Source organism: Robertmurraya sp. GLU-23 (genome assembly GCF_052983275.1).
This window is the reverse complement of sequence record NZ_JBRKCV010000011.1, coordinates 57,672-115,342: the sequence shown is the minus strand read 5'-3', so window position 1 is coordinate 115,342 and position 57,671 is coordinate 57,672. Positions and strand designations below refer to the sequence as shown.

The following is a 57,671-nucleotide window of genomic DNA, read 5'->3' as shown; positions in this document are numbered from 1 at the left end:
CGATTCAGTAACTCTTCTGTCCGTTTATTTATTTGCTCTTCCAATGACTTTCCAGCTAAATCAATTACTTTTGAATCGAGGGCTTTACCTGAGTATTCTCTTATATGCGCTTGTAATTTGACACGTAACTTTACCTTTGGCTGGGTTAATGGATCCTCGATTTGATACTTCCTTTTCATCGTTATATTGTATGTAGTGACATAATCCTTCCCTACTTTAAAAGTATAGGCACCATTCCTGAAATTCTCCATAAGTGCCTTAAAAAAGAACATATCTTTGTCATTCAGATAATCTACTGCTTTATCTCCTTTGAATAAGGCAATTCCAATAATCTTCACTTTATTTCCTGTTAATTTCACATAGGGAAGAAAAGAATCTTTTACTTTTGAATAATACGAGTACATAAATAAATGAAGATTCGTCCGAGGCAACTCTCGATGCCTCATATTATGTTCAAACAAAGTATTTAAATATGCCCCTGTTCCCAGGTTTCCAAGATTCTTTTCCAATATTTCATCCGCATTGCCATCAACAACAGCCAGATACAATCGAGAACCAATACCAGCATCACGTTCGAAGGTATCCGTTATTTCATATACCCCTCTTTCCGCTAGCTCTTTTCCAAATAGAACAACTTCGATACCGCCATTTTCTAATGGATCCGCTGATTTCATTTGTGATTGTCGATTAATTTCTTTGCTTACTTTAGCTACACTCATAAAAGATTCATTCGATATACTTTTATCTGCTTTATAAACTGGGATAACGATTGTCCCTTTGACTTCTCCATCTTCTCTAGCATCATATCCAACTGCACTCATAATATTGATATCATCAATGATTTTTTGTTCCACACAGCCTGTTAATAGTAATAAGGACATCAGTAAGATAACGATCTTCATCATGCGGATTTCCGCCCTTTCATACGATGAAAAATAGTACTAAAAAGAAATAGAAAAGGAATATAACCAAAAATTAAATAAAAACCTATTTCAGCAGTAAACTTACTCATCATGTCTATTTGTTCACGGGTTTTTAATAAACAACAACCTGCACAAACAAGTAATAGTAATAGAACTAATAATACCCGTTGTTTCTTTTTAAAGACTCGTTTTGCCCCCCGGCTTGCAGACCACATTGCTAAACAAAGATTCGGCAAAATCACAAATAACCAAGAAGAAATCGCCACGTATTCAATTCGCTCGACAAATGGAAGCTGAACAATTTTTAACATGGTAAGGGTTGCCCATATATTCCGGGTTAATTGCTCTTCAGAAAAGTACGCAATACTTACGATCATCACCGCAAGATACACAAAGATCGTCGATGCTGAACCTACATGAGCCCATTTTTGTGATTTCTTCGGATCTTTAAAAAATGGATAATAAAATAACAATGTCTCAAATCCTAATACACTTAAGGAGATTTGTTTGGTTGATTTCAAAATTTCTAACACGGAGTGATCAATAACAGGCAGCAGATTTTCAAAAAATGCATACTTTAAGGGATAAAATAAGGAAAACAACAAATAGGACGGGAGGACAACTCCTAAAACGGCCATCCCAGTAACGGTACGGAGACCTCCATTGACAATATAAAAAACAATAATCAATATCACAATCGAGAATAGGCTAATTCTAATTCCAGGAAATATCCAGACCTGCACTACCTCTATATAGGACCTTAAGACAGTGATTGTTAATAAACATAAATAAATAACTAACAAAATGGAAAAGGACGATCCTATCCATTTGCCAAACAGTACCCGATGCACATCAGTAATATCTCCGTCTTGTTTATTAAGAATTTGATAAATCATCCATATGACGGCATGAACTCCTATTCCTCCTAAAATAATTGATATCCACGCATCATTTCCGACTGCCTTTGTGAGCACTCGCTGAAAACCTAAAATTCCAACTCCTATTTGAATCGCTTGGACCAGGTAAAAAGAAAAAAATGGTGATACTTTTAATCGGTCTGGGATGGTAGTCACAAAGGAACAACTCCTTCTAACGAGCTATTCATCAATATCTCGCTGAACTTTTTCATCTTTTGGTGAGAAGCGTTTTTTCTGTTCGGGATGATTGTGAACAGGTCTTCGACTTAGCTTGGAAAACGGCAGTCGAATAATCGTATCCTTTAAATCTCTAACCCTTGTAGGATAAAATGGCTCTAGATATGGTCTCCCTAATGAGGTTAACTGCAATAAATGTCCTGCCAGAAACGAAAAGCAGAGAACAATTCCAATTAAGCCCCATGCATGTGCAAAAAATAAGAATGGAAATCGGATCAAACGGATCGTGTTACCGAATTGATACGTCGGCGTGGTAAATGAAGCCAGAGCTGCCAAGGCAACCATGATTAACAAAACATTACTTGTTAGGCCAGCTTCAACTGACGCAGTCCCGATAACGATCCCGCCTACGATACCAATGGTTTGACCTACCTTTGTTGGAAGTCTAGCTCCGGCCTCTCTTAGTAATTCAATGGTCAGCTCAAGAAACAGAGCCTCTAAGATCGGCGGCAAGGGAATCGCTCTTCTTGACGTAATTAAGGTTGCCAATAAATCCTTCGGTATTAATTCATAATGATACGTCAAAGTTGCTACATAAATAGGTGTGATTAAAATAGAAAAGGCAATGGATGCAATTCTGACAATTCGAATGAAGGAAGCAGCATACCAATTTAATAAATAGTCCTCAAATGTAGAGATGGACTCATTAAACGTAGTAGGACCGATCAATGCATGTGGTGATCGATCGACTAATATGGCTAACTTACCCTCAGCCAATGCGGTCGCCACCCGGTCAGGTCTTTCCGTGTCAAGAATTTGTGGAAAAGGAGATCGCTGATTGTCCGCAATAATTTGTGAAATATAAGCCGTATCCCCAATCGCATCAAAATCGATTTCATTCAGTCGCTGCTTGAGTGTATTTACGTTTTCTTCATCTGCAATATCTTCTATATATAAGTAGGCCACTCCGGTATTTGATAAATCACCGATTGTAATTTTTTCCACTCTTAGGCTATCAATCGGCAATCTTTTTCGAATAAGGTAAATATTTGTATCTAATGATTCAACAAAAGATTCTTTCGGACCCACCACACTAAATTCAACTTCAGGCGGAGAAATGGACCGATTTTCATTTTTCATTGCAGGAATCAAAACACCATGATGATCTGAATCTGTAAAGTAAATATACACATACCCAGAAGGCATCTTTTCAGTTAGATCCTTCGGGCTTGTAACATCAATAATTTCCTCAATCGGAATTTTTGACTTGAGTTCTCTCAAGTCACTGATTTCTAGCAAATTCGGTAGGATATATTGATGGATTATTTCCGCATCCACGATACTTGAAAAATAGGAAATAACATACGGAACGTTGCCATGCTCCTTTTTATAAAACACAAAATCAGTTGATTTCCTTAGAGAATCAAATGCTTCCCTTATGGTCGTAATTTCTCGTTTTTTCTCAGATTTTTTGTTACTCCCTTTTTTCCTCAAACTTCTCACCGAACTTTCACAAGTAAAAATTATGCTAGGATTATTATCCTTTAAGAGGAAAAAATTATACTTATCTACATAAAAAAGACGCAGAGAACTCCTTCTCTACGTCTGACTCTTATTGTAAAACCCCTGATTGCGCTAGCAAATTCCAGTTTTTACCTTGATCAGTGGTTTGGTAAATGTCATTGTTAAAGCTAACAAATGTGATTTCTTGCTCGTTTTTTGGATTGATTGCGGCGTACATGACGGCGTCTTCCTTCATCTCCGGCAAGTTAATTTCCTTTTCTTCATCATCAGTTAAGTTTCTTAGTACCAATGAAGGCTGACCATCGTATTCACCATAGAGGAGACGATCACCTGTAAAATAAACGCTTGTTCCCTGTGTTCCTGTTGTAAGTAACTCAAAGCTTTCTCCCTGATCTTTAGACAAGTAAATTCCATCCTCACCTGCGGCTGCCAAAATATTTTTATCCGTTGGATGTACAGCCAAACCGATGAACTCACCTTTTAAACCATTCGCGGAGACTTCTTTCCAATTGGCACCGTCGTCTTCACTCACATAAAATCCATCTGCCTTCATAATGGAGTTTTTATGTGGGCTCATCGCAAAAATCTGATGATTGTTATATCCAACCGCCATAAGATGAAAATCCACTTCGGCTTCAAAGCCAAGACTTTGTAAGGTTTGACCATAGTCCACACTTTTCATTATGCCAATCGGATTGGGAAGCTTAGAATCTGTTCCCGGATGTCCACTAGAATAAAATCCATCATCGGTCGCGTTAAAGCCCATATAATCGTTATTTTCCCTCTTCGTTTTTAACCATGTTCCGTTCTCATATATCTTTAATCCGTCATGAGCGGCAAAAAAGGCAGCCCCTTGCTCTCCCACATACCCGAGCCCATGGATATGATCTATTTTTCCAGTGAATGATTCAAAAAAGTCATGTGATGCAAGCGAGACTTTAGTTTCATCTTCCGTTTCATCCTGGGAGTCTGAGCCCTGAGTTTCAGTTTGATTTGTTGACTCCTCTTGTTGTGCAGTCTCGTCTTCTTGGCTGCACGCCGTTAATGTTAAAAAGCTAATAGCAGCAGCCACTAGTAAAATGTTTTTCATCTTAAAAAGGTCCTCCTATGATTAATGTGAACCATGTCCTCCGCTTCCATTAGCTGGAGAAATCTCTAACATACTATCCATCATTCCTTGTGTATCCATTGAAACTTCTTTGAAATTCGCTAAAATATAGGCGTGGTTGTATGGCCCAACAGTTGGGTCATCGGTAAACTTTGGTTGAAGAGCTCCTAAATATTCATGTACTTCACTTGTAGCTTCTCCATTCTCCAACCAAAGAAGTGGTGCATGCTTTCCTAAATGGGCAAAAGGTGCTCCAGCGATGGCAAACTCAGGTTGAGCGGTTGTCGTAAAAGCAAACCCATGACCTGGTTCTGTCACACCCCAACCAAAACCTGTTTTTTCATCCTTGAATTTAGCAAAAGCAACGGATGCTTCCACGGGAGTTTCTCCATCAATACGAGTCACCTTTCCATACTCTTGTAAGCTAGCAACAACACTCTCAGAAATCACTTCTTCAGGTGCCAACACATACATATTTGCTTTTTTCCCACGGGATTGCAATGCTTCCACAGTCGCTTGGGGGATTTTATCCTTTGAAACAAATAAAACAGGTTCAGGCATATGAGCAATCCAGTTAGAGGCAACAAGTGAGTATAACTTTGCATCGTCCTCAAGAGAAACGATGATCACACTTTGAGGCAATTCTCCAGCCGTCTCGGCATACTTCTTATCAACTGCAAATGCAAATTCAGCTGGATCGTTCCCGGTGATTTGCTCCACCTTATACTCTTCTAATGCGTCAAGAACCTTCTCGGAAGCATCTCCCATGACCATCACTTCTGTTCCATTCACATTTCCAGTTGGGCTCAAGCGATTAATTTCATGTAATGTTTCCTCCGAAAGCTCTTGATTGTAAAATAGTACCGGCCCATTATTCGGATGGTGGATTAAATCGGACCCAGCAAGAGCGATTTGCCATTGATCTGCTGGTGCTAAAATAACGGTTCCAGGTCGATTATCATTCCCTGTTGCTGGCCAAATGGTTTGCGAAACCATAATCGCTGCCTCATTCAAAGTATCAGCATCTAGCCTTGTCACATTTTTCGTACTTGTAACAAGAAGCTCATTCGATACACGCCCAGTGGTTTCAGTAACCTCCGTATGCTCTTCTGCTTCTTTTCCTTCGTCTATATTCGAAGTACAAGCAGCTAAAAATGTTAGAAGCAATATACTTATCATACTTGCAAATCGTTTTCTCATCTACGTTACTCTCCTTTTTCTACAAATTCATAGTGAAAACATAGTTTCACTTTAACAACACTTTGTGCAGATTTTATGCATAAAGTTTGATTCTTTTTTGTCATCTGCTAGTATTGCCTTATTTTTCTTATTCATAAATTAAGATTTCCATAGTGATTTCGATTACTATAGTAAGTATGACAGGAAAAGGAGATTTCCCTTTGAAAAAGCTATCGATCAAATTAGGTGCCATTTTCTTTTTATGTATTCTAGGACTAGAATCGTTTATGTTCTTCTTTCTTCACTCTGCTTTAGTAGAATCACGGGTACAAGAAGAGCTACATGCCCTTCAAGCTCGTGGAAATTCCCATCGTGCGATTTTAGAGAACCATTTTACGCCAGAAACCATAACCCACGTTGCTTTAATGGAGACAGAATCCACAACAGATGTAGTGGTAACCGATGCTGATGTACAGATTCTTGATTCTTCGAGTAAAAATGAACAACTCATAGATCACGTAAAGCTTCCTTCAAAAGAAGTTCCTCAGGAAGGCGTCATTATCGAGAATAATTGGGAGACAGAACCTTTCATATCTACCGTTAGCTCATTAGAAAATAAGGGAGAAATCATTGGATATGTGTTCATGTTTCAAGACACAGAAACCGTTCATTCATTAATTAAACGATTAAACCAACATTTCCTCCTTGCTGGGTTCTTAACGGTTGGTCTAACATTATTTATTATCGCTTTGCTTTCAAAGGCAATCACCAAGCCTCTTATCAATATGAAGGATGCAACCTTTCAAATCAGCCAAGGGAACTACTCGATCACTTTACCTGAAACAGGGAACGATGAACTTGGCGATCTGGCTAAATCGATTGAATCGCTCGCACATGATCTTACCTTTTTAACGCAAGAGAGAAATGACTTTCTAGCAAGCATATCGCATGAATTACGAACACCGATCACTTATATAAAAGGGTATACAGAAATTGTCATGAAACGTGAGTTATCTGAGAAAGAAAAACAGAACTACCTAGCTATTATTCTTGAAGAAACCAATCGTTTAAATGACTTAATAAAGCAGCTATTTGACTTAGCCAAAATGGATCAGAATTCGTTTTTGATTGAAAAAACCGAAGTTAACATAAAGGAGATTCTTGAAAAAGTGGAGGCGAAACTAGCTCCGGCTTTTAAGGAGAAAGGTATGACTCTCCACATCTCCTGCCAAAGTGATTTCTTTTTACTGGCAGATCCGATCCGAATGGAACAGATTTTTTTGAACTTACTGGATAATTCCATGAAATATTCTTCGCATGGGGGAAGTACTAGCGTGATGGTTGAACTAAGAAAAAACCAGCTTTTTGTGACGATTCGTGATACGGGTAACGGCATCCCTGAGGAGGATTTACCACATATCTTTAACCGTTTTTACCGGGTTGATAAATCCCGGACTCGTATGCTAGGTGGGGCCGGTCTCGGACTTTCTATTGTGAAGGAACTAGTAAATAAACATGACGGAACGATTACAGTGAGAAGCCAAATACAAGAAGGAACAGAATTTCAAATGATGTTTAGGGGAGCGTGGAGTGATGAAAACGATCTTGCTGGTAGACGATGAGCAACGGATGTTGGATTTATTATGCCTTTATCTAGAACCTAAAGGATACAAATGCGTACCACACACTTCCGCTTTGTATGCACTTGAATACCTATCATCCAATCAGGTTGACCTTGTGCTTCTTGATATCATGATGCCTGAAATGGACGGTTGGACGTTATGTGCAGAAATCAGAAAAAAATGGGATATTCCCATTATCATGTTAACAGCACGAACGGATAAGACTGATGTGGTGAAGGGACTTGATATTGGGGCGGATGATTATATTTCGAAGCCATTTGATGAAGACGAACTACTTGCTCGAATTGGGGCTGTATTAAGAAGACATACGTCCAAAAGCCCACTATTAACTTTTAAAGGGTTAGTGTTGAATCTAGAATCCTTTGATCTGCATTATGAAAAAACACCGATTCCATTAACACCAAAGGAATTTTCCATGATGGAGCTGTTTTTAACCCATCCTAATCGGGTATTTACCCGCGACCATTTGATCACCTCGATTTGGGGCCATGGTGTTGCTACTGAGGACAGAACCATTGACTCCCATGTTAGAAATCTCCGAGAAAAATTAAGAAAAGCCCATTTCCCTGCCGATGAGCACTTACAAACCGTTTGGGGAGTAGGGTATAAGTGGCAGAACGGACAATGAACGAAATTCTCTTTATTTTTGGAAGTGTACTTGGCAATGTGCTCATCGCTGTGGCTGGTGTTATTCCAAGCGCCTTTTTAACAGCAGCCAATATTTCCATTCTCGGTTTTGAGGTTGGATTAGTTGTTTCTATTATAGGAGAAGCCCTTGGTGCCATTGTGAGCTTTTGGCTTTACCGAAAAGGATTTTCGCGGGTGAAGGAAAAGGTGCAGGTCAAATGGAGATGGGTTCGACTCCTTCTAAACCGGTTGTATGAATCAAAAGGTTTTGAAGCTATTGCGATCGTTCTTTTGCTTCGGTTGCTGCCCTTTGTTCCGTCAGGTTTCGTGACGTTAACTGCTGCGGTTGGTAAGATGAATATTGTCACATTCGGTATAGTGAGTACCCTTGGAAAGATTCCTTCTTTGTTTATCGAGGCTTATGGGGTTCACCAAGTTCTGAAATTTGATACCAAACTTCAACTCATCTTGGCTGCATTTGTTATGATGATTTTTATGATTTATTTTTTCGTAAAAAAGCGTCCCCGTGATTAACTAAAGGGTTCCGTTTTCGGGTGCATACGTCTTTTCTTTATTTATTAACGTTTCTACGAAATCCCATTAACTTTGACAGATCAATTGACATCATTATTAAGATGGGAATAAGTATTGTACAATTAAATATAGAGGGTAGAAAATTGTGTCATTTACAGTGCCGCTTTGAGTACCAATTTTATTGATCATGATAAGCTGGTCGATAAAAAGCTGCTGATTCCCACATCTAAGTTCAAGAGTATCCGCAATTGTCGGTTGGGAGATCAGGTTAAGCACCCGAGCTGATAATAGACGGAGAAATTCCGCTTAATTAGTAATTATGACTAAAAATGGCTTAAATAGACGGAAAGATTCCGCCTATTGGCTCGAAAAATTCGAAAAAGGGGAGGTTTTGCTTTGCATAAGCGGAAAACCTCCCCTTATTTACCCCAAAACGATCTCCATTTCGCATCTAACCGGAAAATTTCCGCTTATTCTTTTGCTGCTTACTCGAATTAAGGTCAAAATATGAACCCTTCTTTTTGTTTATCCTGCTTTTTTTACAGACTCTATTACGGCTTTCGATTTTAACTTATTAATATCAGCTCTAATTAATAGAGAAAGAACGAGTGCAACTACAAATAATCCCGAAAAGAAGGTTAAACTCCCTGCATAGCTTCCGGTCGTATCTTTAATCCAAGCGGCAAACAGTGGACCCGCCAAACCAGCAGCAGCCCATGCCGTTAAAATATACCCATGAATCGCACCTAACTGCTTCGTTCCAAACAAGTCGCCGATATAAGCTGGAATCGATGCGAAGCCCCCACCATAACAAGTATAAACAACAATCAGCATGCCCATAAACAACCATTGAATCGACACTTGCGGCAAGAAAAAGAAGATAACCATTTGTAGGACAAAAAATGCGGTATACGTATTTGGTCTACCAATATAATCCGATAATGAGGCCCAGCCAATTCGTCCAAGACCATTAAAAATCCCAATCGCACCAACTAATGCAGCCGCTGTTGCCATATCAATCCTTATTGCTTCCATTGCTAATGGCTTTGCTACTGCTAATATCGCAATTCCACAAGTAATGTTAATGAATAACATGAACCACAAATACCAGAAACGCTTGGTCTTAACGGCTTGATTCGCTGTTAATTGTGATAAATCTAACTTAGCCTTTGCTTTGCCACTAGCAATCTTCTCTTTAAATCCTTCTGGTAACCAGCCTTCTTGTGGTTTTTCAAGATATAAAGAAGATACCACCATAATGAGAAAATAAGAGATTCCAAGAATGTAGAATGTGTTAGCCACTCCGACAGAGGTAATTAATGAGTTCATGATCGGGCTAGCAATCGCAGCCGCAAAACCAAATCCCATAATGGCTAAGCCTGTTGCTAACCCTCTTCTGTCAGGAAACCATTTTACGAGAGTTGACACAGGAGCAATATAACCAACTCCTAGTCCAATTCCTCCAAGAGCGCCATAAAATAAGTACAATAAGGATTTTGACTCCATATCAACGGCAAACCCTGCCCCTGTCATTCCAATCCCGAAGAAAACCGCAGCTAGTAACCCAGCTTTTTTCGGTCCATATTTCTCTACAAAATGTCCTAAAAACGCCGCAGATAATCCTAAAAATAAAATAGCAATACTAAAGGTTAAAGCCACTTCAGAATCAGACCAACCAAACATCTCTTTTAACGGCGCAGTAAAGTTACTCCATGCATACACGGAGCCAATCGAAATATGAATCCCCACTGCTGATAATGCGATCAACCACCTGTTCTTCCTCACTAACATCTCTCCTTATTAAATTCTAAAAACGTTATGAATGGATCATAACGGATTTTGCTTACCTTAGGATCGAATCAACCAAAACACGAACATTAGAAAAATAACAATTAAAAATATTCGCCTTTAAAAAGAATAAACCTACTTTACCATGTGAAAGTAAGGAAGACAATAGTAAATATGATATTTAATGTGGGAATGTTATAAATTAGAGGAATGAAAAATAGCTGTAAGCCTTTTGATAAGCGCTACAGCTACTGGTGTTTAGTAGAGGATATAATAAGTGGTTTTGTTGGTCGTAAGGATTTAATCCAACTGAAAAATTCATTTTTACTATGGGATAAGCTATCATAGCTAAAAAAGGAGTAGTCCACAAAATCTAGATAGTTCTTTAACTGCTTCTTGTGTCCATTTCTAAACGCATTATAATCCCATAAGTTAGGTCTTTTAACAGGCAATGGTTTTACATTTTGTAAATATGGGTGCTGTTGATAAACAATCGCAAGAGTACGGATCATCCGTTTTTGAGTCCGATGATTCCTAGCCTGAACTAGCAATTGTATATAATCCACTCTGTCACCAATCCGAAAAATCAGTTGAATGATATCTAAAAAGTGTTTCGGAGAGTCCAAATTATGTCTCCATCCATGCAAGCAAATCATATAAAAAGTATGATAGTCAGATAGTTCTTTTATATATTGGTAGTTTCCTAAAGCCCTTGCTTCCTGCCAAAACTCTTCTATCGGAAGCTTGGAGGTATCATCCTTCAACAGGTTCCAGTGTAATTCTATCGTTAATGGAAGCTTTGAGTTTGGAATGGGTTTACTAAAGCTACAGTGAAAATGGCCTTTGATTGGTTTCTCTTCAACAGTATAACCAAGTGAGATAACTGCGGATATCGCACGTTCCAAGTCCTCCAGCTGAATGAGTAAATCTATATCTGATGTACATCTAGCTCCAATATGCCCAAAGTACTTTTCAGCAAAAAGTACTCCCTTCAAAGGAATAGCTGGAAGTTCAGCTTGCTCAAAGCAATCCAATACTTTCGTTAATTGGCTTTTAATAAAAAGAGATAAAAAGAGATTTTCTTCGTATTGCTCCTTCAAACGTTCCTGGAAAAATACAGGTGTTTGATTTAAAGTTCCTTGTTGCTTTAATTGGGAGTAAACTTGAGGAGCAACCCCAAACTCCATGATTTCTTTTAACAGGGATTTATAATTATATGAATCTAGGGTTACCTCTGATTCATACAAAGCCTGAATCCATTTCACCTATTCCCCTCTCCTTTAATCAGGTGCTAGCTCAACTCTTGGTTTGAACTTTTTGCAACTAAATGTGTGGAAGTTCGTTATAATAAAACACTTTTTCTATTTAGATATCTTCTTAAGAAGTCAGTTAAAATGGGTTGATTCATAATTAACCATCCCCAGAGATAGATTCTTAGTTGGTTTGGGAAAACTCTATGGTTGCCTTTATCAATATATTTGAGTGTACCAAGGATGTTTTCACTTCCGATTGGCTGGTCATAACTTGTATTTGTATCACCTTTGCAGAAGTAATGTAGCTTACCGTCTTCATTTGCCTTGCTGTAGTAGTAACGGTGAGCAACCAATTGACCGGATTCAGTCCAGAATAAAATGACATCACCCTTCTTCAATTGATTCCCACTACAAGGAACAAAGCGACAGATATCTCCATTTTGAATGGTCGGGTACATACTATAACCTTGACTTGGAAGATCTAACCATCCATCTTTTTGAATAGATTTCTGCAATAATGAAACCGTATCGATATCAAACCTCATGGGTTAACAGCCCATATTGCAACAATTCATCCAAAAACTGCTCAATATCTTCTGTAGTAATATCCTCGACACTCGAATACTCTTCTTGAACCGCCTGCCTAATGGTTTCAGCCGTTTGCTTTGATTCTAAAAGAGTCCAGCAGTATCCACCCACTTCATTCACTTTCGTAACGGTAAAATCATCGGTATTTAATATAATCCAATCATCATCTAACTGAGTACAATCAAATGCACTCTTTTTTATATATTGTTTCATTAAGAAATCAACTCCCAAAACGCATTATTCTTTTGGAAATGTAAATCGTAAACTGGAACTTGTTCAACAAGCACTTTTAATAGATTTAATACTTGCATAGTCTCCTGTTTAGAATGTGACCAATAAAAAATCTTATTGACTAATTCGAGATACGCATCTGATTTTGTCATAACTTCTCTACTATTATTAGTTGCTTGGTGTAATAGTTGAATAGATGCTAGACAAGCAGGACGTTCTTTTCCTGATGCTTCTAACTCACTTCGAAAAGGGGAGTTGAACACCTTAATGCCCTCATTTGTAATCTTAACAATACTTGCCTCATCAGAGAGCAGCATCCTTGGGCTAGAAAGCTTTGCTACTGTTGACTTACCTGCACCTGAATGTCCAGTAAAAATATGGGCTTTCTTATTATCCAATACACAGGAAGAATGGAGTAATAATCCCCAGTTATGGTAGACAATATAGGAACTATAAACGTTCATTAGTGCATGTTTCAACGCTAATTCGTCGTAAACATAAATTGTCACTTCTTTATAATCCAATGTGGCTTTTATTAAATAATCCGTCCTACGAAAAGTGATGTATTTCGAGGATTTTGAAATATCAACTTCGTAGTCCGTAAATGGCTTTCCATAGTTGTCATGGATACTTATCTTTATATCAAACCTAGTTAAAGAGATAGTCGGATGAGTAAAATATTTATTAATAAATTCCCCTATCCAATTGGAGTCCCATTTCAATTGGGTATAATGTTCAGCAATTAATACACATGTTTTGTTCATGTTATCAACCCTTAGAGGTTGAGATCAAAGAAGTAATCTTTGATTTCCAACCACCCTTTATTTCTTAATATAGAACAACCGAAATATAGTTATCCTAATCCATAATGAAAATACACTTCTTTATCATATAAAAACATTGGATACTACGATTTATTTTATCTCTTCAACAGTTCTTTTTAAAGAACAAACTTTCGACACTTTTCGCTATTCTTTAATAATCTCACCCTCATAGCTTTATATTATGATGGTTTTCTTGGGAATGGGTAATTCTTTTCAATAGGTTACCAAATCTAGATTGATTTTTATGATATTTCTTTCGAGCAAAGTACCATAAGGCCCAAACCCCTATACCATTTTTCATTAAATCAACTAGTGAGAAAGAACGAAAGGGAATGTAGTATTGATGTAGTTCATCAACGACTCCATAGCCGAATGCGATAACAACTGCAAACAGTTCTTTTTTATATGATAGCTTTCCAAATACGAGGAAAGCCATCACTAAAAATAAATATAGAAGACCAAATTCAAAAAGATGTGCTAACTCTAGTCCAGCTCCTATAAGCAATAAGATGTTCATGTCTATTTGAGCGGAAAGCATATAGACAGATTCAGGATCGAAGTTGCTTGTTTGAATCCAAATCAGTGCCATATATACGATAGGGATAACAAGTAGGAGCAATCTTATAAAAAACATATTGTACCTCCGTTTATCAGTACCCCATCACAGTTTTCCTTGTAAGACAATCTTACTCATCATTTCTGCATTTGGGTATTCTACGTTCTTGTACTGTTCTATTACCTTATGGACATCATAGCTTACTCGGACATTTGAGGTTTGAATACTACCCTCATTAATTTCAACAATAGAGTAAGAAGCTTTATTTAAACCATCAAATGGAAGACCTACACTTCCAATGTTTACTATACCTTTTCCATTGATAAAACGTATGTATGGCTTGTGAATATGAGCGTAGATATATAAATCTGCTTCCGTAGTAACCAACTTTTCTAGGATGGTTTCGTCACTAGCTGTTGGGGGCACGACTTCGAACAGACTGTCCGGAGTAGCATGGAAAGCATGGATTCGTATACCATCAACCTCAAGGTTCAATTGAGTTGGTAACTCTCTTAAGTAATCGATACTTTCATTAGACAATTGGGAGACTATCCAATCTCTTTCTTTGTTCATTAGATCAAGTACATGATCAGGAACCTCTCCCTGCTGAACACCACGTACTACCCATTCGTCAGCATTTCCTTTGATCACATTACAATCGAGTGCTCGAACTAGGTCTAACGCACGCTGCGGCTCAGGTCCGCGGTAGCAGATATCACCTAGGACAAATACATTATCAACGTTTTTTGCTTTAATATCGTTTAATACCGCATCCAATGCAATGGCGTTGCCGTGGATGTCGGAGATGAATGCTAGTTTCATTAATATAGACTCCTTATCATGACTGCTAGTTATTTCCTTCAATTATACAAATTTATGACTATCCATTCAATTTTACAAAAATACTCTTTTGAGGATTCGTATTTCTTCTCAATTCACTATTCCTATCAAAGACAGGTGTAGAATAATCATCTTGAACAAAATCTCCTAATGCCTCATATTTTAGTGCCACGCTAGTGTCCCAAAGTGAGTATTGCGTGAAGTGAACCACTAATAATCCATTTTCTTTCACAAGACTATCAAGCTCAATGATCTGTTTTTCAAATTTTTCAAAAGGATAGATTTTGCTAAGATTGGTAATTCCTTTAGCAGCTACATCGTGCGGCTTTCTTTGTAACACTGCCATGCAAAAGATGGCATCGAATTTACCATGCTTTTGAATTTCACTAGGTGTGGAATATATAAATGAAATCTTATCATCTACCGGAAGCTTGCTACATGTTTCAAGACTTCGCTTATTAATATCTGCACCAATTATTTGAGCTGTTGGGAAATAGCGTCGTAATGTTAGAACCTCTTCACCGGTTGAGCATCCATAGGAAAGGATCTTTAGATCTTCCTTACCTTCAAAATACTCTTGGCAGGCTGAGAAAATTTTGGGATAGCGATTCATAAAGGTTAGAGGGGTAGTTTGATGAACATTTTTATACTTAACCAATTGCAATAATAGAAGATAACGGTAGTCTTTGTCTTTAATAATTCTCTTTGAGATCTGAAATGCACTCCATAACGCCGAAAGGAATTTAGCTCCTAGTTTAACAATCTTATTATGGGAGGTCTGGTGCCCCTTTACTAACTGTTTTGCTGTTCCGATCAATGACCCCTTCATATCCATCATCCCTAATCACCTACCAAAATTTATTAGTATCTCCGATATTTTTTCTATATACAATATACCATCGTTCATTATTAAGAACAATCGAAATATAAAAAAATTTTAATATGTACAACTAGCTTCTTTTGAACAAACATAAGGAAGTTGTCCAAACAATTCTCTAATCTTTCCATAGGATTATAAAATATTCAAAGAAGTGAATAGTAGGAGAAAGTAGTGATCTTAGTTATAAAAGACTACTTTGAGGGAAGCGCATATACACAAAAAATATATAGTGAAGATATGATTGGTTTTTTGATAACGAATAACCACGAAACAGAAAGACTTACTTTTACTATTAATGGGATTACAATTCCCGTGAATGTAAAACAAAGATTTAGAGGAAAGTTTACTCCATTTTAACAGTTACAATTACAACTACTGTTCCTTTTGAGGTAACAGTCCCTAAGTTATTGGATGGACCTTGTTCATCTCCTTACCAAGGCAATAGTGATTAATGTATCTAAGATTTATGATTGTAAAGCAATTCAAGTAAAGATTGCGAATTAGCTAAGTTTGAAGGATCTTAGCTAATTAAGGGGATCATACGGAGAAATAAGAAACAATTAGAAAAACACTGTAGATTCACTTAAAGTTTCCAAATATTATTAAACTAACAAAGCCCTCTTTTCATGATGAAAGAGGACTTACTTTAGGCAGGTATGTCAGTTTTAAACTTGTTTTTATTATTTACTTTCGTTAAGGATTTTCCAAGTCTAATTGATGGTTCTTCAATTAACTTATAACTAACCCAAGAAAAAACAATTGTTAGAAATACTCCAGAAAGTAGGATGAGCGGGACAGGTAATAATTCATATAAACTATACCCTAAGGAAATTAGTATAACAGGATGAATTAAATACAAACTATAAGATACCCTACCTAAATATTTCACTGGTCTTAAAAATAGGACCTTAGAAGTATTAACTGAGTTTAGTGAAACTAAAATTATTAGTACAGCTCCAATTGCAATGAGCCAATCTTTTATCATATTGTATAGGATAAATTCAATCTCCCCGAATATCTTATATGGTACAGCTAAAATATATTTCGGATAAAACAATAGAACAAATCCAAAAATTAATAAAAGTGGAGTACACCTTTTAGAAATTCCCCCTAATCGAATCCTGTATTTAGCTAATAATGAACCTAAAATGAACAGCCCTAGATAGTGCAGCGTAACAAAAAAATTAGTAGAAATCATTGTATCAAATTCAGTAGATATTTGTTTCATTAACACATAACTAAGTCCTGTTGACGCAAAACCTAACAGTATCGATGTTTTCCAATTCAACTTCAGTAAAAGCATTACAACAAATGGAAAAAACAGTGAAATTCTCATTTCATGAACAAGCGACCAGATAACCATCATATTAGTCGTTGCCTCAAATTCCCCTAGAAAAGTTATATGTTCTATTGTATTAATTATAGTAGTCTGTATATCCCACATAGCCCAATTCACTAACTCTGGTACAGATCCAATCTTGAAATCTAAAATACCTTTAAACCCAATGGTAATTAATAAAATTGCCATATAAGGAATGTAAATTCTACAAAACCTCTTAACAAAGTAGCTAGAATAGATAAATTTTTGTTTATTATAGACTGGTAATGAAAGTACAAAACCACTTAAAACAAAAAACATCATAACTGCAGCATGACCATCCCAGAGGAATTTGAAATAAACCCCAATATTTGAGTAGATAATCTCCCTACCAAAGTTGGGGATAAGCTGAAGCATATGACTTAAAAATACCATTAATGCAGCAATTCCCCTTATTGAGTCTAATTCCTCATACCTAGGTGACATTCCCCGTATCCCTCATCTCTACCTTGTTTCTCTTAAAGAAAGATATTATATAGAATAAATCAATAGTAATGTAGTTACTAAAAACTGGTGTTACCCCCTTTGTTGCGTTTGGATTTCGAATCAATAACGACTTTTTGACCACTTGAAAAAACTATATAACCACAATGGAGTAGTAATATATTAGCTTATCAAAACAAATTAAGTCTGTTAAGTTCTATACTTTGAGATATTTCTATATACCAATTGTTAGTCAGTAAAATATTTACCTCCTTTTCCTCTTGGGAATATCTCACTATATTCATTAATCACAAGAAACTAATAAAAATGAATTAATTTATTGTAATTCCAAACCCAATTAGATTTTCTACAAAGACTTTTGAGTTAATTCGGATAATTCTTATTAAATAGTATTTCTAAATAATAAAATACATTAGATTTACATTGCCTTCCTTTTTTCTGCTAATAACAATATTAACTTATACATTTTAGGATTGGATTTAAACGTAATAAAGCGAACTCTATCCTTAGGGGGTAGGTTACTTAAAATCTGCATACTAAACCCTTTATAATACTTGTCATATCGTTCCCTTAAGGTTTCTTTTACATTTCTATCTTGTATATTAAAGAATGCTGAAATTGTTAGATTCATTAAATTAACATAACATATATCATAAATTTTTTTATATTTATCTTCATTGAAGAGCAAAAGTCTCTCTTCATACATATCCAATAAATTCATTTGATGCATAATATTATCCTGAGCGGTTGATCTTTTATGTATTGCACTATCGGATCTATTAAAATAATAATATAGACGTTCGTCTGTAAAAACCAGTTTTTTCACCCTCTTCATTAAGTTACAAATTATATGTTCATCTTGTGCTCGTTTATATTTCGTACTAAATCGAATATTATTAAATAATTCTTTCTTATAAAGTCTGTTATATATAACTACTCCAACACCATTTATTCCGTACTCTGGGTCAAATACTGTATTCACCGCTCCAACATTTTCATAAACCTTTACTTTTATATCATCTCTTAAAGGCTCTTGATATCCACTATCCCAGCAGCCCCTACTAAAGCAAGCAGACATATCCGCTTCATTAATCTTTAGCAGAGTATATAAACGCTCATACATTTCTGGATGAATATAGTCATCTGGATCTACGAAACCAATATAATCTCCAGTTGCTACATCTAATCCCTTATTCCTAGCAGCACTAACACCTTGGTTTTTTTGGTGAAATTTCCTTACTCTCCTATCTCTCTCGGCATAGAAGTTACATATATCCCAACAATTATCAGTGGAACCATCATCAACAAGAATAACCTCTAGATTTTTAAAAGTTTGACTTAAAACTGATTCCAAACATCTTTCTAGATATGGACTAACATTATATATTGGAATTACTATTGATATTTTGCCCTGTCGCCATTTCTCTATCATCTAATTAACCTCCTAAAAACTCTTTTTTGTAAAACTCTCCAATTAAATATAAAACTCCTATAAATGGATCTTCTTTCAAGGACTAGCATTCAGATATATAACAAAACTCTAATTTCTCAACAGCTTTGACGTAACAATATAGGAAAAGAGAACAGAAATTATTAATAAAATAAGCTTATTAGATGAAGTATGTTTTACTAAAACATTATAAAGAGACTGAAGGTAAAAAATACTAAATAAATGTCTGCTTGTTATCATCACTAAGTTAGGTTAAGAATTAGGATCGTCTTTAAATTCAACTTTTATCAATCCTTTAGTCCAACTTTCATAGTATTTTCTGTTTTTGCCATACGAATTATCCAATATTTGATTATTCTTTTCCATTAAGCAAGACAGTATATGTCCATGTAACCTAGAAGTAACTACAATTTGATATTTACTGTATAATCTAATAGCTTTCCTTATTATATATAAACTATGAACATACCATAATTTAGCTAATAAATTGGGAGGTATAAACTTCTGGAACTTATAAGATTTATGTACCCTTCTAAATAACCGAAGTATTCTAACATCTATATTGTTATAAAGTTGATGCCAATCAAAGTCATGTTTATGTTCATAGTTATTATTGATCATATAATCTTTTTCCTCTTTATCTTTTCTTAATAAATATAACGTATTATATTTTTTTGACTCCTTAACTTTAATTGGATATAATGCATGAGCCATATCTTGACATAAATAAACATTCTTAACATATTTTCTTGCTATATCATAACTCTCCTTATCACGTATAAACACATGTAAATCTTGATGTCTTCTGAAAATAGAAAAATCTATTAGCATACTTTTTTTATTATGAAAGAAAATTGTTTGAGGTAAAAAAACTATCCTATTATTTGGGAAACTTTGTACTAACAACTTCCTTAAATCTTGGTGAATTGGATATAAATCACCGAAATTTCCTCCTCCATGACACACAAGAATAATTTCCGTTGGAATATCTAAGAATTTATCATTTTGTTTTATTAGAAATTCTACCATATGATAACTATATCTTTTTAAGACACGAATATCATTTTCTTTAAAGAATTTTTCAGTTCCTGCCCAGATAAGAAGGTCCCCAACATTATTATGAACAGGATAATCAAAGAAATATATTTTAGATCCTCTAGGAATCACCTCTGTAATTACCCCTAGGTTATCTTTTAACCTGTTCATACAGGAAGCAAATTCATTCACAACTTCTGTATCCATAAGAATTCCCCCATTTATTGTTAAGTAAGTTTCTGTTTTGTTTTAATTTTTATTATATTTATATATTGGTTAAAGTCCTTTTTTAAATGGAATAATACAAAAATTAAATTAAAAATATACTTAGGATAATTAGCTGCACATATTATAGGAATATACTCTTCAAGATATGGAAGGTTTTGAAATTCCTCTTTATTTTTTGATATCTTATCCTTGATAAGGTTCCTATACTTTCCTCTTGGATCAATACTTTTATTTTTATTTAACATTGAATAATGATAAATTATTTGATTGAAATAATGGCGCCTAGCAAGACTTAATATTGATTTATCAGAAACTACTTTTTTAAGGTATTCGTATCTTTCCTCCTGTACTTCAAGACCATCTAGATTTTTTAGTGAGTACTGTTTTTGTCTTGCCATAATACTCTCTTCACGTTTTATATAGTTGTAAAGAGGGAGTGCAATAAATACATATTTTTTTATTCTATGGAATATCTTATATGTTACAAAACCGTCTTCATATAATTTATTAGGATATCTTAAAGATTCAAACATTTCTTTTTTATATAACTTGTTATAGGCTACATTTCTATAGGGAAACTGCAAAAGTCTCTTTAAAGAGTATATATTATCACCCACTTCAACTTCTCCGTTACTATGAATTGAAGTTGAAGATTTCCCTTCTACTATATTTAAACTACATTCCACTACATCTGCATTATGCTCTAGAGCAAGCCGATATAAAGTTTCAAACATATCTTTCTCTATATAATCATCACCATCAACAAATCCTATATAGTCACCCGTTGCAATTTCAATACCTGCATTTCTTGCAGATGATAGTCCACCATTTTCTTTATGTATCACTCGGACTCTATGATCTTTTTTACAATAATCATCGCATATTTCCTTACACCTATCCGGAGAGCCATCATTTACAAGAATTATTTCAAGGTTTTTATACGTTTGACATATTATGGAGTCTAAGCATTTTTCTAAGTACTTTTCTACCTTATATATAGGGACAACAATACTAATCTTATTCAAAATAATAACAACCCCAATCTGTAAAAATAAAAAACCTTTCTATCTTCCTAATGGAAAATGAAAGGTTATGTCTCCAATGTATTTTTTAGCTTCCCATAATGCTTTTTCAGTAAAATATTACATGCAATATCTTTTAGATAAGCAAATTCTTTTGTCCTATTAAATAGGAAGTAATAAATTGTACTAGGTATGAGAGCACTTATTATTACATAATATATTAACCCTTTAATACCTTTATCAGGAATAGCTTCAATTACTAAATTAGTTACATAACATGAAGCGATACCTACTATAAGATAATAAAAATATGTCTTAAAATACAATATAACTGGTAATTTAAAGATATTTTTATATACTAGATAAGGTGTATTCCAAAAAGGTACTAAAACAGTACTTATAAGCGTACCCAGGAAAATACCTGTAATCCCATATTTTCCAGCAAGAAAAATTGAAACTAATAGATTTAGAAACGCTTCAATTAAAGGGGCATACCTATCCTCATTAAATATTCCTGCTGTTAATTTTACTGTAGTTATAGATTTTCTCATACCTGAAACATAAAAGTTAATTAACAAAATTATTAGTACACTATGGCTCATAAGAAACTGTGATCCAAGCCATAATGAAATAAGTGGCTCTATTGAAAAATAAAGAAAAATAATTACAGCGGAATAAATCCAAAAATTACACAACATTGTAACCTTAAAAACATCATAAACCTTTTCCTTACTTTCTCCTGCTATTAAATTGCCAAAACTATGATTTATGTTATCAAATATCTGACTAATAAAGACTCTACACGTATTAATTAGCATATAATAGTTAGAATATAAACCTACTGCACTTACACTTACGTAAATAGAAATTAATAAATTATCAGTACCGAAAACCGCATATCCCCCAATTCTATGCAGGACAAGTGACTTGATATTTTTTGTAATACTCTTTCTCATATCTGAGTCCAGCCTAGCTCTCCTTATATTTTTTAAGAAAGGATATTTTTTGTCTACTATCAAAGCTATTATGTAGGATGAAATTGTTGATATAATTATGTCTATAATTAAATATAAAATAAAATCTTGTGTTAAGTATAATATCATCAACCTAAATAAAGTTGTAACAATAGATGAAACAGTATAAATACTGGTAACAACATATCCTTTTTGACAAACTTTTAAGAACGATATTTTATGAGCAAAAAGATATGACGAGATAGTGTTAATTAAAAATATTAAATAAATAATATGTAATTGTTCTATATTTGTATCTTTTGTAAAAAACTCTAAAAAAGGGAGAAGAGAAATACCTAAAACAAAAATTATTAAACATATATATATATAAGCCTTCTTGTAAAAGTTTAGTAAGGCTTTAATATTTGTTTCATCATTTTCAGCTACCGGTTTGTACAAATGAAATATAATTGCAGAGCCAATTCCTGCTTCAGCAAGAGATAACATCCCCAGAATATTAGAAAATAGTCCATTTATCCCCAGGTACTCTACTCCTAAGTATGTTATAAAGACAGTTCTTGAAATAAAACTTAATAATGTAATTATTATTTGACTACCAATACCAGCTGATATATTTATTATAGAATGCTTTATTCTCATCTTCCCTTTATCTCCCTTAAAATTTGCCAAGCAAATTAAGAATTGATCCTATTGTGGTACACGTAAATCAAGGAATAGATTTTAAATTTTATTGCTAAATAATATAAATATTCTCTCAAAATGCGGCAATTATAAAATAAACCTAGAATTTTTGTACTATCTACAATCATTTCATAGTTTAATATCCTTTTTAAAGCTTTAAAATAATTTTGTCTTTCACCTTTATATACATTACTTATCATTAATTTCAACATACTATTTAGATAGTAATTAGCCATATCTTTTCTATAAGAATCATCCTTTATCAACCCACTATCTATAGATAACTTCTTCTTGACTTTATATTGTTCAATCAAACTCTTTTCAAGAGTGTTTTTGTATGGTTGCCTCATTACACTTTGACTATTGTTAATAGTATAGGAGTATAGTTGCAAATCAGTTGCATAAACCCTTGTTGAAGCTAATAACACTTCTAAATTAAATATTACATCCTCACCAATTGATACATCTTGATTAAACATAATCATATTATTTTTAATAACACTTGTTTTATAAAAATATCTCCAAGCAAATGCAAGATCATTTTTTGTATGAAGATTTTTCGAACTTAATATTAATTCCCTACCAGACATCAGAGAGAATGGTACAAAGCCAGGTTTGTATCCTATATTATTAGGTACCGTTTTATATCCACTTATTAAAACATCAGAGTCAAGCTTTTCAGCAATAAGTAAAAATTCAATAATATAACTTCTATCTATTTCATCATCTGGGTCAATAAAAACTATATATTTTCCCTTTGCAATCTCAATACCTTTGTTTCTCGCACTACTAACTCCACCATTAGTTTTATGATAAACTTGTATCCTATTGTCTAATAAAGCGTACCTTTCAGATACTTCTGCCGAATTATCTTCTGAACCATCATTTACTAAAATAATCTCTAGGTTACTATAAGACTGATTTAGGAGAAAACCTATACAATTAGGAATCCATTTTTCTACGTTATAAATAGGTATGACCACACTTACTAAAGGCCCCATTAAGATCACTCCTTAAGTATATTGGCTAACTTCAGCAATAATTTCACTTTGATACTTTTCATCTTTGAGCTCACCAATGCCTTTTCCTGCACCTGCTTCACATACATACTTATTTTGTATTTCTATCTTCTTATTGGCCTTTCGTAAATACCATTCATATTCAATATCAATATGCCCTATATCAATTGCTTGGTATCCTTTTTTGAATAAATCATATGCTAATACTGTGGCAGTTGGTCCCGCCGCAAGCAAAATCAATTTTGTTGTAGGAATAGATTTTACTATAGAAATAATTTTGTCATATACGAAGAAAGCATTCTCTTCAGGGACTAGAATTCTTTCTAGACTTTTTGTGTTATTGAATAGATCATTCCCAACACCTAACCTACTTTTTCTTCCTTCAATTAATACAACTTCCCTGTCTTCCCAAATACTTCTGAAATTTAAAATACTTTCTTCACATTTGGATTTATCTTTATATGGATTATAAAATCTAGAAATAAATGAATTATGATACTCTTTATTTTTTATCAATAATTTATACCATCCTATACGGTTCCTTGCTGTATGTTTGCTCCAGTAAACTCTTGTTTCATTCTCATATTTTGAGAGACTTTGAAAGACATCTGGGATACAGACTAGAAAATTTTCATCTCTATTCCTCAATATTTCTTTTAATCTTCTTGAAAGAACATCATCAGTTCTTTGAAATGTAATATTCTTTTTATTAATTAGTTTATATTCTCCGTCTCCATACCTGCTTATGGATGATCCTTTTTGGATTATTTCATCTATTGTTATATCTGTGTTTAAGATTATTGGAGGCTTTATAAAAAGTCTAATAATATTATCAAAAATTTGGTAGGTAGATTCTGTTATTGCAATTTTCACATTAAAAATATTATTCCATAAAACAAGTAAGCTTTTTTTAATTGTTCCATCCATATAGTCCTCTTCCTTTTTAGATAACATCTGAAATTTTTCCAATTGAGAATTACCCGAAGATAATTTTTTTAGTTTTTACTAGAATAATGGCAATTTTCAAGGTAGAAGGTCTTATTTCCATATATTCAGCCGCTTGATTTATTCCTATTTTCTTTTTCACAAAATTATAATAAAGGCTATAATTAGCTAACCTTCCTCTTAACTTGTAATCACCAAACTTAATTTGTTGTTTTATATATATCGCAGTTCCTACTGGATTTTTTGAGAAGATTTCATCAACGTTTTGAGTTAACCCATCTTCCAGATAGTCACAAATATAGATAATTTTTTTAAACCATCTAATTTTGTATCCATCATGCGCCATACGATTCCATACAGTGGCTTCTGTTATAAATTTTTCACCTTCAATTTCATCAAACTTGTAATTTTTTAAGATGTTTGTATAGAAAACCTCTGCTTTGTCACCTGTAATATTGTACTTATTTCTTTCCAACGACGTTGCGTCAATAAAGTCTCCATCAAAAGTAGTCCCTATATATTCTTTAATGTTTTTCCCTCGATTTCCGGCTATTCCACAAAAATTAGCTTTATCTTCTAAGCTATTTTCCCAAGATATTATTGATTCTAAAGCATCATTAACAAGGTGGTCATCCGAATCTACAATAAAAAACAACTCACCTCTTGCTAGGTCAGTTGCTTTATTAATCGCTCTGTGTTTACCACCATTTTCAACTTTATAATATCTAATGGGAAAATGATTCTTTTCTTTGTCCCAGTTCTTAAACAAATCTTCTGTATTATCATTAGAACCATCATCAATTACTAGCCACTCAAAGTCAGTAAATGTTTGTTTTTTTAACGATTTATACAAGTTTTCAATAATATATGCGCGATTGTAAGTCGGAGTAAATACCGTTATTTTCATAAAACCCACCCTTATTAACTTACTCTAGACTTGGAAGATTTACTACTATTAAGCATATGAAACCGATTTATCATAGCAACAGAAAAACCTTGAGTGAACGGTAATATACTAAAACTATTAGAGTAAACACCAATGTCTTTTGTATCACCTTGTGAAAAATCTATTTCACCCGATCTTCTGGTTACCTTCATTAAATATGAAACTGCTTTTTCTGCACTATTAAAACATTGATCTGATATTTCATTAATTTTTCCAGCATTAATTAAAAACCAACCTAAGGCAGCCGCAGTTGATGAGTCTTTAGTACTTTCTCTTCTCGAGACAGTCCATCCCCAGCTACCGTCTTGCTGTTGATATTCAATTATTGATTTTGCAAATTTAACTACAAGCGTTTCAAGTTCTGGTTTTTTCTTAAATGGTAGCTCATTCCAAGAATCTATTAAACCTATGGCATACCATCCTAACCCCCTACCCCATCCATAGAGCCCTAAAGGCATTTTTGTTTCGATATGATAAGCATGGACAGGAATTGCGTGTAGGTTATGCACCCCATATAATTCATAGTTTTTTATTTGATAAAGGGCGAGTTCAATACATTCCTCTTTTTTGTACATTACTCCATATTTTATAAGGAAAGGACAAATAAAACCAATTGTATCAACATAACGATATTGCTTCATAGTTTCTCTGTAGTAAATAGTTCCATCATGCCCTTTATGTTTCATAATTAAATCCCACACTGCATCAAATGCTTTTTTGTACTTATTAATATTTATAAAATTAAGTTTCATAATGGCATATGCTAAGATTGCTACATCAATATGACGGGGTTCCTGTCTCCACTGTCCGTTAGAATCAAATGTTGAATCCAAAAATTTGTGAATTGCTTTCTTTATAGTTGGATCATCTGTTGTTTTTAAGTATTCTCCTAATCCAAAAATTAATGCTGCCTGTTGCCAATGTTGAATAGCGTTTTTTGTATAATTTCCATTTAACATATCAATTATAATCAACCTAGAATTATCAGTTACCTTTATTTTCGGTGTTTTTAATAGCCAATCCACAGCTTTTTTTCTAATACTAGTGCTCCATACCTCTGGATCTTCGTACTTACCTATCTTAATTCTACCTAACCAATTCTTTATAATTGGAACCGTATCAATGATAAATACAACAAGGACAAGCATCAGAACAATATAAACAAAAAAATACAACATAAAATAAGTCCTTTCAATTAATCTGTTATTATTTCACATACCCTACAGTATCTTCCAATTCCAAAGTCATTTGTTTACACATGCTTGGTGTTATATTTCCTCCAACTGTCCACTCGTAGTTATAGGTTTTTGATAATTTCATATTTTCTCTATGTCTATCAATATATTCCTCTGTCTTAGCCAATAACTTTGCTGGATTCCCTCCAACAACACTGTTTTCAGGAACTGATCTTGTAACTACACTTCCGGCAGCCACTATTGAATTTTTTCCAATTGATACTCCGGGCATAATTAGTGCTCTTGCTCCTATAAAAACATTGTCTTCAATTTTAAGTTTCGCTATTTTTGTGTAATCGAGATACCTTTTTGTACTTGCATCATGTGCAAGTAGGTATACTTGTGGAGCAAATGTTACATTATCCCCTATTTCAATAAGCCAACAATGCGCCACATCAATTGTACTTCCAAAAAGACCATGACAATTTTCACCTACCTTCATCCCCATATTTAGACAGGTCTTGACTGTTAATTCTTCAGGAGATGTTTTACCTAATTTAATCTGAATAAAATTTTTAAGCCTACGAATCATTTCAATCACCTACTTTACAAAATATATTAAATCTCCTCGAATATGAAACAATTGTCTTTATCAAACTTCTATTAAGTCATATAGTTTATTTACTTCGTACTCATTTCCAATATTTCCTACACCCAAATTTGCTATTAACTTTTCTAATAGTTCCTTATCGTTTATTAGTAATTCAATCTGCTCTGCTACAGAGGCTGCATCCATTTCGGCAATTAACCCGGTCTCTCCATGGGTAACCTGATTAGAAGCCGTAGAGAAGTTGGTAACAACTATAGGTTTAGCGAGTACTTTTGCCTCTTCAATTGAGATTGATTTACCTTCATATCTCGAAGTCTGAATATAAATATCTGATTTTCTTATATAAGGATATGGATTCACTTTTTGTCCAAGAAAAACAACTCTACTTTCTAAATTCTTTTCTTTAAGAGCTTTTTGTAAATGGATTTTTTGATCTCCCTCACCTATTAGATACCATTTAATGTTATAGCCTTTATCGACTAATATTTTGATTGCTTCTAGTGAGATGTCCAACCCTTTTTCCTTTGCAAGTCTACCCACAGACAACAATACAAGACAATTTCCCTTATCAAAATTGTCTACTGACTCTGAAGACAACAAATTTATCAGACCAGGAGAGATAATGTTTTCGATACATTTAATTTTTTCGTGATTTTCAGGAGTAACCTCTTTTAATATGTTTAGAAGATCCTGTGATACTGTAACTAAATAATCTAAATTTTTAAAATAATTATTTTCTTGTCGAAAATCGATGTTCAACTTATTATAATCGGTATGGATCCATCCTATTTTTTTCTTCGCCTTTACTTTATCAATCAAGAAATAAATAGGATTTTTTTCTTGATAACCAATTGCTACATCATATTCCTTATCCAACCCTTTCAACGAGCTTGCTAAGTATTTCCAAAATTTCTGTTCAATTACCGCTCCATTTTTTTCTGTTTTCGCTAACACTCCTAGGATTCCTCTACTTGCTACTAATTTAAAGTCCCTCTTTTTTAGCAATTCCTTAACAGATTTTTTTATTGGATAATCTAGATAATCGTAATTTCTTGGAGCAGGTAGCAAGTGTACATATCCTGGTATTCTATTAAAAAACATTCCCTTATGTCTAAAAAGGAATAAATCAATATTATATTTAGATTGATCTATTGTTTCTAAGAGAGAAATCAAAGATTTTTCAGATCCTCCACAAACTAAACTGTTTGCAATAAATAAGATGTTTTTTTTCATTCATACACCACCGCTAAACAAGATCGTATACTTTCTCTATTTCCTGAACTGTACCAAGTTTTTCGCTATCAAGATTTTCTATTAATTTATTTCTTAATTCCTCGTTATGAATTAACTCTGCAATCCCTTTAGCGATATTCTCTTTAGAAGTTTCTACGATTAATCCATTGTATTCACTAATTATTTGATCCTTTGCTGTTTCAAAATTTGTAATTACGATTGGTTTTTTTAGTATTTTTGCCTCATCAATTGCTATTGATTTTCCTTCATACCTAGAGGGTTGAACATATACATCTGCTTGATGAATATATGGATATGGATTTTCTTTAATCCCCAATAGAAAAAAGGAATCTTGCAACCTATTTTTTTTAATTAAGCTTTCAAGATTCTTCCTTTCTTTTCCCTCACCTAATACAAACCACCTTACTTTATATCCTTTGTCTTTTAAGACTCTACATGATTCAATGGCAAGATCTATCCCCTTTTCTTGACTAAGTCTTGCTATAGTTACAATAGTAGTAAAACCATTTTCTCTTACTAAATCTCTGTCTAAATCTTTAGTAGCTAACTCTTTAATTAATTCTGGCGATAAAATGTTATAGACCAATTCCACCTTATTTCCAAGATCACTAAAAGATTCCTTTAAGGAAATTACACACTCCTCTGAGACTGTAACAATACTATCCAATTGTGAGAAATATGGAAAATCTAATTTTGCATTAAGGCCAGAATTGGAATAATTCGTATGAACCCATCCTATCTTTTTTTTCGAGGATACCTTATCAACTACAAAGTAGATAGATGTTTTTTCAAGAAAACCAATGGCAGTATCATAGTTGTTCTCTACGAAATTAAATGAATTCTTAAGGTATTTCCAAGTATACTGTTCAGCTACAGCCCTATTTTTAATAACCTTTAGATAAAAGGAGAACATGAACCTATTATAGGCCAACCTTACCTTTTTATTTTTTATTAATCCAAAAATGGAAGACACTATACTTTTAGTAAATATACTATAGTCGTTTCCCAAAGAAATCAGTCTCACTTCTTTCGGGAGCAGTTTAATGAATGTACCTGTTTGGTTTAATAAGAGTAAATCGACATTATATTGACTATAATCAATTTGATTTAGTAAATTGATTAAGCTCTTTTCTCCACCGCCAGCGGATAGACTTGGTATGACAAATAGTAATTTTTTTTTCATTAGTTTTACCCCATGTTATTTAACTAGGTCACTTAAGTAGTCAACCGCCTTATATGACATCTTTTTAATCTTTGGGACTGATTGCTGAAGTTTTTGCTTCAGTTCATCTTCTTCCATTAACATTTCTTTAAAGCTATTTATTAACTTACTTTTATCAGATAGATCATTTAAACTTAAAACTAGTTTTTCTTCTCCAAATAGATCTTTAGCTATTCCTTTGGATTTTATACTGTAGCCTAATACTAAAGTTGGAATACAGTTAGAATACGCCGCTATCGTAGCATGTGTTCTTGCTCCTATAAAAAATCTCATACGAGCAATATACCCTTTGTATTGTGGTGCATTTAAATTATCAGGTAGAAGTACTACTCTTTTCGTTGATTTAAACTCATTGAAATATTTTTCAAGTACCTCATAATCATTGTTACCCTTATCAATTACATGTGGCGTTAAGGCTATAGTCATATCCGTGGAATTTAATATATGAATTATTAACTCTCTTACAGCCTCATATGAATGTTTATTACGATTTAACACTAAAGGGCTAAAGTTTAATCCTATTGTGTTACCTTCCTGCCAATTTTCAGGGAGTGCTAGTTCTTCTTTTTCCATTGTAAATGCAGGATCTGCACATAATTTAACATTCTTTAGCCCTTTGCTCTTTAGAAGGTTGTATGTCAAAGTCTCTCTTGCCAGAATAAGATCAAACGATTTTAGATCCTCCAACTTCTTGGGTGATAAGTCTTCTTCCCCTATGGAACAGCCCCACAAAACCAGTTTCTTTCTCTCATTTTTGATGTTCTTGTCAACTTCATACCACCCTGGTTGCTCCCCATAACAATAATTATCCCCACCGATTGATAAACAGACATCCATATTTTTAATATGTTTAATTGTGTTTTGATGAATTTTCCGATAAGCATACGATTCATCTTTAAAAAACTTCACTTTAAATGATGATAGAAACCATTCTGAGGAAAATTTTTTCATATGATAATCTGAACCATCATAAATGCCATCTAACTTTGTAATGATCTTATCTGTTTCAGGCTTATAGGATGTTAAATATACTTTTGCCCCATCTATTTTTTCCTTTATTATTGATGTTGAAGACCTTACAATTGCTTCACACCCTCTGTTCAAACTTCCACCATGCGCAAACATTAATATTCTCATTCTTTTCCACCTTCATTTCTTATTTCTAAATCTGCTATATGCAGTCGCAAATAGTAGCCCTAATACACTTCTCCGTTTCATCATTTCAATAATGTATTTTTCATACCTACCTTCTATTTGGTAGTTTGCTTGAAGTAAATTCCGTAATGCAGCACTAACTTCTCTACTTTCTATCATTTTTCGTGTATATTTGTACCTATCACTAAAGTGTAATCCACTTTCCGGATTAGAATACATATGTATGTAAGAAATCACGCTGTTTACTAGCTTCATTGATTTATATTCCTGAAGTTTATCTAATGGAACTTTTTCTAAGATCCTCACTGGATATTCTTGATGGTATACTTCTATCGCTCTAGAAAAATAATCCGTTTTAACTATATTTCTAGTGGCACTTCCAGCTACCTCTCTGTAGTGGTACCCCACATAGTTTATATACATTCCCCTTTCAGCGTGACTAAAGAAGTGGATATTAAAAAGACCATCTTCTCCTAGTGCAACACCTTTAGGAAAACATAGCCTTTTCTCACGTATGATTTGATTTTTATATATTTTATTAACAACACTATTTAGATGATCAGTTTTAATAAAATATGGTATTAGTTCTTTCTCAATAAATTTTTTATTTAGCTCATTAACTTGTGTAAAAGGAAAAGTACTTAATATTAATCTCCCATCCGACTCACTTTCAAAGTTACAGATTACAACATCCTTGTCATCAAGTATCGCTGCTTCGTAAAGCATCATATACATATCTTCTTTAATATAATCATCAGCATCAACAAACCCAATATATTTTCCTCTTGCCAATTTCAATCCTTGATTTCTAGCTACACTTACTCCTTGATTTTTTTGACTGACAAAGATGATTCTTTTATCCTTTTTCTGATAATATTCAATCATTTCTCGACTTTTATCCGTTGAGCCATCATCTATAAAAATGAATTCACATTCCTTAATTGTCTGATTTAATAGGGATTGGATGCATTCTTGAATGTATTTTTCTGCATTATAAACAGGAATAATAACACTTACCTTCACTTCCATCCCAATCCCTCCTTACTGAGTATTAATTACTTCATAAAGTTTTTTTATTTCCTCATTGTTATTGTAATCTGTTTTCTTTGTATTTCTTATTAGATGACTTCTAAGATCATGATCAGTATATAGATCTTTTATTGCATCTGCTATTGATTCAGAATTACCATCGCAAATGATTCCATCCAATCCATTAGTAACTTGACTTGCAGAAGTAGGATAGTTAGTTATTATGATTGGCTTGTTTAATATCTTGGCTTCAGTAACAGTAACTGCTTTCCCTTCATAACGAGATGGTTGGACGTAAAGGTCACAAGCTTTTATAAAGGGATAAGGATTGGCTTGTTTTCCTAATAAAATAAAGCTATCTTCCATTTGATTACTTTTAATCAACTCAACTAACTCTTGTTCATATCCACCATAACCTACCACATACCATTTAATATTAGTTAAACCTTTATCATGTAATAGACGGAGTGCTTTAACCGCTAAATCAAATCCTTTTACATAAGATAGTCTTCCTACTGAAAGGATATTAAATGGTCCTGATAGTCCCTGTTTATTTGGTAGAACCTCACTAGACATAATCTTAATAAATGAAGGTGACGTGATATTTTCAAGGATAAAAACTTTATTTTTTAATAATGGATATGTTTTTAAAAAAGCTTTGCAACATTCCTCAGAGACAGCCGCAATATAATCAAATTTATTCCACATCTCTAAATCTATTTGATTATCAATTTCTAACTTACTGTAATCCGTGTGTATCCAAGCAATTTTTTTCTTTGCAGGAATTCGATCAGCAACTAGATCATGTGGCCAAGCATAACTTATGGTTACATCATAATATTTCTTAAGCTTAGGCATTAATATAGAAGAATATTTGGATACCAGTTGCATCTGTATATAACCAGGTCCTTCTTTAAGCTTTCTAGTTTTTGCTTTTTGTATAGAAGCATACTTTGCTACAATCCTAACAATCGATGAAGCATAATGACCTTCTTTTATACACCGACTAATCGGCTTTCTAAATACAGTATAAGCATTAATTTGAGGGATTAGATTTACTTGATTAGGGATTAATTTCATAAAATCTCCTCGATGTTCAAATACCAACAAATCTATATTATAATTCTCGTGATCAAATGCTTCCAACATGTTAATCAAGCTTCTCTCGATTCCACCGATTTCCATATCATAGACTGATATTAAAATATTCTTCTTCATATTTTTCCTCACATTACTTTGGTTTGAATATGTTCATGACCAAACGGAATCACTTCTTTTTCTCTTTTATTAATAAATAGTGAATTTGCTGGAACAGTTCCTTTTACTACACTACCAGCAGCAATAACTGCATTGTCCCCTATTGTTGTATTACGCAGAATTACAACATTTGCTCCAATCCACACATTCTTACCAATGCAAACAGTCCCTGTTACTAAATGTGAATCGCTTGAATTTTTGTAGTTATGATCATGATCATTAATACATACATTAGGTGCAATTTTCGTTTGGCTGCCTATAGAAATCTGATTTACACAATTAATCGTACAATTATTGTTAATAAAAACCTTGTCACTAATGACAAGCTTCCCATTATGATCAACACGAATACTGGTGTTCTTTCTTATAAAGACAAATTTTCCTATATGAACTTTAGCTTTTTTATGAAATATCTCTATATGACTATTTTTCTGAAGAAAAAATATAGTTGATCGAATATTTCTTGCAAATAAGAAAGCATTAAATAAACCCCTTATACAAGAAAGAAGGTTTGATAAGTTCATTAAAATGGTAAAAGTTAATCCTCTGGTTTTAGCTTCCGTTACTAGTGATTTTATTATTTTTATTATCATGGTAGGAATACTCCTTCCATATTATTTAGTAATAAAGCTTCTTAATTTAGCAATATTCGATCCACCAATAACTCTTGCAGTAACTTTTTTCAAAGTACTTTTTACCCTTGCACTTGTAGGTAACCAACTCTTATAAAAATGGTGAACAGTAACAGTTTCCTCTGTAATAAATTTTCTTATGTTTATATAGTCATATGGAGAAAAATACGTTTGTGGATAAAACGCCCCTATACCTTCAATTATTTGAAGACTATCATCTCTTTTTAAACCACTACTCTCCAAAATTTTTGTAACTATTGCCACATTAGTTAATTCATTAAAGCTACCATCTTCATTTTTGAATACTTTACTTTTATATGAATCTAAAAACTGTCCAATCAACTTATTTCCTTCTTTAGCCCCTATCGTACTTGTCGCTATATAATTTTCCTGTTCAAATCCCCAAAAAGATTCATGGTGAAGAAATTTATCAAAAGATTGAAACACTTCAACATCCGTATCTAAATAAATACCACCCTGATGATAGAGTACAAACACCCTTACATAGTCACTTACAAATGCAAATTTTCCAGATTCATAAGCTTCTTTAACAAAGGTATTTGAATGAATATCAAAATTCGCTTCATTCCATTCGATAATCTCATAATCTTTGAGGATATTCTTCCAGCTTTGAATACAAGTCTTAACAATGTCTGGTTTTTTTTTTCCACCAAACCAGCAATAATGGATGATTTTCGGGATATTTGTTATTTCAGTATCCATCCCACACTTCCTTATCCTTGTCTCGTATTTTGCCACTTAATAAAATCTAGTAGCATTTTATATTCCTGGATTTGATCCTTCTCTACACCTGAGTCTCTTAATTCTCTAACGAACTCCACCCATTCACTGTCTAATTGAGTTTCTATTTCATTACTTCCTGATCCTAACAATTCCTTTAAATCAACATCTAACACAGAAGCAATTTTTTCAATGACATTAATGGAGGGATTTTGATTTAGATTCCTTTCAATATTACTTAAGTATGATTTGGCTATTCCAGCTCGTTCTGCGAGTTCTGTTAAGGTAAGACCCCTTCTTTTACGTATTTCGTATATGTTTTTTCCAATCATTAGTTATACCCCGTTTATCCGTATTGTTGTACTTTTTCACATCCAAGGTTTAAGGATTTAATGCAATCAACTACTCTATTAAATTCTTCATTTGTTAGATTTGACCCTGATGGTAGGCAAATTCCAGATTCGAACAATTCATCCGACATACTATATGTTTCATAATGAGAATAATATTTTAACCCGCTAAATAAAGGCTGCAAATGGAGGGGTTTCCAAACAGGTCGTGCTTCAATATTTTCCTTAGACATTACTTCTAAAATCTCTATTACAGAAACTCCTGCCTCTCTTTCGTCTACAGTGATGGCTGTTAACCAACGATTGGACATGGTGTTTTGTAATTCTGGCATAAAATAAATACCAGGAAGCTGACCTAACTCATTCTGATACTTAGAAAATACTTCTCTTCTAGCGTGTACCCGTTCATTTAAAACCTCTAATTGCCCTCTACCTATTCCAGCAAGAATATTACTCATCCTATAATTGTATCCCATAGTGCTATGTTGGTAATGTGGAGCTAGATCCCGAGCTTGAGTTGCTAAAAATCGAGCCCTACTTAAAGCTTCTAGATCATCAGAAACCAACATACCTCCACCTGAGGTAGTAATAATTTTATTTCCATTAAAGGAGTAGATCCCGAACTTACCAAACGTTCCACTTGGTCTTCCTTTATAGGTACTACCTAATGATTCTGCTGCATCCTCAATCATCGGTACTTCGTACTCATCACAAATGTCTACTATTTCATCCATCTTGGCACTTTGACCATAAAGATTGACAACAATTACTGCTTTAGGTAGCTTTCCAGCGAGCTTTGCGTCTCTTAATGCTCGTTCAAGTGCTAAAGGAGACATATTCCACGTATCCGGCTCTGAATCAATGAACACTGGCTCTGCTCCAAGATAAAGAATTGGGTTTGCACTTGCAACAAAGGTAAGTGAGGAGCAAAATACAGTATCTCCTTTATCTACTTCTAATAAAGAAAGAGCCAAGTGGATAGCAGCTGTACCTGAACTAACAGCAACTGCTCCATTGACTCCTACGTAATCGGCCAATTCTTTTTCAAAAGCATCCACATTAGGTCCTAAAGGGGCAATCCAATTCGTTTCAATTGCCTCCTGTATATACTTGGCTTCATTACCTGACAGATGAGGAGGCGATAGGAAAATTCGACTTTTCTTTACTGAAGAAATCATTTAGACACCCTCTATCAATTGTAGTTTTATTACTTTAGCAGGAACACCAACAGCTGTACTTGATGCAGGGATGAATTTGATCACAGTGGCACCAGCACCGATGATTGACCATTCCCCAATTTCTAAGTTGGGAATAACTGAGGCTCCTGCCCCTATATGTACTCCTTCTCCCACTTTCACTCCACCCGTCAATATAGCTTTTGGAGAAACATGAACAAAATCAGAGATTTGATTATCATGTTCAATAATTGCTCCTGTATTAATGATCGTATGATTACCAATGTACGAATCTGCATTTATTACGGCTTGTGGCATGACAACTGTTCCCACACCAATTGTTACACTCGGACTAATCCATGCTGTCGGATGAATCAATGTTGCAAAGAAAGCATCTTCAACCCCTAATCTTTCGATTATTCTTTTCCTAGTCTCATTTCTTCCAATTGCTATAATGAACTTTAGATCTGGATGAATGTGTAATAGTTGTTTAGCCGAATCGATTGGACCATTGTAAACAGAATTTTCAAAAGTTAGACTCGCGTATTTATCATCTAAAAAGGCGATAATTGTATTTTCTTGATTTAACCGAACCAAATCTTGAATAACCTTGCTATGTCCTCCCGTTCCAACAACCACTAGTTTCATCCATGCCCTCCTTCTACTGACTTTGTACCCTTGAACGGTTCTACTGTAGCTACCCCTCTTTGGGTAATCCCTTCAGTTTTAACTACTTTTTTTATCGTTATAAATAATATTTTAATGTCTAGCCATAAGGAACGATTGTTCACATACCAAACATCCAGTTTAAACTTATCTTCCCAACTAATTGCGTTACGCCCATTTACTTGTGCCCACCCTGTTATACCTGGTCGAACCAAATGGCGTTTTGCTTGTTCTTCGGAATATAAGGGTAAGTATTCCATTAATAAGGGTCTAGGGCCGACTAAGCTTATATCTCCTATAATGACATTTATTAATTGTGGGAGTTCATCAAGACTGAACCTTCTTAATGTAGCTCCAAATGGGGTGAGTCGAATATGGTCAGAAAATAAATTCCCCATACTATCTCTGGCATCGGTCATTGTCCGAAACTTATAAAGATAAAATGGTTTTCCATGCAATCCCGGTCGTTGCTGCTTAAATAAAATAGGTGCTCCTAGTTTGATTCTTATTAAAAGAGCTAAAGTTAACATGAATGGCAAAAACAAGATAAATAGCATCAAACCACATATAAAATCAAGACATCTCTTCACGTTTCCTACTCCCTAGGGTAGAATTTGCTTTTTTGGTTCTAAGAGTTCATTCAGTCTTTGCTGAATTTGTACAATCATGTCATTCACTTGTATATCTGATTCCTGCCCTTTTGAATAAAGCTCCACTAGCAATTCTTTAAATTTTTGTTGCGTTTGTATTCCCAATGTTTTTTCCTCACTTTACAGTTTCTTCGAACTTTTCTCCAAATAAAAAATCCCCACTTTTTACTGTAAAGTGAGGGTCTTCTTCATATCCATTTGGATTTTTTCGTTGCCATCGCCAAGCATCGGCACACATGTCTACAATTCCTTTTTCTGCTTCCCAGTTCAGTTCGCGTTTTGCCTTAGATGGGTCTGCATAGCAAGAGGCTACATCTCCTGGTCTAGGTTCTACTATTTTGTACGGAACCTTGGCCTGTGAAGCCTGCTCAAAAGCTTGAATAACTTCAAGAACACTGTATCCTTTTCCCGTCCCAAGATTATAAGCACCAATTCCTGTTGCTTCCTTCACCTTTTCCACTGCTCTTAAATGCCCTTTTGCCAAATCAACCACGTGAATATAGTCCCTTACTCCCGTTCCATCTAGAGTTGGGTAGTTGTTTCCAAAGACACTTAACTTGTTGAGTTTTCCAACAGCGACCTGAGTAATATAAGGCATAAGGTTGTTAGGAATTCCGTTAGGGTCTTCTCCAATTAACCCACTTTCATGTGCTCCAATCGGATTAAAGTATCTTAATAAAGCGATACTCCAGCTTTTATCCGATTCATATAAGTCTCTTAGAATTTCTTCAATCATTAACTTTGTTCTACCATAAGGGTTCATTGCCCATAAACATGCGTCTTCTTTAATTGGTACGGTTTCTGGAATACCATAAACAGTAGCAGATGAGCTAAAGACCATTTTTTTCACACCATATTTTTGCATCACTTTACAAAGAATCACAGTGCTTGTGATATTGTTGTGGTAGTACCAGAGTGGAACATTAACCGACTCTCCAACCGCTTTTAGACCTGCAAAGTGAATAACTGCTTCTATGGCATTTTCCTCGAATACTTTATGAAGTTCAGCCTCATCTAAGAGATCAGTATAATAAACCTTGAAGTCTTTCCCTGTAATTTTCTTTATTCTATTTAAAGATTCTGGTTTGCTATTAATGAAGTTATCAACAACAACGATGTCGTGTCCCTCATTTAATAATTCCACGCATGTATGACTTCCAATGTAGCCTGCTCCACCTGTAACTAGAATCACCATAATTCCCCTCCTTATCTATAGGTAATTACTTTCATAAAATATATTAAGACTTATAACTGATTCGTAATAATAGTAAAGAAAATAGCAAACTAAAATTGCATAGTATATAAACCGTTGTTGTCTTTCGGCAAAAGTTTTAACAATCCATGAAACAATGATAAGTTGATATAGGTTGAAGTAAATTGAAAATCTTGCAAATATCCAATTTTGCATAGATACAATCATAAATAATAAACCTACAAGTGCCATATTTACTATGTAATCACTACTAGGAAAAATACTCCTTAGCTTTTCTCTGCCTAAGTAAGCAATCACTATTGGTGCTGCGTAAACACCAACTCGAACAATATTTGCTCCGCCTTCCTGAAACTCAGAATACTTACCATATTCTGTATTCTCTATAGCACTAAATAATAGACTTGAAAACAGATTATAACCAATAGCTATAAATAGAGAAAAAGCTAACATAATTATAGTTGCTTTTGACCATGCCCTATATCTTGCTAGGAAATATATCGGTAATAATATTAGAGCACTTTGATGAAAGGTTGAAGCAAATATTACAATAATAAAGTACATGATCCAATTGCCGTTAATAATGAACTTAGTTGCAGTAAATACAATAGCAGCAGCTAATACCTGTCTAATTCCATTCATAGAAACTAAGAATAAGCCACCAGTTATGTATACATAAGTGCTTAATTCAAAAACACCTGAATACCTAGCAAGTATTAAAATAATAAGAAAGTTTGTAATAAGTGCAGTTGAAAATATCAGAACCTGAGGGTCATTTGAATAAGATTTCAGTAACATTTGAAGAACCCCAAAACCTATTTCTTTTTCATTCAGTACATAATTCCAATCGTAATTATTAATTTTAAATGAATGCATATAAAAATAAGTGTCACCGATATTTTTTCTTAAACCCGATATAACTATGAGAGAAAACATAACTCCTAAAACCAAGAGTAAATTTGGTTTCATATGAATAGCCATGTTTGTTCCTATAAATACTGGTCTTGAAAAGTATCGTGCAAAAAAAGAAAAGAAAAATACGACTATAAGATTTAACCAAAGAAGAGTCATTCTATTATCCCTTCACATTTCAAACCGAATTATTATTCTTAAGTATCGTTCTTTTTTTAGTATTAATAATGTAAATATATACCAATAAACCTAAAGGTGCCGCCATTAGTGTAATTAATTTCCTAGGTGTGTCCACAAGGAATCTGTAGTTTCTAATCATTAGACTACTGGATACATAATGAATGCTCTCTCTGTACCTTTCTTTCAATGTTGGGGCATACTGTATAGCTACTCTTCTAAAAAAAGCAAAGCCATGTGGGTTCTTCTTATACTGCTGAATAATATTCATACTTGATCCATCATTTAAATACTCAACGTGACATAATACCTCATTCATAATTAGTAATGGGCAAATTTGATCAATTAAAATATATTTATAGCTTAAGGGACAATATTTCTCATTTGGAAATATTGGATAAGGAGGTGTGTTTTTTGTAAGCTCGGTTCTATATACTATTTTCTTGTCCCCTTTAACTCCATATTTTCCATAGAGGTTATAGAGATTTGAGCATTTGATGTTCGGAAGCTTTGTACCCAATATTTCACCGTGATATGTAGCATCTAGCCCAATCATTCCGGCATATTTATTACTTCCGTATTTCTTCCAAAATAGTATTATTTTTTCAACAGCATCTACTGGCATATAATCATCAGAATCGATACAAACATTTAATTCGGTATCAATTCGTTCATATGCCGCATTATGTGCACCATGCATCCCAAGATTTTCTTGGTAATGATATTGAATGTTAACTATATTTTCCTCCATCCAGCTCTCTACTATTAATCTAGTGTTGTCAGTGGAGCCATCATCGATAATAAGCCAAATAAAATTCATATTGGTTTGCTTTTTTAAATTCTCATAACATTTCCCTAGGATATAACCTCGGTTAAATGTAGGCGTGAAAACGGTCAACAGTGGCTTCACTTTCAACACCTCCTAATCTAGATTCCAAGACATTAATAATACTATTTAAAACTATTTGATCTGGTCTTACATATTTATGATAATAATTGAAGTTATTAATCATCATTTTCTTTCTAAGATCTACATTTTTCATTAACAAGTGTACTTGTTCTAGACAATGTTCCGGTGATGAAAAATCTAAATAGTTTTCATTTTTGTTTAAATTCCCTGGTACTTCATAATGCAATTCTTCAGTCACAATAGCTTTACTTGCAGCAATATACTCTGCAAACTTCCATCCAATTGATTCATGTAACCCCATTGTTGCTATACATATTGAAGAGTCTTTTACTTTTCTGATGTAGTAGTTTCTATTTGTAATTTTTTTATCCTCAATTACAATATCTGAATAATACTTGTTAGCATAGGGGGAAGGACTAACACCACCAAAGAAAGTAGAACCAAATTCCCTTTTTAGGAGTCGGATACAATTGGCTCTAACATTGTTTATATAATTTCTTTCTTCCTTTTTCTCGTTCGAAAGCTGATTTGAATATTCCCCATTTATGTCCCAGAGCCTTGCCATAAATAATATTTTTGGATCAGCATTGAAATTTGGAGTATCCTCAAAAGCTTGAATCTTATAGTGCCCGTTATAATACTCTGAAAAAGGTAACATACGAATTAGTTTCTTAATCTTTTCTGTCCTCGGATCTTCTTTTTGTGGAAGATGCGCAGCATTTCCAGGAATAGTTACCATGTAATTAAGTCCTAGAGGGCAAACTTTATTTCCATACTTTAATTTTCGATTATATTTACTACTAAAACTTCTTTTAAAGCAGATGTCGTACCTTTCGAGCAGTCTATCCATAAAATCTACATAATCTTCTTTTTTAGTTAATAAGTTGTCGTAGCCATCATTCAAATCATACAAGACTGAATACTGATTATTAATTTCTACCTCCATCATATTGTATGGAAGTAGCTGATCTGGGGCCTTTTCAATACTTAACTCAATTATTCCCTTTCTTTTTAAAAGATGATACCCTGCAATAATTTGATAAAGATGTAAGGGTACTTCTCCTAATCGTAAACAGCATGATATTTTACTCATATCTAACTCCTAGTTAAATCGAATTTACAAATGGGTATATTTTATTTTGAGAGTATTCATTTTCATAAAATTGGATGTACTTTTCCATTAACCACTTAGCTGTTAATTTTATATCATACCCGTTTTTTTGAAGAGCGACAGTCGTATCACTAACATCGGGTCTAAACTCAATTACACTTTCTGCCCAACTCCTAGGGTCTTCTTTTAGATTTAAAAACTTTACGAGTCCTAACCCCTGATCAACTTCTTTAGTGATAGAATTCGAAATAACACAAGGTACTCCACTTCCTTGAACTTCAATAAGGGTAACAGGCAACCCTTCATGAAAAGAAGGAAAAACCATAGCGTCAAATAAGTGGACTAACCTATGAACGTCATCTCTTATTCCAAGAAACCATATTTTATCTTCTAGTTTTAAGCTCTTTGCCTGATCCAGAATTTTCTCTTTTAAAGGCCCATCGCCAATAAGAACCAACAATGAATTTTCTCTTAATGCAACTACCTCTTTAAAAATATCAATTAGGAATTGGTGATTTTTTTGCAAGCAAAACCTACCAATATGACCTAATATGAAGGTATTTTCATTTATATGATGTTCGTCCTTGAGATGTCTTTTTAATTCTTGATTTGGTTTAAACTTAACTAAATCAATTCCATTTTTTATAAGGGTATTTTTGTCTGTTTTAAATAACCACTTTCCTGCTTCTCTTGAGCAAGAAAATTTATGAGAGCAATGCTGTAGAACATATTTCCCAATGAACTCTTTATATATCCTACTAACAAGATTTCCTTCACTTCTCGTATTATGACTATGAGCTATTCTAATTGGAACTCTAGCTTTATTTGCCGATTTCAGAACGAGCCCGCTCATTTTGTCCAAATGGGAATGCACGATATCGTATTCTTTGTGCTCTAAGAAAAATTCATCTAGACCTTTTACATATTGAAAGTGGCCTACATCAGAAATATAAGGAGTACGATAAACCCGGCCGCCCATTTTTTTGATCTCCACATCAAAAATGCCTGGCTTGCATGTTAAAAAGTCAAATTGCACTTTATTTCGATCAATATTTCGATAAAGGTTCATGATTAGTGTCTCAGCCCCTCCACGGTTCATATTGACCACCACATGCAACACTCTCAACGGATTGCCCACTGAACTTCCTCCATATCACTCATTACTTTTATATATAATTCCTTCTTTTCTGCTAACACTCGATTTAGACTGAATGAGTCCAACATAATTTTTCTGCTTTGTTCACCCATTTGTTTTTGTAACTCCTGATTGTTTGCTAATTTAGCAACTTTTTCTGCTAACTCTTCTGGGTGATTTGATACAATCCAACCATTTCGATCTTCTTTTACAAGTTCACAGTGTCCCCTGTTTTTAAGAGCAATTATCGGTAAACCACATGCCATTGCTTCCATTATATTTACGGGAAGTCCTTCTCTTTTACTCGATGCAACTACTATGTCACTCATTTTAAGTAGGGACTCAATATCCTTTCGAAACCCAAGGAAATCAACCATATGCTCAACACCTAATGATCTTGCAAGTGCCTTACACTCTTCAAGTAAAATTCCCTCACCGGCTAAGAGTAACTTTGCTTTAGGGACTTCCGCTTTAACTAATGAAAGCGACTTAATTAAAAGCTGCTGGTTTTTATTTGCATTAAACTCAGCTGCATAAAACATTAAAAAAGCATCGTTCTCATACCGATGCTCAGCTCTTAACACTTCTTTATGAAAATTTGATACTTGCGAATAGCGTTCTGTATCCACTCCCACTCCATGTACATGTTTAATCTGCTTAGCTTTAAACTGATGAGAGGTTGCTATTCGATAGTCTTCTTCATTAATGGTAATTAAGCAGTCCGTGAAATAAGATAATATTCTTTCAATGGGATAATAGACCATCCAGTTAGGAATGGGGGCGCCTTTGCAAAAATGAAATCCATGTGCTGTGTATATTACCTTTGTACCTATCTTTCTTGCTGCTCGCGCTGCCAATCTAGCAAGCACTCCTCCCATTGGTGTATGGCAGTGTACGAGTTGATAACTATTTCGATCTATAATCTCTTTTAATTGGTTGTATGCTTCTAAATTTCTTCTATGAAAAGGTGACCTTTGTATAGGAAGATTGAACTTTTCATCTACAAATGGCAGTTCGATTGTTCCCGAAGCAGCTACATGTACATCCCAACCTTGTTCCTTGAACCACTTTAAATAGGGTATATGAAAGGCACTAAAATGATAGTCGACTGTTGCACAGAACAACACTTTTCTTTTCATAGTGCACCTACTTTATAAATTGTCTATCTAGCACTGCTGATAGATAGTTTAATAGTTCGGAACGTAGCTCTTCTTTTTGAAGAGCAAATTCAATCGTTGTTTGGATAAATCCCATCTTCTCTCCTACATCATGTCGAGTTCCCACAAAATCATAAGCATAAACTGCCTCATATTGATTTAGCCCCGCGATGGCATCTGTTAACTGAATTTCTCCACCTGCTCCTGGTCTTTGCTCTCCTAAAATATCAAAAATCCTAGGATTTAAGATGTAACGCCCCATAATAGCTAGATTGGAATGGGCATCTTCCATCTTAGGCTTCTCTACCAGGCTATTCACACTAAAGAATCGTTCTCCAATTTCATTGCCGTTAACAATACCGTAGCGTGAAACTTCTTCCATTGGAACCTTTTGGACACCAAGAACGGAAGCTTGATATCTTTCGTATTGATCGATTAATTGTTTTAAGCATGGCTTTTCTGCTTGAACGATATCATCTCCAAGAAGAACAGCGAATGGTTCATTTCCAATGAATTTTCTTGCACACCAAATCGCATGACCTAATCCCTTTGGTTCCTTTTGACGGATGTAATGAATATCTGCCATTTGTGAGGATTTTTGTACCTCACTCAGTAGCTCAAATTTACCCTTTTCAATTAAATTTTGTTCTAGTTCAAACGAGTTATCAAAGTGATCTTCAATGGCACGTTTTCCTTTACCTGTTACAATGATGATGTCTTCGATTCCTGAAGCAACTGCTTCTTCAATAATATATTGAATTGTTGGTTTATCTACGATTGGAAGCATTTCTTTTGGCATCGCTTTTGTCGCTGGAAGGAATCTCGTTCCTAATCCTGCAGCTGGTATAATTGCCTTTTTTACTTTTTTCATTTGTTTCCCCTTTCTTTACCCTGAAATAGATACAACAGTAGCTTTCTTTCTCTTCACTTTATTGTTCGCTAGGTTAACTAACACTTCTTTTAACGTTTCTTTCTCCATGGTGTGGAAGGTTTGAACAATCTTATCAATATCCTCGAGATAAAGCGTAGCCGGTTTTCCTATATATATATTCGGAAATACTTGTTTTTCCTGTACTTCATCATCCTTTAATAGCTCTTCAAACAACTTCTCACCAGGGCGGATTCCCGTATATTCAATTCCTATTTCTTCTATTGTATATCCCGATAGCTTGATTAAATTCTTTGCCAAGTCCACAATTTTTACAGGTTCACCCATATCTAGAACGAAGATCTCTCCTCCACGTGCTAGTGCACCAGCTTGTATGACTAGTCGAGAGGCTTCTGGAATAGTCATGAAATACCGAATCATATCTGGATGGGTGACCGTAACTGGTCCACCTTTTGCTATCTGCTTTTTAAATAAAGGAATGACACTACCACGGCTTCCAAGTACATTTCCAAAACGAACAGCTACAAATTTCGTCTTACTTTTTTGATCCATGTTTTGAACAATCATTTCTGCAAGTCTTTTCGTTGCTCCCATCACACTCGTTGGATTCACAGCCTTATCTGTCGAAACCATGACAAAGGTTTCCACTCCATGCCAGCTAGCCGCTTCCGCCACATTTCTTGTACCAATAATATTATTTTTGACTGCTTCTTCGGGATTTCGCTCCATTAACGGAACATGCTTATGAGCTGCTGCATGATAGACCACTGCGGGATGATGAGTTCCCATCACATTCATCATTTTCTTGGCATCCTGTAAATCAGCAATTTCAGTCACATACTCAATTGGGAGGTGTCCAAACTTTTCTTTTAGCTCTTGCTCAATGGAGTAAATACTATTTTCACCGTGACCGAGCAACACAAGTTTCTTTGGTGAGAACAAAGATATCTGTCTGCACAGTTCTGATCCAATGGAACCGCCTGCTCCAGTTACTAGTACGACCCGATCCGTAACATACTCCGAGATACGATCCATATCAAGAACGACAGGACTACGACCTAATAAGTCCTCTACCTCAACATCCCTAATGCCGTTAACTGAAACTCTTCCCGTCACAATATCTTCTAACATCGGAAGAATTTGTGTTTTTGCCTTTGTTTTCGCACATTCTTGGAAAATGATGTTCAAGTCTTTTCTTCCTAAAGAAGGAATAGCAATGATGATATTGTCTATACCTAGTGAATCAACTGTATTAGTTATTTGGTTGATGCTTCCAACTACTGGTAGCCCTAGAATGTCTAATTGATGTTTGTTGAGATCATCATCTATAAATGCAACTGGTTTTATTACTGAATCATTACTTCTTAATAACTGTCTTGCCACCATTGTTCCAGCAGAACCCGCACCTATAATTAATGCTCTCTTTTTTTCTTCAGAGGAATGCAAGTAGTTATCACGATACACTCTCCAACAAAATCTTGAACCACCAATCATGGACATATGAAGAAGCCATGTAACGGCCAAAAGACGGAAGAAGATCTCTCCAAGCATCATCTGTTGAGTAAGTGCTGCTGTCAGTATAGACAACGTCACCACTTTACATATGATGATCATTTCTCCTACGCTAGCATATTCCCATGCTTTTTTATAAACATGTAAAAGTAATGAATAGACATGATGACTAAGTACGATAGCTAATGAGCTAAGTACAATTGGAGTTGTGATGACACCAGTACTTGCGTTCGTAAGGAAGAACCCAAAGAAGATGGCTGTTAATACAATGAAGGAGTCAATTAATATAAATAATGACAATCGTTTCTTATAAGACAATTTCTATCCCCCCTATTCGTCTTACTACTTAATCTAATGTCACATTTCTTCGTTGAATGGCATAGTCAATTATCTTCCTAATTTCTTCTAGCTGTTCACGTGTTGCCTCTTGTTTTATGTACCTCACTGTCTTTTTAAGTGACTTCGGAAACTTATCCATATTACTCATCACTGATCGAACTCCTTAGGAATAAAATAAAAAACTTAACTATACGTTTTTGGGTGTAAAAGCGTATAGCTAAGTTTTTTAATTATAAAACAGGGCATCTAACCCCACCTCACATCACACTATCGACGACTCGCGTCTAAGGTTTTCCACCCACAGCATAACCGAGTGCCTCCATTGATATAGGTAAGGAGACATCACCTACTAATTGTATTTTGTTTTATTCTGAACATAATATTCTTAATTAAGAACAATTAGATTTTAAAAAATACTAGCTAACTTGGTTTATTATGACTCCTACCAGTGGAGCCTTCGCAAATTCTAATACTTTCTTTGACTCTTGAGCAGCTTCCATTTTTGTTTTTTCCTTTTGAACCACAAGAATAACTCCATCACTTAGGTTTGCAAGTACCTTTGTATCTGTTACCTCAAGTACAGATGGTGAATCGACAAGCACAAGATCGTAAAGAGGTTTTATATGTTCAATTAATTCCTTCATTTTCTTTGATTCCAAAAGCTCCGCCGGGTCTAAAGGAATGGGACCACTAGTTAATATATCAAGATTGCTAATATTACATTTTGTAACTGCTTCACAGAATGGAGTTTTTTCGTTAAGAATATCTGTTAATCCTACAGCATTACTTACCTTAAATAGATGATGGATACTAGGATTTCTTAAATTCCCATCAATAAGGAGTACCTTCTCTCTTTGTTGAGCAACCGAGATGGCTGTATTTGCTATAACCGTAGATTTTCCCTCCCATCGACTAGGAGAACTAAAAACAAGAATATTACTTTTCACATCTTCATTTAGAAAGTGAATATTTGTTCTTATCGTTCGAAATTGTTCAGAAATAATCGATTCAGGATTCGAATACGTAATTAGGTTTCTTCTTTTAATCGTGGATAGCTTTTTTCGTCTACTAAACACCAATAGAATCACCTCGATCAACTACATTTATCTTTTTTGTTTTGTTTATATTTTTTTTAGACATCGTTGAAACGCTACCTAAAATTGGAACCTCCAGTAAATGTTCAATATCTTGCTCAGAGCGAATAGAATCATCAAGTGAATCAACTAGAAATATTAACCCTATTCCAATTACTATCCCACATAAAAAAGCTGCACCTATGATTTTATTTTCATTGCTTTCATTAATTGGAAACGGGTTAACTTGTGCATCCGATAATACCCTAACATCATCGAACCCCATCATAATATTTGGTATCTCTTCAATAAAAACGTTCGCAGTTGTATTTGCAATCGCTGCCGCACGTTCAGGATTAATATCAATGACATTAATTTTTACGACTTGTGTGTCATCAATACTTCCTACTTGGATGTTTTGTGCTAAAGATTCTGGTGTCCGTTCAATCCCCAGCTTAGTAATCACTTTTTCTAAAACCGTCTTGTCTTTAATGATGACTTCAAGCGTCTTTCTCTGGCCACCATCAGCATTAATAATAATATTTGTTGAGGAGCTATAAAGGAGCGTTGTTTGATTAATAGAACTGTAATAATACCCTATAACAGTAGCCAGTATCGTAATAACTATACCTATCCACGCACGCTTTTTTAACACACCTAAGATTTCCTTAAGGTTTATTTCTTTAGCTACTCGCTGATCAGCTTGAAATCTCCCCATACATACCACCTTGTTCTCTTTGGTTTGAATTGTTCTAAATAAAGAACAATTTCAACAAAAAAATAGATCTCCTAACCGAAATCTCTTTTTTCGAACTAATTTATCTTATACATATAATATTAGTTCTTTAAAAAGAACAAGTCAATAGTTTCTGAATATTAATTCTTTAAGAAACTTTAAATATTATAGAGTTGTTCCAAGCTGTTTACCCAATAACTTACTAAATAGACCTTTTTTTTCACTGGCTAATTGGTTGAAACCTCCTGTTTGAATAATTTTCCCTTGTTCCAATACAATCACTTGATCAGCATTTTGTATTGTTGATAAACGATGAGCAACTATGATGATCGTCATCTTTCCTTTAATAGAATCGAGTGATTCTTGAATAATTCCTTCATTAGTTGTGTCTAAAGCACTTGTGGCTTCATCTAATACAAGAATCGCAGGCCTTCTAATAATAGCCCTAGCAAGGACAATTCTCTGCCTTTCTCCACCTGATAAACGTATCCCACGATCACCAATGATTGTATCAATTCCTTTTGGAAGGTTTTTTACGAATTCGGCAGCTGAGGCAAAACGTAATGCTTCCCACATCTCCTCTTCAGAAGAATCTGATTTAACTAGAAGCAAATTATCCCTTATACTTCCATTAAATAAATATGGATCTTGAGGCACGTAGCTTATTGCCTTTCTAAGTGGTAATAGATCATTTTTTCCTATTACTCTACCATCAACGGTTACCTCTCCCATATCAGGATGATTTAGTCCCATAAGTAAATCTATTAGCGTACTTTTTCCCGCCCCTGAAGGACCCACAATGGCGGTTGTTTGATTAACTGAAAAATGAAGCTCCACTCCATTCAATGCAAAGCTTTTTCCTTTGTCATAACTAAAATAAACATCTTTAAAAGAAATGTCTCTTGTAATTTTTAGTGGAACTATTTGTTTATAAATCTCATTATCTAATTCATTAGCATTCTTACATTCATTTTTTAACTCTCCAACGGCATGAAAAGAAGGGAGGAGAGTCCATAATTGTTCTAGACTAGATTGAATTCCTGTTAATCTTGGCCAGAGTCTCGAGAAGATTAGCATAATTATCATCAGTTCTGTTGGTTGTGCCTGGAAAAATTTTATTGAGAAATAAACAAAAACAGAAATAAGAACAGCTGACACAACCTTGTAGATTAGCTGTGAAGTTGCTCGAACTTTTACAATATTAATCATGTTCTTTTCCATTTCAAAATTTAATTCTTTAAACCAACTCACATGTGTTTCTTCTAATGTATTACTTTTAATATCCTTTATACCGTTGAAATGTTCAGTCATCCCACCTAAGAATTTTTTTGACAGTTGAACCGTATTTTCTCCAAGGGAATTTGATTTCTTTACAAGCCCTCTGGAACTGAAAACCAGTAACAACCCAAAAAACAACACAAATAACGTCATATTAAACGAAAGGTACATAGATAACCCGATTTGTATAATAGTAAATACTATTGAAGTTAGAAATTGTAGAAACATCTGAACTCCACCAGTCACTCTTCCAATTTCAATTGTCATTATATTGACAATATCGGACTTTCTTTTCTTAATGAAGAAATTCCAATTGGACTGGAGCAATGCTAGATAAGTCTCTTCTCTAATTTGTCTACTAAATCCTTGCTGTATTTTTGTATTTAAAATCTGCTGATTTCTTTGAAAAAGCGCCTGACTTACCATTAAACTTATGTAGAATGATAGTAGAAGTAATAACCCTACTTCCATTGAAAACTGATTAAAAAAAGCATAAACTAATCCCAACTTCGTCCCTTCTGTCATATTAACATTTAATATGCCGCTAAAATTTATAAGTGGAATAAGTAATAAAATTCCTACACTTTCAATTAAGCTAAGGATTATCATCCCAAATAAATTCAAATACAAAACGACTCCCGAGTATATGTGTAGCTTTTTTACATAATAAAATAAGAATCTCATTGAACGGCTCCTCCTAGGAAAACGCGTACTTTCTGGTTTTCCTCCATAACCAAATAAAAGGTCTAAGCGGAAAATAAAGGAAATGTAAATATTTTGGTAAGGGTAATGTAACAGCATCCTCGGGATATGGAAACAAAGTACTTAATCCAAAAGCTACCTTATGGTAAATAGACATTAATGCGAATAGATGTCGTTTATGATGATTCACTACCTCTTTTGGTACTGGTTCTGTGTGTAAATTAACCATTCTCTCCAAATAAAAGATTGCTTGCTGTGCCAATTTAATAGATTGTCTATCAATTCCTACATCAGGTGTTTTAGTTCCAAGAAGCTCCCTTGTAAGAATAATCGTTTGCTTCCCTATGGAATCAACATGATATTTCCTTAGAAACTTCATTAAAACTTGGAGATCAATTCCTTTGTTAAGTAGATGGTCAATATCTAATAACCACCTTAATCTTGACCAACCATGTCGTGCTCCATGTGTGACTAAAAAATAGAATAGATCTACATGACATAAATAATAAATCGGTTTTTCGATATATGAACTGGTTTCTTTTCTTGACCAAAGGAATTGAAAAGAAGGTTCAATTCCTGGGCCAGGGTTGAGTCTCCAATGCACTTCAATTTTTATATTTTTCATAGGATGAACATATGTAAAATGATGGTGTCTCCATTTCCAATCATTTAATATGGATTGGATGTATTCATCCTTTACATACCCATCTTTTAGGAGTAACTCCTCCACCATCTCTAAATCTTTTATTTGTACTAACAGATCAATGTCACTTGATGTCCTTAACGAAATATCACCATATAACTCAGTTGCTAATATTGGGCCTTTTAAAAATAAAGTAAGAATTTTATTCTTGTTAAACAAGTTATTAATATAGTCCATCTCAGAGCTTAGTTGAAGCATAAGAAATGTATTTTGCTGATAATATTTATTAATTTCATTGATGACAAACTGGGGTATATTTGAAGTATTTAATGAAGGAAGCTTAGCAGCAAGGTTTGGATACAAGCGGTGATGCATGGCCAATTCTAAAAAAAGCTCCCAATCCATATTTTCTGGAATATTGGAAAGAAAACCTTCTATGTTTCTTGTATCATTACTTATTATTTTAAGAATTAATCTTAATTCTTTTGAGATACCACTAGTATTTAGGATTGAGTGTTTTTCTCCCATTATGTTCCCCTACACTTCTTTTTTTCTTGAAAAGATTCCTACGATAGTAAAATTCTCCTTCTCTTCTCCACCTGTTACAAATTGATCCCCACTTCTCAACCATGCATGGGCAATCAACTCTCCTTTAGCATTCTTTCCCGTACCTAAATATAAGGTAGAAGAAACCTTCCTTCTTTCGAGCATCTTCATTCCTGCAATCGCTCGAACTAGACACATACTCTCCCACATTGTATGTCGGCTCATAATATCAATCGCCTCTGATATTTGAGCAATTACTCTTTCATTTCCAGCTATACCCTCAAATTTTGTTTCATGTAATTCTAATTTTAATCTTTTCGTTAATTTATTGAACTTAAGCATTTTTAAACATCTAGCCCAGCCTAACATTAGGAACGCTTCTAATAATAATAGTTGCTTGTATATATCTAATGAAAAAAATTTTTTAATTTTATTAATGCTCATTATATTTATAACCTTATTTAACTATTACTAGATTTTCTACAAGAAGAGAGTTAACAAACTCAAGAACCTGTTGTTCACATTCAATATCGTTTACATCATATTCAACTAAAATATCAGAAACTAGTTGTCTCAGTTTAATTGGATCTTTTAGTTTCTCCCAAATCAATCCGCCAATTTCTCCCAGATTGTAGTATTTACCATTTTCTACATTTAACATAACAACTTCACCATTCATGTTACTAACTATATTTCCTGAAGCTTGGTAGACCGTATTTTCTAGTGTAATAGTATCTATAATCCTCATCTTATTCCTCACTTCTAATCGTATTTAATAAACACTTCTTTAGTTCATTCACAGAAACCCCTTTTACTGGACGACTAACCTTATAGGTCATAATCTTAGATAATATTTGAGTAGAGAGCGTAAAATGCCAATCCATTAAATCAAATTTAGGTAAAAGGAAATTCCTATACGTGTGATTGAATAACATATGGAATCGATTTAGATTAAAAAGGGATTGAATTTCAATAGTCGAGCTATCATTCTTCAATATTTCAAATATTCCAGCCAAAGGCAAAGGTTCTGTACAATAGTTTGATTCTACCGGAATACAGAATTTTTCCTCACGACCAAATATTGACTGGTAGTTATTCTGTTCCATCCCTAATATTTCTAAGCTTTCCTGCCATAATTTTTGTTGTGGATAAGATGGCGTTACCCACGGTTGACCATCAATCATCGTCACAGCTATTAAATCATCGCTAACCATTTTATAACCGCTATTGATAAAAGAAGAAGCAAGAGTCGATTTTCCAACACCGGAATTTCCTACAAACGCATAGGCCTTCCCGTTTATCTCTATTAAACTGCCATGAAGAGGCAGTATTTTTCGTTGTAATAGAATGATCCCCATGCATGTTCCTAAAATATATAGTTTTACTAGTGGGATATCAGCGGAATGGAGGCACTCTACATGAATTTTTTTCCCAGCATCCATATAAAAGGTTGCAACCTTTGGAACATGAAATGTCAAGATGTGCCCGTCTTTTAAGAATTCATACTCATTGGACTTTAACGAGAGATCCCTTACAAACGATATAGTAACTTTAAGATCAACACTCGTTGTTCTCTCATTCAAAACAGGAAGCTCGTGCATCAGTATATTACTTTCCAATTTGAGTCCAAACGCCCTGTATTGGTGGTTTTGTTCTGTAACTAGCATTCCGTTCACTCCAAAATATTACAGACTTGATGGAAAGCCCTTATACGTATGTATAATCACTGGTATAAGGGCGCCCAGTAGTTTATAAATTCAATTAGCTAGTAAAACGTCTCCATGTTTGTGGATTATTCGGATCTACATCTTCACCCGGAACATATGCTTCATCAGTATATGGCCCCCAAACGGTTGAAGCCATAGTCATCTTTACATCTAAAACCTCTAAAACTGGTGCATTCCATGCTTTTTTCATACTTGTCACCTCCTTTCAATAAAATTTTTAATAAACCGATAAACAACTAGGATCCTCATGATTATCTTATAATCCATATCTATCGCATCTTCAGACTTCACATTATTCTTCATTTTATTGATTCCTCTTTGAATGACATTTGAATCTACAAATGATAATAATGTTTCATCTTTAGAAAATTCCATTACTTCTTCTTTTAAGGAATCCCAAATAGGTATCATCCGATGAACCCAATCTGCCCCTTGAACACCACGAACACTTTGATTTAATCGAATACTATCTGGTAAATATCCTTCTGTTGCATTACGTATTAGAGCTCGATCTAGCCCATTTTGGACATATTCATCCTCAGGTACCGAGAGACAAAATTGAATCACTCGTAAATCATTTGTAGGGTCTCTCTTCCAAACGGAATAGGGTAGTGAGAGTTTGCATGCTAACGTATTACTTGCGTTCCAGTGAAAGACATCCTCAAAATGACGTTTTCTATTTTGGTAAATATCCTGAGAAGACAACCATCCTGATTCATCAATTCCATAAGCTTTTAACCTAGCGTATACGTTTGTTTTTTTTGCAAATTCAGGATTAATAATAGATATTACATCTTCTTCATTAGTTTTATTGAAAGAAGGCAATGCCATTTTGGCTATAAAAGGGATACGACGAAATCTGCTTCCACCGACATTTTGACTGAATTGATTTAGTTCATTAAAAAGTTTAATAAACTTTAATTTTTTAAATAAAATTGCATAATAATCTAAAGCGCTTCCCCATGAAATTGAAATATTCCCTCTCCCACCATTTAATAGAACTCCTACATTCTGCTCACTGGCTTTCTCATACATTCCTTTTAGCCAAAATGAATTCTCAAAGAACTTGTAGGGCATTTCCATTACGTCAAGGAAACTATTAATTTCTGTATAAGAATCCCTGCCATTAAAATCAAGGTAGTGTTCCTTGATCCCCCCAACATGGCTAACAGTCTCACTAATTAGAGGTTTTTCATTTGAAAGTAAATGCCTAGGTGTAAAATCTTTAAAATCACTAGGAGGAATGTAACTAAAAGCATATAAAGATTTATCCTTACTTAAGAGTTTTCTAGCAAAGGCCACAATCGCCCCTGAGTCTAGACCTCCACTAAGTTGAGCTCCGACGTTTTGGTGTGTTCTTAGTCTTGATCCTATAGCCTCCTGAAAAACATCTCGAAACGCCTCAACATATTCATCTGTTGATTTAAGTGTGATAGTCTTAAAATTGAATCTTGTGTATCTTTTTAGTACTAACTTGTTATCCTTAATAGTAATACTATGTGACGGAAGAATTTGGTCTATATCTTTATATACTGATTGTGACGCGTTAGCTACATCTGCCATCCCTATAATTGCTAGATACTCCGCTAACCATTGTTCGTTGAGTTCTGTTTTCACATATGGAAATCCTAGAATGGGCTTTATCAACGTACAAAACACAAACCTTTGACCATTTTTAAAGTAATAAAGCGTTCGACTACCCGAAAAATCTCGAGCCCCAAACAATTTCTGCTCCTTCTCATCCCAAATCACATAAGCAAAGTCCCCAACTAAAAACTTTGGTGACTCTTCCCCCCACTTATGATAGGCAAGGAGAATCAGCTGACTATCTGTAATCTTCTTTTGATCTTCTCTATCAATCTGTAAAAGCTGAAATAGCTCTTCCCGATTATCAATAATCGCATCTGCTGTAATAGCCAAACGTCTTTCATAATCATAGAATGGTAGTTGTTCGCCAATGGATTCTGGTGTGATCCATTGAGCATGGCAGCCTAGGAACAGGTTATCTTTGTGCCAGGTTTGTATGTCGTTGGCGGGAAATTTTTCTAGAGCTTTCATCATGCCAGTGCTTTGTTCAATTGAGACGGGTTCCCCGTTAAGGTTTAAGATTCCAGCAATTGCGCTCATATTTCCTCCTGAATTACAGACAATATGTATTTATGTATATCACGATGTTCTCATTAAAGAACATTAATTCCAAAAAAAATTCCCTGTTAAATCCTTTCACCGGAAGTTCTCTATTAAGAACTACTTTGATAAAATAAAAATACCACCTTCTACTCCTTTAGTCAATCTACTTTTATTAATTTACACAAAATAAAAATAGACATTCAAAATCGAATGTCTACAAAATCAACAAAGCGGTCCCAATCGTAATTAATACCGCTCCCGCAATCGTATTTTTCGACGGCTTCTCCTTCAAAATAATAAAACTTAGCACCATCGTAATAACGACACTGAATTTATCAATCGGCGTGACCACACTTACCTTCCCGAAGGCAAGCGCTGCAAAGTAGCAGAGCCATGAAAGCCCGGTAGCCGCTCCGGATAAAATTAAAAATATGTAGGATCGTCTCGAAATGTTTTTCAACTCTTTACCTGTTCTTTGGAAAAATACAATGCCCCATGCAAACAGGATGATCACTACGGTTCGGATAAACGTGGCTACATTAGAGTCCACATCTTCGATTCCGATCTTTGCTAAAATATTTGTTAAAGAAGCAAAGATCGCTGATAGAACCGCCAACCAAATATACGACTGACCTACTCGAACTTTTTTCTCTTCTTTATTTCTTCCAATTAGCACGAAGGTTCCGACAGAGATAATGACTCCTCCAGCTACGACAAGGGTAGTTGCTGGCTCTTGAAGAACAATAAACGATAGAATAATCGTTAATACGACACTTGCTTTATCAATCGGAACGACCTTCGATACATCACCGATTTGAATCGCTTTGAAAAAACACAGCCAGGATAGTCCTGTTGTTAACCCAGAAAGAACAAGGTAAAACAATGCTTCTCCCGATACCTCAAACAAGGCATCTGTTTGTTTTGTGATCACTACCATCACAAAAGCCATAATCAGTACGACGACAGTTCGTACGGCTGTAGCGAGGTTGGAATTCACATTTTCAATGCCGATTTTGGCTAAGATAGCGGTAAGTGCTGCGAATAAAGCGGCAAGTAAAGCTAAAATAATACTCATTGTATCAGCTCTTTTTCTTTTTATATAATTGGATAATAAAATTCTTCTTTATCTTATTTTCGCCAATTTCTAAACATTCGTCCAGTTTGTACCAACTTAAAATAGATTTCTACCATTCTAGGTTTTAGACAGTAACCTGATTCATCGTCCTAACTTGATTTCGTCCCATTTCTTTCGCCCGGTAAAGAGCTAGATCTGCCTGTTCAATCAGTTGATTTAACTCTTCTTCTTCCATTATTGTCCCTGTTGCGTATCCAATACTCACTGTGACAACCTGGGCCACAGGTGAAAAACCATGTTCCAACCTCAGCTCCACCACAGAATGCCGTATCTCCTCAGCCAACCCACGAACAGACTTTTCATCCATATCAAACAGAGCCACAATAAACTCTTCTCCCCCAAACCTAGCAGCTATGCTTGAAGGGGCATCAACTACCTTTGTTAACACTTTGCCAACAGCCTGAATAACTTGATCACCTTGTAAGTGCCCATAATGATCGTTATATGGTTTGAAAGCATCGATGTCAATCATAAGAATCGATATTGGTCTTTCCTGATTTGAATGGGTCAATGTACTTTCAATGTATTGATAAAATCCTCTTCGGTTTGATATTCCTGTGAGCTCGTCTAGCATCGAAAGCTCTTTTAGCTTAGCATTCATCTTTTCATTTTCTTTTATTTTTTCAGCAAGTGAGTTGTTTGATTCTTTTAATAACAGCTCACTGATGTAATTGGTCGCGTAGCTTCGATATAGCATTCGAGAAGCAAGCCAACAAAAA

The 57,671-nt window shown here is 34.4% G+C and carries 59 protein-coding genes (2 of these 59 cut by a window edge); 4 read left to right on the top strand and 55 right to left on the bottom strand.

Going from position 1 to position 57,671, the window contains the following annotated elements; translation table 11 throughout:
• The 5 genes from ACVBAX_RS17025 to ACVBAX_RS17005 form a co-directional block, all read right to left on the bottom strand.
• A protein-coding gene (locus ACVBAX_RS17025; RefSeq protein ID WP_447118081.1) for a Ger(x)C family spore germination protein crosses the window boundary here: on the bottom strand, window positions 1-905 show its 5' portion. Its footprint begins 157 nt before the window's first position; the window shows 905 of its 1,062 coding nt (coding positions 1-905); it begins with the start codon at window positions 903-905; its stop codon lies beyond the left edge, outside the window.
• The gene (locus tag ACVBAX_RS17020; RefSeq protein WP_447118080.1) at window positions 902-1,996 is read right to left on the bottom strand and encodes a GerAB/ArcD/ProY family transporter; all 1,095 of its coding nucleotides are present in this window, start codon (window positions 1,994-1,996) and stop codon (window positions 902-904) included. The genes ACVBAX_RS17025 and ACVBAX_RS17020 overlap by 4 nt, the downstream gene beginning before the upstream one ends.
• A 24-nt stretch (window positions 1,997-2,020) precedes the next feature.
• Window positions 2,021-3,520, bottom strand: a complete 1,500-nt coding sequence (locus ACVBAX_RS17015; RefSeq protein ID WP_447118079.1) for a spore germination protein — start codon at window positions 3,518-3,520, stop codon at window positions 2,021-2,023.
• A gap of 109 nt (window positions 3,521-3,629) precedes the next feature.
• Window positions 3,630-4,631, bottom strand: coding sequence for a F510_1955 family glycosylhydrolase (locus tag ACVBAX_RS17010; RefSeq protein WP_447118078.1), 1,002 nt, complete (start codon window positions 4,629-4,631; stop codon window positions 3,630-3,632).
• Window positions 4,632-4,652: 21 nt separating this feature from the next.
• Entirely contained in the window at window positions 4,653-5,849 is a 1,197-nt protein-coding gene (locus ACVBAX_RS17005; protein WP_447118077.1) for a cell wall-binding repeat-containing protein, read from the bottom strand.
• 200 nt (window positions 5,850-6,049) lie between these two features.
• Between ACVBAX_RS17005 and ACVBAX_RS17000 the strand changes: the two genes are divergently transcribed.
• From ACVBAX_RS17000 to ACVBAX_RS16990, 3 genes are read left to right on the top strand one after another with little or no spacing between them, the layout of a single operon-like run.
• Window positions 6,050-7,450 (top strand): sensor histidine kinase, encoded by a 1,401-nt coding sequence (locus tag ACVBAX_RS17000; RefSeq protein ID WP_447118076.1) that lies wholly within the window; start codon window positions 6,050-6,052, stop codon window positions 7,448-7,450.
• Entirely contained in the window at window positions 7,422-8,099 is a 678-nt protein-coding gene (locus ACVBAX_RS16995; protein ID WP_447118118.1) for a response regulator transcription factor, read from the top strand. The genes ACVBAX_RS17000 and ACVBAX_RS16995 overlap by 29 nt, the downstream gene beginning before the upstream one ends.
• On the top strand, window positions 8,081-8,632 hold the full coding sequence (locus ACVBAX_RS16990) for a TVP38/TMEM64 family protein (protein WP_447118075.1): 552 nt from the start codon (window positions 8,081-8,083) through the stop codon (window positions 8,630-8,632). Before ACVBAX_RS16995 ends, ACVBAX_RS16990 begins: the two co-directional genes overlap by 19 nt.
• A gap of 525 nt (window positions 8,633-9,157) precedes the next feature.
• Here ACVBAX_RS16990 and ACVBAX_RS16985 read toward each other — a convergent pair.
• The 8 genes from ACVBAX_RS16985 to ACVBAX_RS16950 form a co-directional block, all read right to left on the bottom strand.
• The gene (locus tag ACVBAX_RS16985; protein ID WP_447118074.1) at window positions 9,158-10,423 is read right to left on the bottom strand and encodes an L-lactate MFS transporter; all 1,266 of its coding nucleotides are present in this window, start codon (window positions 10,421-10,423) and stop codon (window positions 9,158-9,160) included.
• Window positions 10,424-10,668: 245 nt separating this feature from the next.
• Entirely contained in the window at window positions 10,669-11,685 is a 1,017-nt protein-coding gene (locus ACVBAX_RS16980; protein ID WP_447118073.1) for a nucleotidyltransferase domain-containing protein, read from the bottom strand.
• Between the two features lie 77 nt (window positions 11,686-11,762).
• Window positions 11,763-12,218, bottom strand: coding sequence for a signal peptidase I (locus ACVBAX_RS16975; RefSeq protein WP_447118072.1), 456 nt, complete (start codon window positions 12,216-12,218; stop codon window positions 11,763-11,765).
• Window positions 12,208-12,474, bottom strand: a complete 267-nt coding sequence (locus tag ACVBAX_RS16970; protein WP_447118071.1) for a PqqD family protein — start codon at window positions 12,472-12,474, stop codon at window positions 12,208-12,210. Before ACVBAX_RS16970 ends, ACVBAX_RS16975 begins: the two co-directional genes overlap by 11 nt.
• A complete protein-coding gene (locus tag ACVBAX_RS16965; protein ID WP_447118070.1) occupies window positions 12,474-13,256 on the bottom strand; it encodes a hypothetical protein in 783 nt (260 codons plus the stop codon). Before ACVBAX_RS16965 ends, ACVBAX_RS16970 begins: the two co-directional genes overlap by 1 nt.
• Window positions 13,257-13,482: 226 nt before the next feature.
• On the bottom strand, window positions 13,483-13,950 hold the full coding sequence (locus ACVBAX_RS16960; protein WP_447118069.1) for a VanZ family protein: 468 nt from the start codon (window positions 13,948-13,950) through the stop codon (window positions 13,483-13,485).
• A gap of 27 nt (window positions 13,951-13,977) precedes the next feature.
• Window positions 13,978-14,694 carry a metallophosphoesterase family protein gene (locus ACVBAX_RS16955; protein WP_447118068.1) on the bottom strand — a complete coding sequence of 239 codons (717 nt, stop codon included), beginning with the start codon at window positions 14,692-14,694 and terminating at the stop codon, window positions 13,978-13,980.
• 58 nt (window positions 14,695-14,752) lie between these two features.
• Window positions 14,753-15,550 carry a class I SAM-dependent methyltransferase gene (locus tag ACVBAX_RS16950; RefSeq protein ID WP_447118067.1) on the bottom strand — a complete coding sequence of 266 codons (798 nt, stop codon included), beginning with the start codon at window positions 15,548-15,550 and terminating at the stop codon, window positions 14,753-14,755.
• Window positions 15,551-15,763: 213 nt separating this feature from the next.
• Between ACVBAX_RS16950 and ACVBAX_RS16945 the strand changes: the two genes are divergently transcribed.
• Entirely contained in the window at window positions 15,764-15,949 is a 186-nt protein-coding gene (locus ACVBAX_RS16945; protein WP_447118066.1) for a hypothetical protein, read from the top strand.
• Window positions 15,950-16,238: 289 nt separating this feature from the next.
• Here ACVBAX_RS16945 and ACVBAX_RS16940 read toward each other — a convergent pair whose 3' ends face one another.
• From ACVBAX_RS16940 to ACVBAX_RS16735, 42 genes are all read right to left on the bottom strand, one after another.
• The gene (locus tag ACVBAX_RS16940; protein ID WP_447118065.1) at window positions 16,239-17,396 is read right to left on the bottom strand and encodes an acyltransferase family protein; all 1,158 of its coding nucleotides are present in this window, start codon (window positions 17,394-17,396) and stop codon (window positions 16,239-16,241) included.
• 436 nt (window positions 17,397-17,832) lie between these two features.
• Complete coding sequence (locus ACVBAX_RS16935; protein WP_447118063.1) at window positions 17,833-18,846, bottom strand: glycosyltransferase; 1,014 nt, start codon at window positions 18,844-18,846, stop codon at window positions 17,833-17,835.
• Between the two features lie 270 nt (window positions 18,847-19,116).
• Entirely contained in the window at window positions 19,117-20,106 is a 990-nt protein-coding gene (locus tag ACVBAX_RS16930) for a polysaccharide pyruvyl transferase family protein (RefSeq protein ID WP_447118062.1), read from the bottom strand.
• A 20-nt stretch (window positions 20,107-20,126) separates the two neighbouring features.
• Entirely contained in the window at window positions 20,127-21,152 is a 1,026-nt protein-coding gene (locus ACVBAX_RS16925) for a glycosyltransferase family 2 protein (RefSeq protein ID WP_447118061.1), read from the bottom strand.
• Window positions 21,153-21,217: 65 nt separating this feature from the next.
• Entirely contained in the window at window positions 21,218-22,762 is a 1,545-nt protein-coding gene (locus tag ACVBAX_RS16920) for a lipopolysaccharide biosynthesis protein (protein WP_447118060.1), read from the bottom strand.
• A gap of 35 nt (window positions 22,763-22,797) precedes the next feature.
• Window positions 22,798-23,805 (bottom strand): glycosyltransferase, encoded by a 1,008-nt coding sequence (locus ACVBAX_RS16915; protein ID WP_447118059.1) that lies wholly within the window; start codon window positions 23,803-23,805, stop codon window positions 22,798-22,800.
• A 12-nt stretch (window positions 23,806-23,817) separates the two neighbouring features.
• Complete coding sequence (locus ACVBAX_RS16910; RefSeq protein WP_447118058.1) at window positions 23,818-24,750, bottom strand: SP_1767 family glycosyltransferase; 933 nt, start codon at window positions 24,748-24,750, stop codon at window positions 23,818-23,820.
• Window positions 24,751-24,799: 49 nt separating this feature from the next.
• A complete protein-coding gene (locus ACVBAX_RS16905) occupies window positions 24,800-25,675 on the bottom strand; it encodes a glycosyltransferase family 2 protein (RefSeq protein WP_447118057.1) in 876 nt (291 codons plus the stop codon).
• 14 nt (window positions 25,676-25,689) lie between these two features.
• Window positions 25,690-26,892 (bottom strand): glycoside hydrolase family 88 protein, encoded by a 1,203-nt coding sequence (locus ACVBAX_RS16900; RefSeq protein WP_447118056.1) that lies wholly within the window; start codon window positions 26,890-26,892, stop codon window positions 25,690-25,692.
• A gap of 28 nt (window positions 26,893-26,920) precedes the next feature.
• Entirely contained in the window at window positions 26,921-27,481 is a 561-nt protein-coding gene (locus tag ACVBAX_RS16895) for an acyltransferase (RefSeq protein WP_447118055.1), read from the bottom strand.
• Between the two features lie 60 nt (window positions 27,482-27,541).
• Complete coding sequence (locus tag ACVBAX_RS16890) at window positions 27,542-28,732, bottom strand: glycosyltransferase (RefSeq protein WP_447118054.1); 1,191 nt, start codon at window positions 28,730-28,732, stop codon at window positions 27,542-27,544.
• Window positions 28,733-28,745: 13 nt separating this feature from the next.
• Window positions 28,746-29,936, bottom strand: a complete 1,191-nt coding sequence (locus ACVBAX_RS16885; RefSeq protein WP_447118053.1) for a glycosyltransferase — start codon at window positions 29,934-29,936, stop codon at window positions 28,746-28,748.
• Window positions 29,937-29,951: 15 nt separating this feature from the next.
• A complete protein-coding gene (locus tag ACVBAX_RS16880; RefSeq protein WP_447118052.1) occupies window positions 29,952-31,112 on the bottom strand; it encodes a polysaccharide pyruvyl transferase family protein in 1,161 nt (386 codons plus the stop codon).
• Between the two features lie 12 nt (window positions 31,113-31,124).
• On the bottom strand, window positions 31,125-32,159 hold the full coding sequence (locus ACVBAX_RS16875; RefSeq protein ID WP_447118051.1) for a glycosyltransferase: 1,035 nt from the start codon (window positions 32,157-32,159) through the stop codon (window positions 31,125-31,127).
• Window positions 32,160-32,171: 12 nt separating this feature from the next.
• On the bottom strand, window positions 32,172-33,377 hold the full coding sequence (locus ACVBAX_RS16870) for a glycosyltransferase (protein ID WP_447118050.1): 1,206 nt from the start codon (window positions 33,375-33,377) through the stop codon (window positions 32,172-32,174).
• Between the two features lie 8 nt (window positions 33,378-33,385).
• On the bottom strand, window positions 33,386-34,009 hold the full coding sequence (locus ACVBAX_RS16865; protein WP_447118049.1) for an acyltransferase: 624 nt from the start codon (window positions 34,007-34,009) through the stop codon (window positions 33,386-33,388).
• A gap of 21 nt (window positions 34,010-34,030) precedes the next feature.
• A complete protein-coding gene (locus ACVBAX_RS16860) occupies window positions 34,031-34,771 on the bottom strand; it encodes a glycosyltransferase family 32 protein (protein WP_447118048.1) in 741 nt (246 codons plus the stop codon).
• 11 nt (window positions 34,772-34,782) lie between these two features.
• A complete protein-coding gene (locus ACVBAX_RS16855) occupies window positions 34,783-35,121 on the bottom strand; it encodes a helix-turn-helix domain-containing protein (protein WP_447118047.1) in 339 nt (112 codons plus the stop codon).
• A 14-nt stretch (window positions 35,122-35,135) separates the two neighbouring features.
• Window positions 35,136-36,317, bottom strand: a complete 1,182-nt coding sequence (locus ACVBAX_RS16850; protein ID WP_447118046.1) for an aminotransferase class I/II-fold pyridoxal phosphate-dependent enzyme — start codon at window positions 36,315-36,317, stop codon at window positions 35,136-35,138.
• Window positions 36,318-36,962 (bottom strand): acetyltransferase, encoded by a 645-nt coding sequence (locus ACVBAX_RS16845; protein WP_447118045.1) that lies wholly within the window; start codon window positions 36,960-36,962, stop codon window positions 36,318-36,320.
• On the bottom strand, window positions 36,959-37,570 hold the full coding sequence (locus tag ACVBAX_RS16840; protein WP_447118044.1) for a sugar transferase: 612 nt from the start codon (window positions 37,568-37,570) through the stop codon (window positions 36,959-36,961). The genes ACVBAX_RS16845 and ACVBAX_RS16840 overlap by 4 nt, the downstream gene beginning before the upstream one ends.
• Before the next feature lie 12 nt (window positions 37,571-37,582).
• Window positions 37,583-37,735 (bottom strand): hypothetical protein, encoded by a 153-nt coding sequence (locus ACVBAX_RS16835; protein ID WP_447118043.1) that lies wholly within the window; start codon window positions 37,733-37,735, stop codon window positions 37,583-37,585.
• 10 nt (window positions 37,736-37,745) lie between these two features.
• Window positions 37,746-38,825: a UDP-glucose 4-epimerase GalE gene (galE, locus tag ACVBAX_RS16830; protein ID WP_447118042.1), complete on the bottom strand. Its 1,080-nt coding sequence runs from the start codon at window positions 38,823-38,825 to the stop codon at window positions 37,746-37,748.
• A 15-nt stretch (window positions 38,826-38,840) separates the two neighbouring features.
• Window positions 38,841-39,911, bottom strand: coding sequence for an EpsG family protein (locus tag ACVBAX_RS16825; RefSeq protein ID WP_447118041.1), 1,071 nt, complete (start codon window positions 39,909-39,911; stop codon window positions 38,841-38,843).
• A gap of 19 nt (window positions 39,912-39,930) precedes the next feature.
• Window positions 39,931-40,839: a glycosyltransferase family 2 protein gene (locus ACVBAX_RS16820; RefSeq protein WP_447118040.1), complete on the bottom strand. Its 909-nt coding sequence runs from the start codon at window positions 40,837-40,839 to the stop codon at window positions 39,931-39,933.
• Entirely contained in the window at window positions 40,802-41,932 is a 1,131-nt protein-coding gene (locus tag ACVBAX_RS16815; RefSeq protein ID WP_447118039.1) for a glycosyltransferase family 1 protein, read from the bottom strand. Before ACVBAX_RS16815 ends, ACVBAX_RS16820 begins: the two co-directional genes overlap by 38 nt.
• A 13-nt stretch (window positions 41,933-41,945) precedes the next feature.
• A complete protein-coding gene (locus tag ACVBAX_RS16810; protein ID WP_447118038.1) occupies window positions 41,946-43,088 on the bottom strand; it encodes a glycosyltransferase family 1 protein in 1,143 nt (380 codons plus the stop codon).
• A complete protein-coding gene (locus tag ACVBAX_RS16805; RefSeq protein WP_447118037.1) occupies window positions 43,073-44,224 on the bottom strand; it encodes a glycosyltransferase family 4 protein in 1,152 nt (383 codons plus the stop codon). The genes ACVBAX_RS16810 and ACVBAX_RS16805 overlap by 16 nt, the downstream gene beginning before the upstream one ends.
• A 7-nt stretch (window positions 44,225-44,231) precedes the next feature.
• Window positions 44,232-45,113, bottom strand: a complete 882-nt coding sequence (gene galU, locus ACVBAX_RS16800) for a UTP--glucose-1-phosphate uridylyltransferase GalU (RefSeq protein ID WP_447118035.1) — start codon at window positions 45,111-45,113, stop codon at window positions 44,232-44,234.
• Window positions 45,114-45,128: 15 nt separating this feature from the next.
• Entirely contained in the window at window positions 45,129-46,961 is a 1,833-nt protein-coding gene (locus ACVBAX_RS16795; protein ID WP_447118034.1) for a polysaccharide biosynthesis protein, read from the bottom strand.
• 28 nt (window positions 46,962-46,989) lie between these two features.
• Window positions 46,990-47,133: a hypothetical protein gene (locus tag ACVBAX_RS16790; RefSeq protein ID WP_447118120.1), complete on the bottom strand. Its 144-nt coding sequence runs from the start codon at window positions 47,131-47,133 to the stop codon at window positions 46,990-46,992.
• Between the two features lie 265 nt (window positions 47,134-47,398).
• Window positions 47,399-48,058, bottom strand: coding sequence for a CpsD/CapB family tyrosine-protein kinase (locus ACVBAX_RS16785; RefSeq protein ID WP_447118033.1), 660 nt, complete (start codon window positions 48,056-48,058; stop codon window positions 47,399-47,401).
• Window positions 48,051-48,773: a YveK family protein gene (locus tag ACVBAX_RS16780; protein WP_447118032.1), complete on the bottom strand. Its 723-nt coding sequence runs from the start codon at window positions 48,771-48,773 to the stop codon at window positions 48,051-48,053. Before ACVBAX_RS16780 ends, ACVBAX_RS16785 begins: the two co-directional genes overlap by 8 nt.
• Before the next feature lie 183 nt (window positions 48,774-48,956).
• Window positions 48,957-50,753: an ABC transporter ATP-binding protein gene (locus ACVBAX_RS16775; RefSeq protein ID WP_447118031.1), complete on the bottom strand. Its 1,797-nt coding sequence runs from the start codon at window positions 50,751-50,753 to the stop codon at window positions 48,957-48,959.
• Between the two features lie 13 nt (window positions 50,754-50,766).
• Window positions 50,767-51,942, bottom strand: coding sequence for a nucleotidyltransferase domain-containing protein (locus tag ACVBAX_RS16770; RefSeq protein ID WP_447118030.1), 1,176 nt, complete (start codon window positions 51,940-51,942; stop codon window positions 50,767-50,769).
• Between the two features lie 9 nt (window positions 51,943-51,951).
• Window positions 51,952-52,407, bottom strand: coding sequence for a lasso peptide biosynthesis B2 protein (locus tag ACVBAX_RS16765; protein WP_447118117.1), 456 nt, complete (start codon window positions 52,405-52,407; stop codon window positions 51,952-51,954).
• Window positions 52,408-52,417: 10 nt separating this feature from the next.
• Window positions 52,418-52,708, bottom strand: coding sequence for a lasso peptide biosynthesis PqqD family chaperone (locus ACVBAX_RS16760; RefSeq protein ID WP_447118029.1), 291 nt, complete (start codon window positions 52,706-52,708; stop codon window positions 52,418-52,420).
• Window position 52,709: 1 nt separating this feature from the next.
• The gene (locus ACVBAX_RS16755) at window positions 52,710-53,627 is read right to left on the bottom strand and encodes an aldolase (protein WP_447118028.1); all 918 of its coding nucleotides are present in this window, start codon (window positions 53,625-53,627) and stop codon (window positions 52,710-52,712) included.
• 94 nt (window positions 53,628-53,721) lie between these two features.
• The gene (locus tag ACVBAX_RS16750; RefSeq protein ID WP_447118027.1) at window positions 53,722-53,877 is read right to left on the bottom strand and encodes a paeninodin family lasso peptide; all 156 of its coding nucleotides are present in this window, start codon (window positions 53,875-53,877) and stop codon (window positions 53,722-53,724) included.
• A 5-nt stretch (window positions 53,878-53,882) separates the two neighbouring features.
• Window positions 53,883-55,814, bottom strand: coding sequence for a lasso peptide isopeptide bond-forming cyclase (locus ACVBAX_RS16745; protein ID WP_447118026.1), 1,932 nt, complete (start codon window positions 55,812-55,814; stop codon window positions 53,883-53,885).
• Window positions 55,815-56,031: 217 nt separating this feature from the next.
• Window positions 56,032-56,892 (bottom strand): EamA family transporter, encoded by an 861-nt coding sequence (locus ACVBAX_RS16740; protein ID WP_447118025.1) that lies wholly within the window; start codon window positions 56,890-56,892, stop codon window positions 56,032-56,034.
• Window positions 56,893-57,016: 124 nt separating this feature from the next.
• Window positions 57,017-57,671 carry the 3' portion of a GGDEF domain-containing protein gene (locus ACVBAX_RS16735; protein WP_447118024.1) on the bottom strand. 554 nt of this gene lie beyond the right edge of the window, so 655 of the gene's 1,209 nt are visible here — the last part of the coding sequence; its start codon lies off the right edge, out of view; its stop codon occupies window positions 57,017-57,019.

Coding starts and splice junctions, on each gene's coding strand:
- ACVBAX_RS17010 (WP_447118078.1), bottom strand. CDS start 4,631: ATGAAAAACATTTTACTAGTGGCTGCTGCTATTAGCTTTTTAACATTA.
- ACVBAX_RS17005 (WP_447118077.1), bottom strand. CDS start 5,849: ATGAGAAAACGATTTGCAAGTATGATAAGTATATTGCTTCTAACATTT.
- ACVBAX_RS16995 (WP_447118118.1), top strand. CDS start 7,422: ATGAAAACGATCTTGCTGGTAGACGATGAGCAACGGATGTTGGATTTA.
- ACVBAX_RS16985 (WP_447118074.1), bottom strand. CDS start 10,423: ATGTTAGTGAGGAAGAACAGGTGGTTGATCGCATTATCAGCAGTGGGG.
- ACVBAX_RS16975 (WP_447118072.1), bottom strand. CDS start 12,218: ATGAGGTTTGATATCGATACGGTTTCATTATTGCAGAAATCTATTCAA.
- ACVBAX_RS16970 (WP_447118071.1), bottom strand. CDS start 12,474: ATGAAACAATATATAAAAAAGAGTGCATTTGATTGTACTCAGTTAGAT.
- ACVBAX_RS16965 (WP_447118070.1), bottom strand. CDS start 13,256: ATGAACAAAACATGTGTATTAATTGCTGAACATTATACCCAATTGAAA.
- ACVBAX_RS16960 (WP_447118069.1), bottom strand. CDS start 13,950: ATGTTTTTTATAAGATTGCTCCTACTTGTTATCCCTATCGTATATATG.
- ACVBAX_RS16955 (WP_447118068.1), bottom strand. CDS start 14,694: ATGAAACTAGCATTCATCTCCGACATCCACGGCAACGCCATTGCATTG.
- ACVBAX_RS16950 (WP_447118067.1), bottom strand. CDS start 15,550: ATGATGGATATGAAGGGGTCATTGATCGGAACAGCAAAACAGTTAGTA.
- ACVBAX_RS16940 (WP_447118065.1), bottom strand. CDS start 17,396: ATGTCACCTAGGTATGAGGAATTAGACTCAATAAGGGGAATTGCTGCA.
- ACVBAX_RS16935 (WP_447118063.1), bottom strand. CDS start 18,846: ATGATAGAGAAATGGCGACAGGGCAAAATATCAATAGTAATTCCAATA.
- ACVBAX_RS16930 (WP_447118062.1), bottom strand. CDS start 20,106: ATGGATACAGAAGTTGTGAATGAATTTGCTTCCTGTATGAACAGGTTA.
- ACVBAX_RS16920 (WP_447118060.1), bottom strand. CDS start 22,762: ATGAGAATAAAGCATTCTATAATAAATATATCAGCTGGTATTGGTAGT.
- ACVBAX_RS16915 (WP_447118059.1), bottom strand. CDS start 23,805: ATGGGGCCTTTAGTAAGTGTGGTCATACCTATTTATAACGTAGAAAAA.
- ACVBAX_RS16910 (WP_447118058.1), bottom strand. CDS start 24,750: ATGGATGGAACAATTAAAAAAAGCTTACTTGTTTTATGGAATAATATT.
- ACVBAX_RS16905 (WP_447118057.1), bottom strand. CDS start 25,675: ATGAAAATAACGGTATTTACTCCGACTTACAATCGCGCATATATTATT.
- ACVBAX_RS16900 (WP_447118056.1), bottom strand. CDS start 26,892: ATGTTGTATTTTTTTGTTTATATTGTTCTGATGCTTGTCCTTGTTGTA.
- ACVBAX_RS16895 (WP_447118055.1), bottom strand. CDS start 27,481: ATGATTCGTAGGCTTAAAAATTTTATTCAGATTAAATTAGGTAAAACA.
- ACVBAX_RS16890 (WP_447118054.1), bottom strand. CDS start 28,732: ATGAAAAAAAACATCTTATTTATTGCAAACAGTTTAGTTTGTGGAGGA.
- ACVBAX_RS16885 (WP_447118053.1), bottom strand. CDS start 29,936: ATGAAAAAAAAATTACTATTTGTCATACCAAGTCTATCCGCTGGCGGT.
- ACVBAX_RS16880 (WP_447118052.1), bottom strand. CDS start 31,112: ATGAGAATATTAATGTTTGCGCATGGTGGAAGTTTGAACAGAGGGTGT.
- ACVBAX_RS16875 (WP_447118051.1), bottom strand. CDS start 32,159: ATGGAAGTGAAGGTAAGTGTTATTATTCCTGTTTATAATGCAGAAAAA.
- ACVBAX_RS16870 (WP_447118050.1), bottom strand. CDS start 33,377: ATGAAGAAGAATATTTTAATATCAGTCTATGATATGGAAATCGGTGGA.
- ACVBAX_RS16865 (WP_447118049.1), bottom strand. CDS start 34,009: ATGATAATAAAAATAATAAAATCACTAGTAACGGAAGCTAAAACCAGA.
- ACVBAX_RS16860 (WP_447118048.1), bottom strand. CDS start 34,771: ATGGATACTGAAATAACAAATATCCCGAAAATCATCCATTATTGCTGG.
- ACVBAX_RS16855 (WP_447118047.1), bottom strand. CDS start 35,121: ATGATTGGAAAAAACATATACGAAATACGTAAAAGAAGGGGTCTTACC.
- ACVBAX_RS16850 (WP_447118046.1), bottom strand. CDS start 36,317: ATGATTTCTTCAGTAAAGAAAAGTCGAATTTTCCTATCGCCTCCTCAT.
- ACVBAX_RS16845 (WP_447118045.1), bottom strand. CDS start 36,962: ATGAAACTAGTGGTTGTTGGAACGGGAGGACATAGCAAGGTTATTCAA.
- galE (WP_447118042.1), bottom strand. CDS start 38,825: ATGGTGATTCTAGTTACAGGTGGAGCAGGCTACATTGGAAGTCATACA.
- ACVBAX_RS16825 (WP_447118041.1), bottom strand. CDS start 39,911: ATGACTCTTCTTTGGTTAAATCTTATAGTCGTATTTTTCTTTTCTTTT.
- ACVBAX_RS16815 (WP_447118039.1), bottom strand. CDS start 41,932: ATGAGTAAAATATCATGCTGTTTACGATTAGGAGAAGTACCCTTACAT.
- ACVBAX_RS16805 (WP_447118037.1), bottom strand. CDS start 44,224: ATGAAAAGAAAAGTGTTGTTCTGTGCAACAGTCGACTATCATTTTAGT.
- galU (WP_447118035.1), bottom strand. CDS start 45,113: ATGAAAAAAGTAAAAAAGGCAATTATACCAGCTGCAGGATTAGGAACG.
- ACVBAX_RS16780 (WP_447118032.1), bottom strand. CDS start 48,773: ATGGGGAGATTTCAAGCTGATCAGCGAGTAGCTAAAGAAATAAACCTT.
- ACVBAX_RS16775 (WP_447118031.1), bottom strand. CDS start 50,753: ATGAGATTCTTATTTTATTATGTAAAAAAGCTACACATATACTCGGGA.
- ACVBAX_RS16770 (WP_447118030.1), bottom strand. CDS start 51,942: ATGGGAGAAAAACACTCAATCCTAAATACTAGTGGTATCTCAAAAGAA.
- ACVBAX_RS16760 (WP_447118029.1), bottom strand. CDS start 52,708: ATGAGGATTATAGATACTATTACACTAGAAAATACGGTCTACCAAGCT.
- ACVBAX_RS16755 (WP_447118028.1), bottom strand. CDS start 53,627: ATGCTAGTTACAGAACAAAACCACCAATACAGGGCGTTTGGACTCAAA.
- ACVBAX_RS16750 (WP_447118027.1), bottom strand. CDS start 53,877: ATGAAAAAAGCATGGAATGCACCAGTTTTAGAGGTTTTAGATGTAAAG.
- ACVBAX_RS16745 (WP_447118026.1), bottom strand. CDS start 55,814: ATGAGCGCAATTGCTGGAATCTTAAACCTTAACGGGGAACCCGTCTCA.
- ACVBAX_RS16740 (WP_447118025.1), bottom strand. CDS start 56,892: ATGAGTATTATTTTAGCTTTACTTGCCGCTTTATTCGCAGCACTTACC.